Annotated in this window: 57 protein-coding genes, 2 tRNA genes and 1 pseudogene (1 of these 60 running past the window's edge); 26 read left to right on the top strand and 34 right to left on the bottom strand. The window is 70.9% G+C overall.

The annotated features are described in order from the left end of the window. The 6 genes from DEI84_RS06945 to DEI84_RS06970 form a co-directional block, all read left to right on the top strand. A partial coding sequence (locus DEI84_RS06945; protein WP_146236323.1) for a class I tRNA ligase family protein occupies window positions 1-442 on the top strand: 442 nt, incomplete at its 5' end. A gap of 97 nt (window positions 443-539) precedes the next feature. Then, a complete protein-coding gene (locus DEI84_RS06950) occupies window positions 540-791 on the top strand; it encodes a hypothetical protein (RefSeq protein ID WP_110890211.1) in 252 nt (83 codons plus the stop codon). 67 nt (window positions 792-858) lie between these two features. Continuing rightward, on the top strand, window positions 859-1,548 hold the full coding sequence (locus DEI84_RS06955; RefSeq protein WP_146236324.1) for a hypothetical protein: 690 nt from the start codon (window positions 859-861) through the stop codon (window positions 1,546-1,548). Window positions 1,549-1,581: 33 nt separating this feature from the next. After that, complete coding sequence (locus tag DEI84_RS06960) at window positions 1,582-2,688, top strand: ImmA/IrrE family metallo-endopeptidase (RefSeq protein WP_110890213.1); 1,107 nt, start codon at window positions 1,582-1,584, stop codon at window positions 2,686-2,688. Between the two features lie 154 nt (window positions 2,689-2,842). Further along, complete coding sequence (locus tag DEI84_RS06965; protein ID WP_110890454.1) at window positions 2,843-3,397, top strand: TetR/AcrR family transcriptional regulator; 555 nt, start codon at window positions 2,843-2,845, stop codon at window positions 3,395-3,397. Window positions 3,398-3,423: 26 nt separating this feature from the next. Beyond that, window positions 3,424-5,451: a M3 family metallopeptidase gene (locus tag DEI84_RS06970; RefSeq protein WP_110890214.1), complete on the top strand. Its 2,028-nt coding sequence runs from the start codon at window positions 3,424-3,426 to the stop codon at window positions 5,449-5,451. 72 nt (window positions 5,452-5,523) lie between these two features. Here DEI84_RS06970 and clpX read toward each other — a convergent pair whose 3' ends face one another. Continuing rightward, window positions 5,524-6,804 (bottom strand): ATP-dependent Clp protease ATP-binding subunit ClpX, encoded by a 1,281-nt coding sequence (clpX, locus tag DEI84_RS06975; RefSeq protein ID WP_110823815.1) that lies wholly within the window; start codon window positions 6,802-6,804, stop codon window positions 5,524-5,526. A gap of 185 nt (window positions 6,805-6,989) precedes the next feature. Between clpX and DEI84_RS06980 the strand changes: the two genes are divergently transcribed. Both DEI84_RS06980 and DEI84_RS06985 read left to right on the top strand, forming a co-directional pair. Then, window positions 6,990-7,742 (top strand): YcnI family protein, encoded by a 753-nt coding sequence (locus tag DEI84_RS06980; protein ID WP_110890215.1) that lies wholly within the window; start codon window positions 6,990-6,992, stop codon window positions 7,740-7,742. Window positions 7,743-7,801: 59 nt separating this feature from the next. Beyond that, on the top strand, window positions 7,802-8,413 hold the full coding sequence (locus DEI84_RS06985) for a copper resistance CopC family protein (protein WP_258365727.1): 612 nt from the start codon (window positions 7,802-7,804) through the stop codon (window positions 8,411-8,413). Window positions 8,414-8,480: 67 nt separating this feature from the next. Here the strand turns inward: DEI84_RS06985 and DEI84_RS06990 are convergent, their stop codons facing one another. The 5 genes from DEI84_RS06990 to DEI84_RS07010 form a co-directional block, all read right to left on the bottom strand. Then, the gene (locus tag DEI84_RS06990) at window positions 8,481-9,140 is read right to left on the bottom strand and encodes an ATP-dependent Clp protease proteolytic subunit (RefSeq protein ID WP_110823813.1); all 660 of its coding nucleotides are present in this window, start codon (window positions 9,138-9,140) and stop codon (window positions 8,481-8,483) included. 26 nt (window positions 9,141-9,166) lie between these two features. Beyond that, window positions 9,167-9,796 carry an ATP-dependent Clp protease proteolytic subunit gene (locus tag DEI84_RS06995; protein WP_110823812.1) on the bottom strand — a complete coding sequence of 210 codons (630 nt, stop codon included), beginning with the start codon at window positions 9,794-9,796 and terminating at the stop codon, window positions 9,167-9,169. A gap of 180 nt (window positions 9,797-9,976) precedes the next feature. Beyond that, a complete protein-coding gene (gene tig, locus DEI84_RS07000; RefSeq protein WP_110823811.1) occupies window positions 9,977-11,320 on the bottom strand; it encodes a trigger factor in 1,344 nt (447 codons plus the stop codon). Window positions 11,321-11,356: 36 nt separating this feature from the next. Further along, window positions 11,357-11,433 (bottom strand) — tRNA-Pro (locus DEI84_RS07005). A gap of 128 nt (window positions 11,434-11,561) precedes the next feature. Then, a complete protein-coding gene (locus DEI84_RS07010; protein ID WP_110823810.1) occupies window positions 11,562-11,825 on the bottom strand; it encodes a hypothetical protein in 264 nt (87 codons plus the stop codon). Window positions 11,826-11,878: 53 nt separating this feature from the next. On the opposite strand from DEI84_RS07010, the gene DEI84_RS07015 reads away from it, so the two are divergent. Together DEI84_RS07015 and DEI84_RS07020 are read left to right on the top strand one after the other, a co-directional pair. Next, window positions 11,879-11,952 (top strand) — tRNA-Gly (locus DEI84_RS07015). A 142-nt stretch (window positions 11,953-12,094) separates the two neighbouring features. Then, the gene (locus tag DEI84_RS07020) at window positions 12,095-12,820 is read left to right on the top strand and encodes a hypothetical protein (protein WP_110890216.1); all 726 of its coding nucleotides are present in this window, start codon (window positions 12,095-12,097) and stop codon (window positions 12,818-12,820) included. Window positions 12,821-12,839: 19 nt separating this feature from the next. On the opposite strand, the gene DEI84_RS07025 is transcribed toward DEI84_RS07020, so the two are convergent. The 4 genes and pseudogenes from DEI84_RS07025 to DEI84_RS16075 all read right to left on the bottom strand — a co-directional run. Then, a complete protein-coding gene (locus DEI84_RS07025) occupies window positions 12,840-13,154 on the bottom strand; it encodes a transcriptional regulator (RefSeq protein ID WP_110890217.1) in 315 nt (104 codons plus the stop codon). Continuing rightward, window positions 13,154-13,624: a hypothetical protein gene (locus DEI84_RS07030; protein ID WP_110890218.1), complete on the bottom strand. Its 471-nt coding sequence runs from the start codon at window positions 13,622-13,624 to the stop codon at window positions 13,154-13,156. The genes DEI84_RS07025 and DEI84_RS07030 overlap by 1 nt, the downstream gene beginning before the upstream one ends. A 33-nt stretch (window positions 13,625-13,657) precedes the next feature. Continuing rightward, window positions 13,658-14,197: a GNAT family N-acetyltransferase gene (locus tag DEI84_RS07035; protein ID WP_110890219.1), complete on the bottom strand. Its 540-nt coding sequence runs from the start codon at window positions 14,195-14,197 to the stop codon at window positions 13,658-13,660. A gap of 106 nt (window positions 14,198-14,303) precedes the next feature. After that, window positions 14,304-14,735 (bottom strand): annotated as a pseudogene (locus DEI84_RS16075) (GNAT family N-acetyltransferase); the annotation flags it as partial. Window positions 14,736-14,787: 52 nt separating this feature from the next. On the opposite strand from DEI84_RS16075, the gene DEI84_RS07045 reads away from it, so the two are divergent. Further along, window positions 14,788-15,435, top strand: a complete 648-nt coding sequence (locus DEI84_RS07045; protein WP_258371720.1) for an HAD family hydrolase — start codon at window positions 14,788-14,790, stop codon at window positions 15,433-15,435. Window positions 15,436-15,445: 10 nt separating this feature from the next. Continuing rightward, window positions 15,446-16,111, top strand: a complete 666-nt coding sequence (locus DEI84_RS07050; protein ID WP_110890222.1) for a CatA-like O-acetyltransferase — start codon at window positions 15,446-15,448, stop codon at window positions 16,109-16,111. On the opposite strand, the gene DEI84_RS07055 is transcribed toward DEI84_RS07050, so the two are convergent. The 11 genes from DEI84_RS07055 to DEI84_RS07105 all read right to left on the bottom strand — a co-directional run bounded on the left by DEI84_RS07055 (window position 16,079) and on the right by DEI84_RS07105 (window position 30,784). Further along, window positions 16,079-16,741, bottom strand: a complete 663-nt coding sequence (locus DEI84_RS07055; protein ID WP_110890223.1) for a hypothetical protein — start codon at window positions 16,739-16,741, stop codon at window positions 16,079-16,081. The two genes, DEI84_RS07050 and DEI84_RS07055, sit on opposite strands and share 33 nt — an antisense overlap. Window positions 16,742-16,833: 92 nt before the next feature. Beyond that, window positions 16,834-17,217, bottom strand: a complete 384-nt coding sequence (locus DEI84_RS07060) for a hypothetical protein (RefSeq protein ID WP_110890224.1) — start codon at window positions 17,215-17,217, stop codon at window positions 16,834-16,836. Next, window positions 17,214-17,783 carry a TetR/AcrR family transcriptional regulator gene (locus tag DEI84_RS07065; protein WP_110890225.1) on the bottom strand — a complete coding sequence of 190 codons (570 nt, stop codon included), beginning with the start codon at window positions 17,781-17,783 and terminating at the stop codon, window positions 17,214-17,216. The genes DEI84_RS07060 and DEI84_RS07065 overlap by 4 nt, the downstream gene beginning before the upstream one ends. Then, window positions 17,776-18,636 carry an alpha/beta fold hydrolase gene (locus DEI84_RS07070; RefSeq protein ID WP_110890226.1) on the bottom strand — a complete coding sequence of 287 codons (861 nt, stop codon included), beginning with the start codon at window positions 18,634-18,636 and terminating at the stop codon, window positions 17,776-17,778. The genes DEI84_RS07065 and DEI84_RS07070 overlap by 8 nt, the downstream gene beginning before the upstream one ends. A gap of 67 nt (window positions 18,637-18,703) precedes the next feature. Continuing rightward, complete coding sequence (locus DEI84_RS07075) at window positions 18,704-21,994, bottom strand: GH92 family glycosyl hydrolase (RefSeq protein WP_110890227.1); 3,291 nt, start codon at window positions 21,992-21,994, stop codon at window positions 18,704-18,706. A gap of 15 nt (window positions 21,995-22,009) precedes the next feature. Next, window positions 22,010-22,993 (bottom strand): endo-beta-N-acetylglucosaminidase H, encoded by a 984-nt coding sequence (locus tag DEI84_RS07080; RefSeq protein WP_110890228.1) that lies wholly within the window; start codon window positions 22,991-22,993, stop codon window positions 22,010-22,012. A 124-nt stretch (window positions 22,994-23,117) separates the two neighbouring features. Next, a complete protein-coding gene (locus DEI84_RS07085; RefSeq protein WP_110890229.1) occupies window positions 23,118-26,153 on the bottom strand; it encodes a glycoside hydrolase family 38 C-terminal domain-containing protein in 3,036 nt (1,011 codons plus the stop codon). An 88-nt stretch (window positions 26,154-26,241) separates the two neighbouring features. Continuing rightward, window positions 26,242-27,597: a glycosyl hydrolase gene (locus tag DEI84_RS07090; protein WP_110890230.1), complete on the bottom strand. Its 1,356-nt coding sequence runs from the start codon at window positions 27,595-27,597 to the stop codon at window positions 26,242-26,244. Then, window positions 27,597-28,574, bottom strand: a complete 978-nt coding sequence (locus DEI84_RS07095; protein WP_220032699.1) for a carbohydrate ABC transporter permease — start codon at window positions 28,572-28,574, stop codon at window positions 27,597-27,599. Before DEI84_RS07095 ends, DEI84_RS07090 begins: the two co-directional genes overlap by 1 nt. Beyond that, window positions 28,571-29,449: a carbohydrate ABC transporter permease gene (locus DEI84_RS07100; RefSeq protein WP_110823792.1), complete on the bottom strand. Its 879-nt coding sequence runs from the start codon at window positions 29,447-29,449 to the stop codon at window positions 28,571-28,573. The genes DEI84_RS07095 and DEI84_RS07100 overlap by 4 nt, the downstream gene beginning before the upstream one ends. 36 nt (window positions 29,450-29,485) lie before the next feature. Beyond that, on the bottom strand, window positions 29,486-30,784 hold the full coding sequence (locus DEI84_RS07105; protein ID WP_110890231.1) for a sugar ABC transporter substrate-binding protein: 1,299 nt from the start codon (window positions 30,782-30,784) through the stop codon (window positions 29,486-29,488). 102 nt (window positions 30,785-30,886) lie between these two features. Between DEI84_RS07105 and DEI84_RS07110 the strand changes: the two genes are divergently transcribed. Continuing rightward, window positions 30,887-31,930, top strand: a complete 1,044-nt coding sequence (locus DEI84_RS07110; RefSeq protein ID WP_110823790.1) for a LacI family DNA-binding transcriptional regulator — start codon at window positions 30,887-30,889, stop codon at window positions 31,928-31,930. Window positions 31,931-31,952: 22 nt separating this feature from the next. Here the strand turns inward: DEI84_RS07110 and DEI84_RS07115 are convergent, their stop codons facing one another. Then, window positions 31,953-32,312 carry a hypothetical protein gene (locus DEI84_RS07115; RefSeq protein WP_110890232.1) on the bottom strand — a complete coding sequence of 120 codons (360 nt, stop codon included), beginning with the start codon at window positions 32,310-32,312 and terminating at the stop codon, window positions 31,953-31,955. A 123-nt stretch (window positions 32,313-32,435) separates the two neighbouring features. Between DEI84_RS07115 and DEI84_RS07120 the strand changes: the two genes are divergently transcribed. Continuing rightward, window positions 32,436-32,933: a GNAT family N-acetyltransferase gene (locus tag DEI84_RS07120; RefSeq protein WP_110890233.1), complete on the top strand. Its 498-nt coding sequence runs from the start codon at window positions 32,436-32,438 to the stop codon at window positions 32,931-32,933. A gap of 84 nt (window positions 32,934-33,017) precedes the next feature. On the opposite strand, the gene DEI84_RS15460 is transcribed toward DEI84_RS07120, so the two are convergent. After that, entirely contained in the window at window positions 33,018-33,197 is a 180-nt protein-coding gene (locus DEI84_RS15460) for a hypothetical protein (RefSeq protein ID WP_146232771.1), read from the bottom strand. A 423-nt stretch (window positions 33,198-33,620) separates the two neighbouring features. Between DEI84_RS15460 and DEI84_RS07130 the strand changes: the two genes are divergently transcribed. Continuing rightward, window positions 33,621-33,992, top strand: a complete 372-nt coding sequence (locus tag DEI84_RS07130) for a hypothetical protein (RefSeq protein WP_110823786.1) — start codon at window positions 33,621-33,623, stop codon at window positions 33,990-33,992. Between the two features lie 112 nt (window positions 33,993-34,104). After that, window positions 34,105-34,257, top strand: a complete 153-nt coding sequence (locus DEI84_RS15630) for a hypothetical protein (protein ID WP_181419398.1) — start codon at window positions 34,105-34,107, stop codon at window positions 34,255-34,257. 120 nt (window positions 34,258-34,377) lie between these two features. On the opposite strand, the gene DEI84_RS07135 is transcribed toward DEI84_RS15630, so the two are convergent. From DEI84_RS07135 to DEI84_RS07145, 3 genes are read right to left on the bottom strand one after another with little or no spacing between them, the layout of a single operon-like run. Next, window positions 34,378-35,229: a DMT family transporter gene (locus DEI84_RS07135; protein WP_110890235.1), complete on the bottom strand. Its 852-nt coding sequence runs from the start codon at window positions 35,227-35,229 to the stop codon at window positions 34,378-34,380. Continuing rightward, entirely contained in the window at window positions 35,226-35,888 is a 663-nt protein-coding gene (locus tag DEI84_RS07140) for a response regulator transcription factor (RefSeq protein ID WP_110890236.1), read from the bottom strand. Before DEI84_RS07140 ends, DEI84_RS07135 begins: the two co-directional genes overlap by 4 nt. A 30-nt stretch (window positions 35,889-35,918) precedes the next feature. Continuing rightward, entirely contained in the window at window positions 35,919-37,610 is a 1,692-nt protein-coding gene (locus tag DEI84_RS07145; RefSeq protein WP_110823783.1) for a sensor histidine kinase, read from the bottom strand. A 152-nt stretch (window positions 37,611-37,762) separates the two neighbouring features. Here DEI84_RS07145 and DEI84_RS07150 point away from each other — a divergent pair, with 152 nt between their 5' ends. Then, window positions 37,763-38,347, top strand: a complete 585-nt coding sequence (locus DEI84_RS07150) for a hypothetical protein (protein WP_110890237.1) — start codon at window positions 37,763-37,765, stop codon at window positions 38,345-38,347. A 110-nt stretch (window positions 38,348-38,457) separates the two neighbouring features. On the opposite strand, the gene DEI84_RS07155 is transcribed toward DEI84_RS07150, so the two are convergent. Next, entirely contained in the window at window positions 38,458-39,864 is a 1,407-nt protein-coding gene (locus DEI84_RS07155; RefSeq protein ID WP_110890238.1) for a serine hydrolase, read from the bottom strand. A 33-nt stretch (window positions 39,865-39,897) separates the two neighbouring features. On the opposite strand from DEI84_RS07155, the gene DEI84_RS07160 reads away from it, so the two are divergent. Both DEI84_RS07160 and DEI84_RS07165 read left to right on the top strand, forming a co-directional pair. After that, on the top strand, window positions 39,898-40,542 hold the full coding sequence (locus DEI84_RS07160) for an FMN-binding negative transcriptional regulator (RefSeq protein WP_110890239.1): 645 nt from the start codon (window positions 39,898-39,900) through the stop codon (window positions 40,540-40,542). Between the two features lie 32 nt (window positions 40,543-40,574). Continuing rightward, window positions 40,575-42,029, top strand: coding sequence for an amidohydrolase (locus DEI84_RS07165; protein WP_258371721.1), 1,455 nt, complete (start codon window positions 40,575-40,577; stop codon window positions 42,027-42,029). 9 nt (window positions 42,030-42,038) lie between these two features. Here the strand turns inward: DEI84_RS07165 and DEI84_RS07170 are convergent, their stop codons facing one another. The 3 genes from DEI84_RS07170 to DEI84_RS07180 form a co-directional block, all read right to left on the bottom strand. Beyond that, window positions 42,039-43,052: an Fpg/Nei family DNA glycosylase gene (locus DEI84_RS07170; protein WP_110890241.1), complete on the bottom strand. Its 1,014-nt coding sequence runs from the start codon at window positions 43,050-43,052 to the stop codon at window positions 42,039-42,041. A 19-nt stretch (window positions 43,053-43,071) separates the two neighbouring features. After that, entirely contained in the window at window positions 43,072-43,560 is a 489-nt protein-coding gene (locus DEI84_RS07175; protein ID WP_110823777.1) for a ribose-5-phosphate isomerase, read from the bottom strand. A gap of 67 nt (window positions 43,561-43,627) precedes the next feature. Further along, window positions 43,628-44,299: an XRE family transcriptional regulator gene (locus DEI84_RS07180; RefSeq protein ID WP_258371722.1), complete on the bottom strand. Its 672-nt coding sequence runs from the start codon at window positions 44,297-44,299 to the stop codon at window positions 43,628-43,630. Between DEI84_RS07180 and DEI84_RS07185 the strand changes: the two genes are divergently transcribed. Beyond that, window positions 44,298-44,816, top strand: coding sequence for a GNAT family N-acetyltransferase (locus tag DEI84_RS07185; RefSeq protein WP_110890243.1), 519 nt, complete (start codon window positions 44,298-44,300; stop codon window positions 44,814-44,816). The genes DEI84_RS07180 and DEI84_RS07185 overlap by 2 nt on opposite strands. Before the next feature lie 86 nt (window positions 44,817-44,902). Here DEI84_RS07185 and DEI84_RS07190 read toward each other — a convergent pair whose 3' ends face one another. Then, window positions 44,903-45,553: a DsbA family protein gene (locus DEI84_RS07190; protein ID WP_309146382.1), complete on the bottom strand. Its 651-nt coding sequence runs from the start codon at window positions 45,551-45,553 to the stop codon at window positions 44,903-44,905. A 122-nt stretch (window positions 45,554-45,675) separates the two neighbouring features. On the opposite strand from DEI84_RS07190, the gene pepN reads away from it, so the two are divergent. The 3 genes from pepN (at window position 45,676) to DEI84_RS07205 (ending at window position 49,878) form a co-directional block, all read left to right on the top strand. Next, window positions 45,676-48,255, top strand: coding sequence for an aminopeptidase N (pepN, locus tag DEI84_RS07195; protein ID WP_110823773.1), 2,580 nt, complete (start codon window positions 45,676-45,678; stop codon window positions 48,253-48,255). 76 nt (window positions 48,256-48,331) lie between these two features. Next, a complete protein-coding gene (locus tag DEI84_RS07200) occupies window positions 48,332-49,402 on the top strand; it encodes a mechanosensitive ion channel family protein (protein ID WP_110890245.1) in 1,071 nt (356 codons plus the stop codon). Further along, window positions 49,399-49,878 carry a globin gene (locus DEI84_RS07205; RefSeq protein ID WP_110890246.1) on the top strand — a complete coding sequence of 160 codons (480 nt, stop codon included), beginning with the start codon at window positions 49,399-49,401 and terminating at the stop codon, window positions 49,876-49,878. Before DEI84_RS07200 ends, DEI84_RS07205 begins: the two co-directional genes overlap by 4 nt. 80 nt (window positions 49,879-49,958) lie before the next feature. On the opposite strand, the gene DEI84_RS07210 is transcribed toward DEI84_RS07205, so the two are convergent. Then, entirely contained in the window at window positions 49,959-50,660 is a 702-nt protein-coding gene (locus DEI84_RS07210) for a hypothetical protein (protein WP_110823770.1), read from the bottom strand. 162 nt (window positions 50,661-50,822) lie between these two features. Here DEI84_RS07210 and DEI84_RS07215 point away from each other — a divergent pair, with 162 nt between their 5' ends. From DEI84_RS07215 to DEI84_RS07225, 3 genes are all read left to right on the top strand, one after another. Then, a complete protein-coding gene (locus DEI84_RS07215; RefSeq protein ID WP_110823769.1) occupies window positions 50,823-51,290 on the top strand; it encodes an Hsp20/alpha crystallin family protein in 468 nt (155 codons plus the stop codon). Between the two features lie 111 nt (window positions 51,291-51,401). Then, window positions 51,402-51,809 (top strand): hypothetical protein, encoded by a 408-nt coding sequence (locus DEI84_RS07220; protein ID WP_110890247.1) that lies wholly within the window; start codon window positions 51,402-51,404, stop codon window positions 51,807-51,809. Then, a complete protein-coding gene (locus DEI84_RS07225; RefSeq protein ID WP_110890248.1) occupies window positions 51,806-52,666 on the top strand; it encodes an acyl-CoA thioesterase II in 861 nt (286 codons plus the stop codon). The genes DEI84_RS07220 and DEI84_RS07225 overlap by 4 nt, the downstream gene beginning before the upstream one ends. Before the next feature lie 65 nt (window positions 52,667-52,731). Here the strand turns inward: DEI84_RS07225 and DEI84_RS07230 are convergent, their stop codons facing one another. After that, entirely contained in the window at window positions 52,732-53,214 is a 483-nt protein-coding gene (locus DEI84_RS07230; protein ID WP_110890249.1) for a thioesterase family protein, read from the bottom strand. A 5-nt stretch (window positions 53,215-53,219) separates the two neighbouring features. Next, window positions 53,220-54,896, bottom strand: partial view of an energy-dependent translational throttle protein EttA gene (ettA, locus tag DEI84_RS07235; RefSeq protein ID WP_110823765.1) — the 3' portion only. It continues 9 nt past the right edge of the window; 1,677 of the gene's 1,686 nt are visible here — the last part of the coding sequence; its start codon lies off the right edge, out of view; it ends in the stop codon at window positions 53,220-53,222.

The following is a 54,896-nucleotide window of genomic DNA, read 5'->3' on the forward strand; positions in this document are numbered from 1 at the left end:
CACCGCTGCGGACGCGACCCACGAGACCCAGGCGAGCGCGGTGCTCGCGCTCCGGGGCGCGATCGACGTCCTGCTCCGTCTGCTCGCCCCGTTCCTCCCGTACGCGACGGAGGAGGTCTGGGCCTGGACCCACGAGACCAGCGTGCACCGGGCCTCCTGGCCGACGCGGGCCGACCTGCCGGTCGACCGAGCCGAGACCGGGCTGCTCGCCGCCGTCGGGCAGGCGCTCATCGGCATCCGCGGTGCGAAGACGGCCGCGAAGGCGTCCCAGAAGACGCCCGTCACCCGGGCCGTCGTGCAGGCGCCCGCGGACCTCCGCGAACTGGTGGAGCGCGCGGCCGTGGACCTGGCGGCCGTCGGCCGCATCCAGGACCTCGCCTTCGTGGACGGCGACGAGTTCGCGGTCACCGAGATCGAGCTGGCCGAGCAGCCGAGCGCCTGACGCCCGACTGCACGACCGGACGCCCCGCTACCGTGGACCACACGGCGGCGGGGCGTCCTGCGTCCCGCACGCGGTACCACTCGGACTGGAGGCACGGATGCAATTGGGCACACGATGGAGCGTCGGCGCGGAGCCGCCGGCACGGCTCCCGGAGACGATGGTCGTCGCGGTCCGCGGCGTCGAGGACGAGCTCGCAGCCGAGTCGGTCGACGCGTCGACCTGGCGCTGGACGCTCACCTACCTGGAGGGCAAGCCGATGGTCGAGCTGGACGACGGGACGTCGATCCACCTCGACCCGCTCGGTCACGCGCAGATGACAGATCCGGACGACGCCTCCGAAGAGGATTGAGTGCGTTGCTTGTTTTTCTCCCTCATTTGAGGGAGGATAACAAGCAACCCAGAGGATGGAGTCCGGCATGGTGGTCGAGTTCGCGCACGAACCCGCGGCGTCTTCCGACGAGGACCTGCTCCGCCATTACGGCCTGAGCTCCTCCCTCGTCCACGACGCTCTCCGCCGCGGGACAAGTCGTGCACTGTCAAGGTCTGGGTTCGCCAACGCGGGTGCAGAGAACACCGACATCTACCACGACGGCAGCGAAGACCTCCGGAAAAGCCTCGCCCGATCCGGCTGGGTCGTGGCCACTGTCGAGAACCAGAAGCGAATCGTCCATCCCGAGGCCCTGATGAGCATCGTTGTCGCCTCGGCGGACAACGTCGGCGCGAAGGGTGACCCCCGCCGTCAACCGCTCACTCGGGAGAAGGGGCCGGCGACCCTCAACTCGATACGGAAGACCCAACAGGCGGACGGGCAGGCATTCTTCCAACTGCCCGGGATCCCGGACCCCGATCCGGTTTCGCCGGAAGCGCTTGCCGCGGTCGCTCCGCTATGGATGCTGCTGCATCAGTTGGAGGAGCGTACCCTCTTGTTGGAACTCTCTGAGCCAGCAGGCTTCCGGGTAGACCGCAGGGTCAACACGTGGCGACAGCGAATCCACCTCCAGCCCCTCGTCCTCGAGGACGACTTCGATTTCGATTTCGATGCCTCGTTCGGTCAGCCCGAGGACCGCCCGGACGAGGGCGTGAACATCCCGATTAGACGGCGCTAGGGACTACCAGCGCCACGTCCCGAAGGTGCTGCAGTGATAACCCCCTCCCGTCTACGTCTCGCTCGCTCGCGCCGCGGCTTGTCCTTGACGAAGCTCGCCGCGTCCACCGGCATATCGACGCGCTCTCTGTCCGCGTACGAAAGCGGCGACGTAACACCTTCGGCCTTAGCGCTCGCGACTCTCGCGGAGCACCTAGAAGTGGCCGAGGACTTCTTCTTCAAGGAAGACGTCGAGATGATCGGAGCCGACGGTGTCAGTTTCCGCAAACTCAGCAAAACCACTGCCGGGCAACGCGATGCAGCGCTGGCGGGGGCCACAATGACCCTGGAACTCGCAGATTGGCTCGAACAGAAGTACCTCCTGCCGTCCCCCTCTATCGACGGCTTCGTCGGTCATGATCCTGAGACGACCGCTGAGATGGTTCGTGCTGCTTGGCTTCTCGGGGACCGGCCGATCCCGAACCTGCTGCACCTCGTCGAAGCTCACGGAGTACGCGTCTTCACCGTCACCGCTGATACTCGCGAGATCGATGCGTTTTCCTTCTGGCGCAACGGCGTCCCCTTCATCTTCCTGAGCACGACGAAGTCGGCAGAACGGCAACGTTTCGACCTTGCTCATGAGCTCGGCCATCTGATCCTGCACGGCGACTTCGCCGTGTCTCCGCAGGGACGGGAACGTGAGGCCGAGGCAAATACCTTTGCGGCCGCGTTCCTCGTACCGGCGGACGGAGTCCTCAGCCAAGGTATGCGAGGGGCATCCATCGCGAGGATCTTGAAGTGTCGCAGTCACTGGAAGGTCTCCGCGATGGCGCTCGCGAACCGCCTGCACCAGGTGAAGCTCCTTACGGATTGGCAGTACCGGTCGACCTGCATCGAGCTCGCTCAGATGGGTTACCGCACCAGTGAGCCGGGGAGCGACCTGGTTCCCGAGACGTCGCAGGTCCTCCGGAAGGTCTTTTTCGGAAGCAGGATGGCCGGAGTCACGCGCGAGGTCCTGGACGACCTCAAGATCTCCCGGAGAGAACTACAGAGCCACATCGAAGGGCTGGTCCCGTTCAGCGTTGCCGATACCGCGCCGACGAAGGCCAAGATGATGCGCCCGTTCGACATACTCGCAGAGAACAGCCCAGACGCGTCTTAGCACCCGTTCCGAAGCGGGTGACGATCGAGGCCGTCGGGTGCTCCGACAGCTGTGGCGTACCGTTGAGAACGGTCGTTCCCTCGGGCGGCCTGACCGATGCCGAATGCACTGAGGAGGCCCAGTGACCGCGACGAACACGCCAGTCGAGCCGGACATGCTCGACCGCATCGTGCAGACTGCCGACGCGCTGTTCTACGCGCGCGGCATCCAGTCCGTCGGCATGGACGAGATCCGGACGACCGCCGGGGTCTCGCTCAAGAAGCTCTACGCCGCCTTCCCCGGCAAGGACCAGCTCGTCGCCGCCGTCCTGACCGGGCGGCACGGGCTCTGGGAGCGGGGCATCCGCGCGGCCGTCGACTCCGCGGAGGGCCCGCGCGCGAAGATGCTCGCCGTCTACGACTTCCTCGAGTCGTGGTTCGGCGACGACACGTTCCGCGGGTGCGGGTTCATCAACGCGTTCGGTGAGCTCGGTGCGACCTCGCCGGCCGTCGCGGCCATCGTCCGGGAGCACAAGGAGTCGTTCCAGCGCTTCGTCAGCGAACTCGCCGTGCAGGCCGTCTCCGACGTCGAGCGCGCCGAGGAGCTCGCCGCGCAGCTCGCACTCCTCGCCGAAGGGGCACAGACGACCGCCGCGATCGCCGGCACCCCCGACGCTGCCGTCCACGCCCGGCGCGCAGCCGCGGTCCTCATCGACGCCGCCACGCCCTGACACGGGTCGGTGGATAGGTTGTGGGGATGGCCACTCCGTTCGACGAACCGAGCACTCTCCCCTACGCCCTCCCGCCGTTCGACGACGTCCGGACGGAGCACTACCGACCGGCGTTCGACGCCGGGATGGCCGAGCACCGCGCCGAGGTGGAGGCGATCGCCACCGACCCGCACCCACCGACGTTCGAGAACACCCTCGTCGCGCTCGAACGGTCCGGACAGCTGCTGCAGCGGGTTGAGATGGTCTTCTCCACCGTCACCTCGGCCGACTCGACCGACGCGCTCCGCGACCTCGAGGCCGAACTGTCCCCGCTCCTGGCCGCTCACCGTGACGCCGTCGTGCTGGACGCCCGCCTGTACGCGCGCGTGCGGGCCGTGCACGACGACCTCGAGGACACTGCCGGTCTGTCGGACGAGGACCGACGCCTCGTCGACCGCACCCTGACCGAGATGACGCTCGCCGGCGCCGGACTCGACGACGCCGGCAAGGAACGACTGACCGCCGTCAACCAGGAGCTCTCCTCGTTGACGACGACCTTCGAGCGGAACCTGCTCGAGGACACGAACGACGCGGCCGTGCACGTCACCGACGAGTCCGAGCTCGCCGGACTCGACGACGGCGCACTGTCCGCGGCCGCCGCCGCAGCGGCCGACCGCGGCATGGACGGCTGGCTCGTCACCCTGCCGCTCTACACCGGGCACCCCTGGCTCGCCACGCTCACCGACCGCGGGCTCCGACAGCGGATCATGGAGGCGTCGCTCTCCCGCGGACGACGCGGCAACGCCTTCGACAACCGCGACGTCCTGCTGCGGATCGTGCGCCTCCGTGCCGAGCGCGCGGAGCTGCTCGGGTTCCGCGACCACGCCTCGGTCGTCACGGCCGACGAGACCGCCGGCGACCCCGACGCCGTCGCCGGGCTGCTGTCGTCGCTCGTGCCGGCCGCCACCGCCAACGCACGCGACGAGCGGGCGGTGCGGTCGCGGACCGTCGGGTACGAGGTCGAGTCGTGGGACTGGGCGTACGCCACCGAGGTCCTGCGCGGTGAGCAGTTCGCCGCCGACAGCGGAACGCTCCGCCCCTACCTGAAAGCCGACCGGGTCCTGGTCGACGGCGTCTTCCACGCGGCGACCGCCCTGTACGGCCTGCGGTTCACCGAACGACCCGACCTCCGTGGCTACAACGACGAGGTCCGCGTGTTCGAGGTCACCGACGAGCAGGACGAGCCCGTGGGGCTGTACCTGCTCGACCTGCACACGCGGGACGGCAAGCGGGGCGGCGCGTGGATGAACCCCGTCGTGGAGCAGTCGCACCTGCTCGGCACGCTCCCCGTCGTCGTGAACAACCTCAACGTGCCGAAGCCCGCCGCGGGTTCGGCCACGCTCCTGACGCAGGACGAGGTGGAGACGCTGTTCCACGAGTTCGGACACGCGCTGCACGGGTTGATCGCCCGCACGACCTACCCGCGGTTCTCCGGCACGAACGTCGAGCGTGACTTCGTCGAGTTCCCATCGCAGGTCAACGAGATGTGGGTGACCTGGCCCTCGGTGTTGGCGAACTACGCGAAGCACCACGAGACCGGCGAGCCGATGCCGCCCGAACTCGTCCTCGGGCTCAGCGACTCGGAGGGGTTCAACGAGGGCTTCGGCACGACCGAGTACCTGGCGGCCGCACTGCTCGACCAGGCCTGGCACCGGCTCACCGCTGCCGAAGCGGCCGCGGTCACCGACGTCGAGGCATTCGAACGGCAGGCCCTGGCCGACGCCGGCGTCGACGCTCCGGCCGTCCCGCCCCGCTACTCGTCGACGTACTTCGCGCACACGTTCTCGGGCGGGTACGACGCCGGGTACTACGGCTACATCTGGAGCGAGGTGCTCGACGCCGACACCGTGGAGTGGTTCCGCGACAACGGCGGGCTCTCGCGCGAGGCCGGCGAGCGGTTCGCCCGTCTCCTGCTCGGCGTCGGCGGGGCGAAGGACCCGCTCGAGGCGTACCGCGCCTTCCGCGGCCGCGACGCCGAGGTCGGGCCGCTCCTGCGACGCCGCGGGCTCGAGTAGGCCGCGGGCTCGAGTAGGCCGCGCGGCGACGGCGGCGACGGCGACGGCGGTGCGCCGCTGCCGTCGCCGCCGCTACGCGGACTTCTCGACGCGCTTCGGCTGCGACCGCGGGACGATCGTCGGCGCGGCGTTCTCGAGCACGGTGGCCCGGTTGATGACCACGCGAGCGACGTCGTCGTCCGACGGGATGTCGAACATGATCGGCCCGAGGACCTCTTCCATGATCGCCCGGAGGCCGCGAGCACCCGTCTGCCGCAGGACGGCGAGGTCCGCGATGGCCTCGAGCGCACCCTGGTCGAACTCGAGCTCGACGCCGTCGATCTGGAACATGCGCTGGTACTGCCGGACGAGGGCGTTCTTCGGCTCGGTCAGGATCTGCATGAGCGCGGCCTGGTCGAGCTTCGACACCGTCGTGACGACGGGCAGGCGACCGATGAACTCCGGGATGAGCCCGAACTTGTGCAGGTCTTCCGGCAGGACGTCGGCGTACAGGTCCTGCTGGTCGAGCGGGCTGTGCAGCTGCGCGCCGAAGCCGATGCCGTGCTTGCCGACGCGCGAGGACACGATCTCCTCGAGCCCGGCGAACGCCCCGGCCACGATGAACAGGACGTTCGTCGTGTCGATCTGGATGAACTCCTGGTGCGGGTGCTTCCGGCCGCCCTGCGGCGGGACGGAGGCGACCGTGCCCTCGAGGATCTTGAGGAGCGCCTGCTGGACGCCCTCGCCGGAGACGTCGCGTGTGATCGAGGGGTTCTCGGCCTTCCGCGCGATCTTGTCGACCTCGTCGATGTAGATGATGCCGGTCTCGGCGCGCTTGACGTCGTAGTCGGCGGCCTGGATGAGCTTGAGGAGGATGTTCTCGACGTCCTCGCCCACGTAGCCGGCCTCGGTCAGGGCGGTGGCGTCCGCGACCGCGAACGGCACGTTGAGCCGCTTCGCGAGGGTCTGCGCCAGGTAGGTCTTGCCGCAGCCGGTCGGACCGATGAGCAGGATGTTCGACTTGGCGATCTCGACGTCGTCGCGGTCCTCGGCGGCGGTGATCTGCCCCTGCGCACGGACGCGCTTGTAGTGGTTGTAGACGGCCACCGCGAGGGCACGCTTGGCCGGGTCCTGCCCGATGACATACTCCTGCAGGAAGTCGAAGATCTCGCGGGGCTTCGGCAGGTCGAACTCGCCGCTGCCGGTGTCCTCCCCCGCTTCGGCGAGGCGTTCCTCGATGATCTCGTTGCAGAGTTCGACGCATTCGTCACAGATGTAGACGCCGGGGCCGGCGATCAACTGCTGTACCTGCTTCTGGCTCTTCCCACAGAAGGAGCACTTCAGGAGGTCGGCGCTCTCTCCGATGCGTGCCATGCTCTCGGCCTTCCCTGGTCGACGCGCGCCGCCAGTGCGGTGCACGAGGTCGTCGTGGGACCGAGCCTAACCGCATCCGCCGACACAGCGCGGGACCCCCGGCCGCGTTCGCCCACGGCGTCGGCAGCCTGGTAGCGTGGTCGCCGTTGCTCTACAAGTTGTAGAGAACGGCTCCTGGAGGAACCATGCACAAGCGCCTCGCCACCGGCGGCGTCGCCACCCTCGGTGTCGCCGCCGCGATCGTCCTCGGCTCCGCGGCCGCTGCCAGCGCACACGTCGGCGCGGAAGCCACCTCGACGGCGGCGAACTCGTACACCACGGTGACGTTCTCCGTCCCGCACGGCTGCGACGGTTCCCCCACGACGGAGCTCCGGTTCCACGTCCCCGAGTCCGTCATCGAGGTCACGCCCACGGTCAACCCGAACTGGACGATCACGAAGGAGACCGAGCCGTACACGGCGCCCAGTGCCGCGGCGGACGAGGACGAGTCGGAAGCCGCGGCCGAGCGGGTCACGAGCGTCACCTACACCGCGAGGACCCCGCTCCCCGCCGACGAGCGCGACACCTTCGCGCTCTCCTTCGCCCTGCCGGACGGCAAGGCCGGCGACACCGTCGCGATGCCCGTCTCGCAGACCTGCGAGGAGGGCTCCACCGAGTGGGACCAGACGACCGAGGCCGGCAAGGCCGAGCCCGAGCACCCGGCGCCCACGATCACGCTGACCGCGGCGGACACCGCGGAGGACGAGCACGCCCACGGCGCCACGGAGTCCACCGAGTCCGGCGAGTCGGCGGCGACCACCGCCTCCACTGCGTCCTCCACCGCTCCGGCGGACCCCGACCTGGTCGGCCGGTTCCTCGGCCTCGGTGGCCTGCTCCTCGGCGCCGTCGCGCTCGTCGTCTCGGTCGCCGCGTCGCGCCGTCGCGGCAGCACGAAGTGACGTCGGGCACGCAGACGGCCTCGCGCCCGGCGGACGTGCGCGGTCGGGCCGGGAGGCTCGTGGCCGCGTCCGCCGCGGCGCTCGCGATCGCGGGCAGCGCGGTCCTCGGGCTCGCTGCCCCCGCCAGCGCGCACAACTACCTCGTCTCCGCCACCCCGGCGGCCGACAGCACCCTGACCGAGCTGCCGGAGTCGTTCGCGATCACCACGAACGACCGCCTGCTCGACATCGGCGACACCGACTCCGGGTTCGCCTTCCGCGTGGTCGGCCCGGACGGGGAGTACTTCGAGGACGGCTGCGTCGACGTGGACGGTCCGACGATGACCACCGCCGCCGCACTCGGCGACTCCGGGGAGTACACCGTCGAGTGGCAGATCATCTCCGCGGACGGGCACACGGTCTCGGACTCGTACGACTTCACGTGGGACGCGCCCGCCGGGTTCTCCCCCGCAGCGGGCTCCACGGAACCGCCGACGTGTGCCGCGGACGCGGGCGGGTCGTCAGCGGCCGCGAGCACGACGGGCACCGAGTCCGGCACGACGTCGTCCACCGCGTCCGACGCCCTGTGGATCGGCGCGGGCGGCCTCGTCGTCGTGGCTGCGGCGGTCGCCGTGCTCCTGCTCGTCCGTCGTCGCCCGGCGCCTGCCGCCGACGACCCCGACGAGGGCTGACCCGGCCCACATCCGGACACGACGACGGCCCCGTACCGATCCGGTACGGGGCCGTCGTCGTGTCGCGCTACTTGACGAGCGCCGGCAGGTTCTTGCGGCTGGTGAGGACCTGGTCGATCAGGCCGTACTCCACCGCTTCCTGCGCGGACATGATCTTGTCGCGCTCGATGTCGTGGTTGATCTGCTCCGGCGTCTTGTTGGAGTGCTTCGACAGCGTCTCCTCGAGCCAGGTGCGCATGCGGAGGATCTCCGCCGCCTGGATCTCGATGTCGGACGCCTGGCCGCCACCCTGCTGGACAGCGGGCTGGTGGATGAGCACGCGGGCGTTCGGGAGCGCCAGGCGTTTGCCCGGGGTCCCGCCGGCGAGGAGCACCGACGCGGCCGATGCGGCCTGACCGAGGCAGACCGTCTGGATCTGCGGGCGGATGTACTGCATGGTGTCGTAGATCGCCGTCATCGCGGTGAACGAGCCACCGGGCGAGTTGATGTACATCACGATGTCGCGGTCCGGGTCCATCGACTCGAGCACGAGCAGCTGGGCCATGACGTCGTCAGCCGACGCGTCGTCGACCTGCACGCCGAGGAACACGATGCGGTCCTCGAACAGCTTCGCGTACGGGTCCTGCCGCTTGTAGCCGTAGGCCGTGCGCTCTTCGAAGCTCGGGAGGATGTACCGGTCGGTGGGAGCCGGGACGTTCTGCGCGCCACCGAGCATGGGGAGATGCATTCTCGTTTCCTTTTCTTCGGTGGGGATCAGGACTGGGCGTCGGGCTCGGCGGCCGGCGTGGGGGTCTCGCCGTCGCTGACGGTGCCACCACCACCGACGACCTCGGCGGACGAGGCGCGCAGGTGGTCGACGAAGCCGTACTCGAGGGCTTCCTGTGCCGAGAACCAGTTGTCGCGGTCGTTGTCCTTGAGGATCTGCTCGATGGACTTGCCGGTCTGCTCAGCCGTGAGTTCGGCCATCCGCTGCTTCATGTCGAGGATGACCTTCGCCTGCGTCTGGATGTCGGCGGCGGTACCACCGAAGCCACCGGACGGCTGGTGCAGGAGCACGCGCGCGTTCGGCGTGATGTAGCGCTTGCCGGGCGTGCCGGACGAGAGCAGGAACTGCCCCATCGACGCGGCGAGACCGATGCCCACCGTGACGATGTCGTTCGGCACGAACTGCATCGTGTCGTAGATCGCCATGCCGGCGGTGATCGACCCACCGGGCGAGTTGATGTAGAGGTAGATGTCCTTCTCAGGGTCCTCGGCGGCGAGGAGCAGCAGCTTGGCTGCGATCTCGTTCGAGTTGTCGTCGCGGACCTCGGAGCCGAGCCACACGATCCGGTCTCTCAGAAGGCGGTCAAAAACACTGGGGTTCAGTGTTGCTTCGGCCATGGAAAAGCTCCCGTTCAGTTGTCGCTTGTTGTCGAACTTATCGGTTGCAACGCACGTGGTCTCGTGTGTTCGCTGTCGGCGGTCAGGCAGACCGGGAACACGGTCGGAACGTGCGGGAACACGAACGGGAGGCACGGTGCCAGCTGGCACCGTGCCTCCCGTTCGTGAGGATGGTCGCGACTACTTCGCGTCGGCCTCGGCCGACTCGTCGTCGGTCTCGTCCGCGTCGACGTCGTCGCCCTGGGCGACACCCGCGGTGAACGCGGAGAGGTCGACCGGGTTGCCGGCCGTGTCCTTCACGGTGACCTTCGACAGGACCGTCGCGACGGCCTTCGAGCGGGCGACCTCGCCGACCATGCCGGGGATCTGACCGTTCTGGTCGATCACCTTGATGAACTCGGCGGGCTCCATGCCGTACTGGGCAGCGGCCTGGATGAGGTACTGCGTGAGCTCCTCCTGCGAGACCTGGATCTGCTCCTTCTCGGCGATGGAGTCGAGCAGGATCTGCGAGCGGAACGCCTTCTCGCTGGACTCGGCGACCTCCTTGCGGTGCTCGTCGTCCTCGAGGCGGTTCTCCTGCTCGAGGTGACGGTGCACCTCGTCCTCGATGAGCTTCTCCGAGATCGGGATCTCGACCGACTCGAGGAGCTGCTCGACGAGCTTGTCGCGAGCGGCAGCGCCCTGGCCGAAGGTCTTCGACTTGGCGATCTGCTCCTTGAGGTCGACCTTGAGCTCGTCGAGCGTGTCGAACTGGCTGGCGATCTGGGCGAACTCGTCGTCGGCCTCGGGGAGCTCGCGCTCCTTGACGGCGGTGACGGTCACGGCGATCTGGGCGGTCTCGCCCTCGCGGTCGCCACCGACGAGCTTCGACTCGAAGGTGGTGGACTCGCCGGCGGTGAGCGACTCGAGCGCCTCGTCGATGCCCTCGAGCAGGTCGCCCGAGCCGATCTCGTAGGAGACGCCGGTGGCCGAGTCGACCTCGTCGTCACCGATGGTGGCGGTGAGATCGAGCTGCGCGAAGTCGCCGACCTTGGCCGGACGGTCCACGGTCACGAGCGTGCCGAAGCGCGTGCGGAGGTTCTGCAGTTCCTCGTCGATCTCCTCGTCAGAGACCTCGACCGCGTCGACCTCGATCTCCATGGAGCCGTAGTCGGGCAGGTCGAACTCGGGACGCACGTCCACCTCGAAGGTAAGGACGAGGTCGCCGGAGAAGTCCTTGACGTTCGGGAGCTCGGCGACGTCGGCCTCGGCACGGCCGAGGATGCGCAGCTCCTGCTCGTCCACCGCCTGGCGGTAGAAGGTGTCGATGGCGTCACCGACGGCGTGGTTCAGGACCTCGCCGCGGCCGACACGCTGGTCGACGATCGCCGGCGGGACCTTGCCCTTGCGGAAGCCGGGGATGTTGATCTGCTCGGCGATGTGCTTGTACGCGTGGTCGATGCTCGGCTTGAGATCTTCCGGCGTCACGTTCACGGTGAGCTTGACGCGGGTGTCGCTCACCTTGTCGACGGTGCTGGTGGCCAAGGGATGTTCTCCTGTTGGTTGACGTTCGATGTGACCTGGTCGGGGCGACAGGATTTGAACCTGCGACCTCCCGCTCCCAAAGCGGGCGCTCTACCAAGCTGAGCTACGCCCCGGTACGAGGGCCAGGATCGTCGTGTGCGCCTGTTGACGCGCGGGCAGGACGAGTCCGGCCCCACGACCTCGATGAGTCTAGCGGGCTCGCGATGCGCGATCCCCGGCAGGACCCTCGGTTGTGGGGAACTCAGTCGTCCGCGGACTTCCGGAGGCCCTGCCGCCAGCGCACCCCGACGATGACCTGGACGGCCAGCGCGGCGACCCCGAGCAGCAGACCGACCACGATCCGCCACACGTGCAGCAGCGCGTGCCACGGCTGCGCCTGCGGGTCGCCGAGCAGTTCCGGGCGCAGGGACAGCACCACCGCGGCGACCGCGACGAGCACGTACGAGAGCACCCGGGAGCGCTTGATCGTGCGCTGCGACGACTCGTCCGGCGGCGGCAGGATCATGGCGGTGTCGTTCGTCCGGTATGGTGGTGGGGCCGCGACTCGTGCGCGGCCGCGGGGATGTAGCTCAATGGTAGAGCCCCAGTCTTCCAAACTGGCTACGCGGGTTCGATTCCCGTCATCCCCTCCACATTCCCGTCGTCCCGTCCACAAGGTCGCGGCGCACGGCGCTGTACCCCGACGGTCCACATTCTGAGGACTAGCGTGGCGCTGGCCGGAAGGACGTCGACGCGCGGCGCACCCGCTGCCGCAGGATCGACGGCGGCGCACCCATGTCACGAGTCCGCACGGCCGTCCGGTCCGCCGTCACACTGCCGGCACGAGTCGGCCGGTTCAGCGAGTTCCTCTTCCGTCGTTCCGACGCAGCGTGGGACGTGTACCCGGACGACCCCGCGGAGGGAACGGTCGTCGGATCGGACGTCACACGGGTCCTGTTCCTCGGCGAGCGCGGGGAGCTCTCCCTCGGCGTGCGCACCCACGAGCTGTCCCTGCCGGCGTTCTTCGCCCGGCACAGCACCGCACGGCGTGGCCGCGGGACGTCGTGGTCCATCGCGAGCGCCCCGTCGTCGAGCGTGCGGGACCTGCCGACCGTGGTGGACGGACACCGCGAGCACCTGCGTGGCTGTGAGCTCGTCGTCGTCATGGTCGGCATCACGGACGCCCTCCGGGTGATGTCGCCGCTCACCTGGGAACGGCACCTCCGCGACACCCTCGCCGCGCTCCTCGACGCACTCCCGCCCGGCGCCCGGGTCCTCGTCGGTGCGATCCCGCCGCTCGACAACGCCGGCAGCCTCTCCCGACCGGCACGGATCGCGGCCGGTGCGCACGGCCGGGAGCTCAACCGCCGGTCGTGTGCGGCGGCAGCCGACCACCCGCGCGTCGACGTCGTGGGCTTCCCCGAGGAGCTGACGCGGTCGGTGTGGCGCCCGGAGGCGGAGGAGCACCGCTACCGGGACACCTACGCCGTGTGGGGCGCGCACCTGGCCGAACACGCCTGAGGCTCCATCACAGGCTGACTCAGCCCAGCAGCACCCGCAGGGCGGCGACGTGCGCCCGGTACGCGCGCCGACCCTCCGGGGTGAGGGCGAGCCACGTCTTGACACGGCCGTTGCCGGTGGGCTTGCTCACCGTGAGGTAGCCGGCCGACTGCAGCACCTTCACCTGTTTGCTCGTCACCGAGTCACTCACACCGAGTGCGTCACGGACGACCGAGAACTCGGCTTCGTCCAGCGGGTCGAGGAAGGCGCAGATCTGCAGACGGTTCGGGGCATGCACGACCTCGTCGAAGGTCGGAGAGGCGCCGCTCGCCGGCTCGTCGAGCGGGGAGGCCATCAGGACGCCACCACGTGGCCGCTGCGCAACTCCGACCGCAAGCGCGCGTCGAACCGCCGCCCGAGAGCGACGATCAGGACGAACAGGACCGCGGCACCCGCCCACACCGGCCAGAGGAGGCCCGTGGCGGCATGGACGACCATGGCGGTCACCACCACGACGACGGCCGACACCCCCATCGCCACCGCCCATCGGGTAGCGGCGCCTGCCCGGTGTCCGGAGACCCAGACACCGGTCCGGCGACGGTAGACGGAGACGAGGGCGCCGAGTCCGACGAAGAAGGCGATGAGGACGCTCATCCGGACGACTGTGCCGCCGAGCGTGTAGCCGACGAGGTAGGCGGCGGTCAGCAGCCCGAGCGTCGGGTGGTACCACCAGGGCGTCACGAGGCGGTCGGCGACGTAGGCGCGGGTGGCTTCGACGGCAGCGAGCGCTTCACGGGCTCGGGCCAGGTCGTGCTCGTTTTCCATGTCGGCAAGTCAATCATTTGCCAGCTTGGAAAGTCAACGGATCGGCGCCACCGGCGGATCATCGCGGAGGTGTTGGAACATGAGGTGGTCCTGCCACCGGCCCGCGATCTCGAGGTACCGCGGCGCCAGGCCGTACTGCAGGAAGCCGTTGCGGGCCAGCACCCGCTGCGAGGCGGTGTTGTGGACCAGTGTCTCGGCCTGGACCCGGTGGAGGCCGAGCTCGTCGAACGCATGGCCGAGCGCCGCCGCCACAGCCCGGGTGGCCAGCCCGCGTCCGGTTCGGTCCTCCGACAGCCAGTACCCCATCGCGCACGACCGGAAGGGTCCCCGCACGATGCCGCTCAACGTCAGCCGGCCAGCGACCCCGCCGTCGTCATCGAGGATCACGAACGGAACGGCTTCGCCCCGCTGATGTCGGTCGAGCACGAGCGCGATGTCCGAGCGCTGGCCCTCGACGATTTCGTGGCCGTCGGCCCGGAGCGGGCTCCACGGTGCCAGGAACTCCCGGTTGCGGACGAGCAGGTCGGCGAGCGCCGTGCTGTCCTCCGGTGAGACCAGACGGATCGGGCTCACCGGGGAGCGCCTTCCGGCCGACCGGCCTGCTCGAGTGCCCGGACCATCTCCAGCGTCGAGCCGTCCTGAAGCCCACCGGTCGGGTCCGGCCGGTCTCGACGAACCCGTGACGGGTGTAGAAGCGTCGTGCCGGTGTCCCGTGCTCGTACACGTACAGGCGGAGGTGGTCCGCGCGCTGACCCGCCCAGTCCACGATGCCCCCGAGGAGGGCGTCGGCGACACCGTGCGTCCGACCGCGGAACGCCGGCGAGACGAAGACCCCGGTCAGGACCGGGCCCGGACCGTCCTCGTCCCCGATCTGGGCGCTCATCATCCCGATCCACCGGCCGGACAGGTCGTCGACCGCGGCGAGGCTGGTCGTGTCGATCCCCTGGCCGCGCCGAGCGCGGAGACGCCAGTCGTCCTCCGTCATGCCGCGGGTCGTCTCGAGGGTCGCCCCGTACGAGATCGGGTTGTCGGTCGCGTTCTCGATCCGGAGCTCGCGGACCAGTGGCCAGTCGTCCTCGACGGTCCGGCAGATCGTGAAGGCAGTACCCATGCGAGCGACGGTACCGGCTGTGGACGGCGCAGAGGGGTGCCAGGATCGGACGGTGCAGAGCGGACAACTCCCCACCAGCGTCCGTGGCGTCGTGTTCGACGTCGGCGAGACACTGGTCGACGAGTCCCGGATCTGGTCGTTGCGGGCCGAGCGTGCTGGCGTCACCCCGTTCGCCCTGATGGCGCTCCTCGGCGCGCTCATCGAGCGGGACCGGGACCACCACGAGGTCTGGGGGCTCCTCGGGGTCGAGCGTCCACCCACAGTGCCGATCGAAGGCCGCGACCTCTATCCCGATGCGCTCGACTGCCTCCGGGCGTGCCGAGCGGCAGGACTCGTCGTCGGCATCGCCGGGAACCAACCCGCCGGTGTCGAGCAGCGACTCCGCGCCGTCGGATGCGCTCCGGACTTCATCGCATCGTCGACGTCGTGGGGCATCGCCAAACCCTCGCCTGCGTTCTTCGCGCGTGTGGTCGAGTCCGCTCGCCTGCCCGCGGACGCCGTCCTGTACGTCGGTGACCGACTGGACAACGACGTCCTGCCCGCTCGGGCAGCGGGGATGCGCACCGCCCTCATCCGCCGAGGCCCGTGGGGTCACGTGCACGCTCGTCGCCCGGGGGCGGAACTGACGGACATGCAGCTCGGATCGCTCGCCGAGCTGACTCGAGCACTGCCGGACCGTAGAGGTTCCTCGCCGTCCTAGGCTCGGCACCATGGACACCCTCCGGCCGATCGACGTCGCGACCTGGCCTCGCCGCGAGCACTTCGAGCACTACCGCCACCGTGTTCCCTGCACCTACGCGATGACGATCGACGTCGACGTCACCGAACTGGTCGGCGCCCTGCACGGGACACCGGTCAGGAGTTCCGTGGCGCAGATGTGGGCGCTGTCGACCGTCGTCAACCGACACGAGGCGTTCCGCATGGCGCTCGACTCGTCCGGAGACCCGGCCGTGTGGGACGTCGTGCATCCGTCGTTCACGGTGTTCAACCCGGAACGGGAGACGTTCGCCAGTGTGTGGACGCCGTACCGCGAGGACTTCGCGACCTTCCACCGTGAGGCCGTCGACGTCCTCGACCGGTACCGCACGGCGTCCTCGCTCTTCCCGCAGGACGACGTGCCGCCGAACGTGTTCGACGTGTCGAGCATCACGTGGGCGTCGTTCACCGGGTTCACGCTGGGGATCCGTGATGCATGGGACCACCTGTCGCCGATCTTCACCATCGGCCGCTACCGGCGGACCGAGGGCCGGGTCGTCATGCCTCTGGCAGTCCAGATCCACCACGCGGCGGCGGACGGCTTCCACGCGGCTCGTCTGGTGACCGAGTTGCAGGAGCTGTTCGCGTCACCGCAGTGGACCTCCGGGGCCGCCGGCTGAGCCCGTGCCGCTCGGGTCACCCGTGAGGAGGGGGATCTCCGGCTCGCGGAGCGGTAGGCCCAACTCCCGCGCGGTCTCGACGTACGCCCGGTAGACCGCCGCGTACTGCTCCCGTGCCCGATCCGCCTGCTCCTGCATGAAGGGGCGCTCGACGTACGTCTCGTACCCGATCATCCGACGTCGGTCGGCCTCGGTCGTGACGGCGACGCTCCACCGCCACACGTCGGCTGGGCTGGCGTCCGCCGGCGCTGCGGCGAGCACCACGGCCGGGACGGGCACGACAGCCCTGGCGGCGCTCCGCGGTTCGCCCGAGGTGACCACGAACGCGGTCCCGATGCAGACCCAGACCCCGATGAATGCCCCACCCGCTCCGAACGTCGTCGCGCGGAGGGACGGGCCCGCCACCAGGACGCCGATCCCGAGACCCACCGCCGCCGCCAGTGCGACGGTCGCGACTGCGAGCAGCGTCCGTCTCCACACCGCTCGTCGTGCTCGTCGGCGCACGGCAACGGGGTCGTACCGCTCCCGCCACCGCCGCAACGTCGTGACACCGGGGCCGTCGCGGTCCACGTACACGTCCCCGTCGGGTGCGACGAAGACGCCCGAGCCGGGCGAGCGTGGGTCGATCACAGACCCAGCGTCCCATCACTCGTCTCCGGGCGTGCGGAAGTCCGGTGGCCGAACGAGGGGCCTCCGCCAGCCGGCCCGTGCATGGAGGAGGGTCAGGAGACCGCAGGCCGCGGCGTCCGCCGCCAGGCCAGCAGCGACCGCCACCGGGGCACTTCGGTGACCACGACGGTCACGCACAGTGCGGTGACGACGACGGCCAGCCAGGACGGCCAGATCACCCACGCGGCGACGGTCGCGCCGACGAGGTGCGCCAGGACCGACACGATCGTGACGATGCCGTGCGACGCGATCGGTGCATCGCCTCCCGGCCTGTCACCGGGCGTCGAGAACACGGCGGGCGGGACGAGCAGCAGGAGCACGGCCCCGATCGCGAGCGGGATCGAGTGCGGCCAGAGTGCCCACGGTACGGCCACCCAGGCGACGAGTTCCGCGCCGGCGCGGAGGCCGCCGCGGACGGGGTCGTGTCCGACGCTCATCGTGGGCCGGCGCGCAGGCCGCGGTCGAGGAAGTCGATCATCCAGGCGAAGCTCTCGTCGACGTCGGTCCCCATCTGGAATCCGCCGGAGACCTCGAGCGTCGCGAAGCCGTGCAGCACGCTGCGGAGCATCCGGAGCGCGTGGACCTCGTCCGCCGGGTCGAGGCCGTAGTCGCGGAGGACGGCGGAGAACGACGACAGCGTCCGGTCGAGTGCGAGGGTGAGCGGGTCGTCGGCGTCGGCGGGACGGGCCCCGGTCGTCGCCGCGTAGCGACCGGGGTGCTCACGCACGTACCGGCGGACCGCACCGGCGGCGGCGGCGAGGGCGTCCCTCCCGGCCCGCCCCTGCGTCGCGTCCCGCAGCGCTTCGCTGAGTTCCGCGACCGCGACGACCGCGATCCGTCGGGTGAGGTCGGTGAGACCGTCGACGTGCTTGTAGAGCGACGGCGCCTTGACGCCGAGCCGTTCCGCGACGGTGCTCATGCTCACCTGCGCGAGCCCGTTCTCGTCGGCGAGCGCGGCGGCGGCCTCGGTGACGACCGTCGCGTCGAGTCCGGCCCTAGGCACGATCGCCCCCGATCGGCAGCGCGGCGAGGGTGCGGCCGAGGAACGGGAGCAGGAGCGCCAGGACCTCGGCCGGGGTCTCGGTGTGCGGGTAGTGCCCGGCTCCCTCGATCACGGCGAGCTCGCCGAGACCGGACGGCAGGTCGGCGACGACCCGGCGTCCCTCGGCGGCGGGGTCGGCCCAGTCCGGGTCGGCGCTGCCCTCGATGACGAGGACCGGGCAGCGGACGTCGGCGAGCCGGGCGCCGGCGTCGGTCGGCGAGGTCTTCGTCATGGCGCGGAGGACGGCCATGCGCTCGGGCTGCCGGAGCGTGTCCTCGATACGGCGACGCTCGTCCGTCCAGTCGGCGGGCTTGGTGGGCACGGCGATGTCGAGGTAGGCGAGCCAACCCGGCAGGCTGCCGGTCGTCATGACCGCGAGGAGTCGGAACGTCCCGGCACGGTGCTGGTTGCGGTTGCGGAGGAACCCGCCGAGGTCGAACGACTGTGCGCGGGTGAAGGGAGCCAGCTCGACGATGCCGGCGACGACGTCGGGTGCGTCCGCGGCCGCGATGGTCGCGGCACCGCCGCTGATCGACTGCGCGACGATGACGGCGGGGCCGCCGAGGTGCCGCACGACGGCCACGAGGTCCGCGGCGATGTCGGCGCGCTCGTAGCCGGACCAGCCGGTGCTCGAGTCCCCGCAGCCGCGGATGTCGACGTTCGCGACCCGGTAGCCGGCGGCGACGAGCTCCGGGACGAGGAACCGGTACGAGTGGCGGCTGTCACCCATGCCGTGTGCGAGGACGACGAGCGGACCGGTGCCGCTGACGTCGACGGCGATGGTGCCGCCGTCGAGTTCGATGTGTTCGAGCATGAGCGCCTCCTGGCTACGAATGTTAGCCATAAGCTAATCCCCGTAGCCAGGACGTGTCAACACCCGGTCAGGACGGACTCCCGTCGGCGGCGATGCACTGCAGCTGCGTCAGCGTGACGGGCGTCACGGCCTCGAACGAGAGCGTCCCCGCGCTGACCCCGCCGGCGAACGGGAACACCCGTGTCTGCCGGGCCCACACGAACTCCTCGTCCTGCGCGTCGAGCTGATGGACCACGCGCTCGTCGGCGTCCCGCAGCACGATCCGCCACGATGCCGTGCCCCCCGCGGCCGCGGTCACCGTGACGAGCGATGCCGCCGCGACCGTGACCGGCACCACGACGCTCTCCCCCGCGGCGAGTGCCACCTGAGTCAGCCCGGTGTCGTCCGTGAGCGGTGAGGCCCCGACCGGCAGGACGTCGTCCGGGGTGTCTCGGTACCCGTGCTGCTCGGACGCCGAGGTCGGGCGCGTGTCCGCAGCCCACCCGACCGGCGTCTCCGACAGCGCGACGACGATCCGCGACGCCCCGACCACCACCGCGTGCGGGATGCTGATGGACCCCCACGGCTCGTCGTCGACCGTGACGGCGCCGATGAACCGGCCGGTACCGGTGGTCTCGATGACGGTGGGCGAACCACTCCCCGGCGGACGCAGCACCGTCCGCCGGACCGACGGCGGCACGAGCACGTAGGTGCCGGTCGACGGCGCCAACGGGTACAGCCCGATCGTCGCGAACACGTACCAGGCGCTCATCTCGCCGTTGTCCTCGTCACCGGGGTACCCCTGGCCGAGGTCGGAGCCGACGAACAGCCGGTCGAGGCACTCGCGGACGATGCGGTGCGCGTCGTCGTGCCGGCCGGTGAACATGGGGAAGAACGGGATGTGGTGCGCGGGCTGGTTCGACAGTCCGAGCATGCCCATGCGGATGTCGCGGGCCTCGGTCATCTCGTGGATCGCGAACCCGTACGAGCCGGAGCGATCGGTGCCGCCCGTCTCGCGGCGCTCGGAGAAGCGGGCGAACGCCTCGTCGAACGCCGTCGGGCCGCCGTGCAGGTCGACGATGCCGGCACCGTCGTGCGGGGCGGTGAACATCGTGCCCCAGGCGTTCGTCTCGGTGTAGTCGCTCCCCCACACGTCGGGGTCGAAGCCGCCGTCGGGGTCGGAGTCGTCCCGCCACGAACCGTCCGGTGCGCGACCGATGAAGAACCCGCGCTCCCGGTCGAAGACGTTCTGGTACTGCAGCGACCGACGGGCGAACCACTCGTGCTCGGCCCGGTACCGTGCTTCTCCGGCCGCGTCTCCGGCAGCCGCGGCACGCTCCGCCATCACCCGCGCCAGGACGGCGACACCCCAGTCGTTGATGGCCGCGTCGAGCGTCCACGACATCCCCTCGCCGGTCGCCGTGTCGACGTACCCGCGGAACAGGCCCGGGAGGCTCCCCTTCCGTCCGACCCGTCGGTCGCGCGCGGGGACGGTCGCGTTCCGCACCGCCGACCGGTAGGCCTGCTCGACGTCGAACCCGTCGACGCCCTTGGCCACGAGGTCGGCGAAGACCGTGTCGCTCGTGGTGCCGGTCATGACGTCCTCGGCGCCGGGGGCACTCCAGCGCGGGGTCCAGCCGCCGTCGGTGAAGTGTCCGACGACGCCATCGGCGAGGTCGGCCGCCGTGTCCGGGGTGAGGAGCGCGAGCAGCGGCCAGGCAGTGCGGTAGGTGTCCCAGAACCCGTTCGTCGTGGTGAGCGGCCCGTCGACGACCTCGGGACCGGGCTCGTCCCGGATCGGCTCGGACAGGACGTCGCCGTACGGGGAACGGTGGCGCGGTGTCCCGTCCAGGGCGGTCTCCCCCGCGCGCGTCGGGTAGAGGAACACCCGGTACAGCCCGGAGTACAGCGAGACGAGCTGGTCGTCGGTGGCGCCCTCGACCTGGAGCACGTCGAGTTCGGCGACCCACCGGTCCTCGGCGTGCTCGCGCATCGCGGTGAAGTCGCCCGCTGCACGAAGGTTCGCGACGGCGTCCTCGGCGGAGACGGTGGAGATGCCGAGCAGCACGTCGGTGTCCCCGGTGACCTCGACCCACCCGCGGAGCTCCCCGTCGGCGACGGTGGTGTGCTCGGCGACCGCGTTGATGATCCGGACGTGGACGTGGTGCGGCGGGGTCTCGGGGCGGTCGTCGAGCAGGGCGTCGACGACCACCGCACCGTCCTCGAGCCGGACCGAACACGAGCGGAGCACCCCGTGGTGGTCGAGCACGACGCTGCGGACACCGGTGAACCGCCAGGCCAGGGCGAACTCCCCCGCGGTCATCTCCGCGGTGACGCCCTCGTCGAGGCCGACCCGGTACCGGTGTGGTCCGTCGAGCTCGTCGACGTGGTCGAACCCGAGCGCGCGGGCGGTCCGGTCGACGTCGGGCTCGGCGAGCGGGGAGGGCATGACCTGGAACACCCCGCGGTCGGCCATCCACGGCGAGGGCAGGTGGCTCGTCGCGAACGCCTGGATCGCCGGGCGGTTGTCGCTCGGGCGGTTGTGCTCCTGGTAGGCGTACGGCCACCGGCTGTCGGACGCGTTCGTCATCGGCAGGCCGAACACCCCGCCGTGCGGGAGTCCGACGAGCGGGGCGTTGTTCCCGCGCGAGAACGTGCCCGACGAGTGCGTGCCCCGGGTGGTGCGGACGGAGTCGAGCGGGCGACCACCGGGAGGCACGGCACCGGTCCCGGGGCCGGCCGGCTCGATCCGGACGTCGTCGAGCCAACCGCGCACGGTGCGGCCGGATGCGGCCGACGCCGCGTCTGCGGCCGGCCCGGCGTCGGCCCGGACCGCCCTGTCCACCGCCGGATCCGGCCCGTCACCGGACGGGAGCCCGTCTGCGCGGCCGAGTCGGGCCTCCAGGCGGTCCACGACCTTGCCGGCGACCGCCGACAGGTCGACGGTCCGCCGGTTCCACTGGTCGACCCACTGCTTGCGGGCGTCGTCCTGCGCCTCGGGTGTGGCGGCGTCCCCGTACTGGTCGCGGGCGAGAGCGTGACCGACGCCGTCACTGAGCCGGGTGCCGTCGGTGAAGACGACGTCGAGTGCGAACGCCGTGGCGGCCCAGAACCGGTCGAGGTCCGAGACCCCCGGTTCGGTCTGCCCCTCGGGCAGCGACCGCTCCGGGAACCAGACCCAGGTCAGGACGTCGGTGAGCCCGACCTCCCGTCCGGCGAACCCGGGGACGACCTGCACGGTCCCCCTCGGGTCGGTCTGTTCGATCAGGGTCGCCTGCTGGGCGACGAACCCGACTCCGTTCCGGGCCGCGACCGCGGTCACGGGACCGGTGCTCGTCGGGCTGTCGGTGGTCGGGCCGCCACGGCGCTCGTCACTCATGGATCGGTCGTTCCCCTACTTGTAGACGGCGGACTGACCGTAGAGCACCTGCGTGAACTGCGACACGTAGGGGCTGACGTCTCCGTCCGGCAGGTTGTACGTCATGAAGACGCCGTACCCGTCTGCCTTGGTGCGCTCGGCGAGCGTGACGGCCAGGTCCACCGGGGTGTTCTGGATGTCGACCGCCGCGGCCGAGAGCTTCGACTTCGGCACGCCGGGGATGCTCGGCGCCGTGTAGGTGCCGTAGTAGGGGTTCCAGGCGTAGTCGAGCTTCTTGCCGATCGACGGCTTCTCGTGCTGCAGCGACGTCGACGACGGGCCGATGTCGTAGAACGAGATGATCTTGCCGGGCATGTCCGCTCGGAGCGCCGAGATGAGCCAGCCGATCGACTGGTCGTTCGGCTGCGGGGTGCCGTCCACGCCGTAGTCCGAGTACTCGTCGTCGAGGTCGACGCCGTCGAGCCCGTACTTCTCGACGGTCGCCGACACCTGCGCCGCGAAGTCCCGCGCGTCCGCCTTCGACGTGAAGTTGGCCAGGCCCGTGCCCTGGTGGTTGCCGAGCACCGAGAGCGTGACCTTGATGCCCTTGGCCTGCAGCGGGCGGATCTGGGTCGCCGCCTGGTCGAGCGTGCGCTGCACGTTCTCGTTGGCGTACAGGACCGCGTCGCCGTCCGCGTCACGGTTGATGTTCGCCGCGAAGATGATCGCCACGTCGAACGCGTTGGCGCCGTTCTCGAGCGTGTACCGGCCGACGTTCCGGAGCTCGTCGTTGTTCACCTCGACGTAGGCGATGCTCGTCGGCCCGGACTTCGTCGGGGCGGTGTGCCCCGGCCGCCCGTGGCCGTGTCCGTGTCCCTGGCCGTGTCCGTGTCCGTGTCCGTGGCCCTGCGATGCCGCTGCCGGCCCGCCCGGTGCTGCCGACGCGGCGGCGGGCACCATCGGCGCCGCCACCATGGCGACCAACGCCGCCACGATCCCGATCTTCATGGTCTTCTGCATGACACTCCTCTTCGAGTGGTGTCCGCGGCGACGAGGTGCCGCCGTGGTCCACGACCGGTCCGGCCGTGGGACCCGCCGCCGGGACACCCGAAGTCCCGGCGGCGGGGGTCTCAGTGGGCCGCCGTCAGCGCTCCTCGCTCGTGCGCGGGAAGCGGAAGGTGCGGACCTCGAAGGCGTCGACCGCGAAGGCCGCCACCCCGTCGGTGACCGCGGCGACGCCGGGCAGCGCCGGGTCCGTCTCCTCGAGCAGCGTGACCTCGACCGGCTCGCCGAACGGCCCGTCGACCGCCAGACCCCCGGTCCCGCGTCGGCCCGCCGGCTCGTACACGCGGACGACCAGGTCACCCATGCGGTCGTCGGCGAGCTTGACGGCCGAGACCACGACGTCACCGGAGGCCTGGACGAGCGAGTCGAAGCCGTGCGCGCCGGCGATCCGTCGGACGGACGTGTTCATGACCGTGCCCGCAGCGGTCGCCCCGACGACGTCGGTCCCGATCACCAGGCCGTACCGGTGCGTCTGCACGCCCTGGTCCGTCTCGGGGTCGGGGAACCGCGGTGCGCGGAGCAGCGAGAGCCGGACCGTCGTCGTGACGTGCCCGTCGACCGCGTCGCGCGTGACGTCGAACCCGTGGATCGAGTCGTTGACGAGCGCCACGCCGAACCCGGGCTCCTCGACGAGCACGTACCGGTGCATGGACGTCTCGAACTTCGCGGCCTCCCACGAGGTGTTCGTGTGTGTCACCCGCTTCTGCGCGCCGAACTGCGTCTCCGCGATGGTGTGCTCGGCACGGACGTCGAGCGGGAACGCGACCTTGAGGAACTTCTCGGTCTCGTGCCAGTCCGTGACCTGGTCGAACTCGAGCGTCCGGGTGCCGGGCGCGAGCGTGATCTCCTGCGTGAGCGTCGACTCGCTGAACGAGCGCGACACCGAGACGCGGGCGGTCCCGTCCTCGTCGACCGAGCCGCGCAGGGCGGTCACGTCGACCAGGTCGTCGACGCGGTTCCGGTAGTACCGGTCGACGTCCCACGCGTCCCACATGTTCGGGAAGTCCTGGTGCAGCTGGAGCAGGTTCGCGACCTGGCCCGGTGCGATCGCGTCGCGACCGGTGGCCAGGTCGACGGCGCTCGTGACGAGTCCGCGGCCGTCGACGACGACGCGGACCAGGTCGTTCGTGAGCACGAAGCCGCCGTCGGCCTCCTCGAGGCGGACCGGGGTGGTCGCCTCCAGGTCGGTCGTCAGGATCGCGCTCTGCGCCAGGGCGCCGCCGTGGAGGCTCGGGGCCGGGTTGACGACGACCGTCGCGTCCCCCTCACCGGCGAGCGCCGACAGGGCGGCGGCGATGAGGGCCTCCAGGCGGGCCGCGATCTCCGCGTACCGCTCGACGGCCTCACGGTGCACCCACGCGATCGAGGTGCCCGGCAGGATGTCGTGGAACTGCTGGAGGAGGACCTGCTGCCAGAGCGCGTCGAGCTCGTCGTACGGGTAGGCGAAGTCGGTGCGGGCAGCGGCCGTGGCGCACCACAGCTCGGCCTCGACGAGCAGGTGCTCGCTCCGCCGGTTGCCCTGCTTCGTCTGGTGCTGGCTCGTCAGCGTGGCTCGGTGCAGCTCGAGGTAGAGCTCGCCGACCCACACGGGCGGGTTCTCCAGCTCGCGCTTGGCCCGGTCGAAGAACGCGTCCGGGTGCTCCCACGTGACGCGGGCGCTGCCCTCGAGGTCCGCCAGACGTGCCGCCGTGCCGGTCATCTCGCGGGTGGTGCCGCCGCCGCCGTCACCCCAGCCGACCGGCGCGATCGACCCGGAGGCGAGCCGGTTCTCCCGGAACTGCCGGGCGGCCTTCGCGACCTCGGAGCCGGACAGCCGCGAGTTGTACGTGTCCATCGACGGGAAGTGCGAGAACACCCGCGACCCGTCGATGCCCTCCCACAGGAACGTGTGGTGCGGGAACTTGTTCACCTGGTTCCACGAGATCTTCTGCGTGAAGAACCACTCGAAGCCCGCGCGACGCATGAGCTGCGGGAGCGCCGGCGAGTAGCCGAAGCTGTCCGGCAGCCAGACGCCCTTCGGTCGGATGCCGAACTCGCGCTCGAAGAACCGCTGGCCCTGGGAGAACTGCCGGACGATGCTCTCGCCCGTCGGCATCACCGTGTCGGACTCGACCCACATCCCGCCGAGGGGCAGGAACCGGCCGGCGGCGACGGCGTCCTTGACCTTCGCGTAGACCTCGGGCCGGTGCTCCTTGATCCAGGCGTACTGCTGCGCGCTGGACATGCCGTAGAGGAAGTCGTCCGTCTGGCCGATGAGCTCGGTCATGCTCGACGTGGTGCGGGCGACCTTGCGGATCGTCTCGCGCACCGGCCAGAGCCAGGCGGAGTCGATGTGGGCGTGGCCGACGGCGGAGATCCGGTGCGCGGAGGCCTCGGCGGGTGCGGCGAGCACCTCGGCGAGCGCCGCACGGGCGTCCGGCGCGGTCTCCGGGATGTGCTGCAGGTCGAGGGCGTCGAGGGCGTCGTCGAGCGCCTGGAGGATCCGCATGCGCCGGGGGCCCTGCGGCAGCTCCTCCTGCAGTTCGAGCAGGACGTCGATGTCGAGCGCGAGCTCGTGCACCTCGGCGGCGAACACGGCGAGGTCCATCCGGCGGCTCGTGTACAGCCGCTTCGGGGACGACGTCCGGATGTCGCCCTCCTGCGTGACGAGGAAGGGGTGGTAGTCGAGCAGCACCGGGTTGGACGCTGCCTCGACGAAGAACTCGACGGTCTCGCCGCCGACGGCTGATTCCGCGATGAGCACCCACTGGTTGCGGGGGTTGAGCGACTTCACCGGGGTGCCGTCGGACAGGTAGACGAGCCCCTCGCACTGGAAGCCGGGCATGTTCTTGTCGAAGCCGAGGTCGACGAGCGCCTCGACCCGCTGGCCGGCCCACTCCGCGGGGACGGTGCCGGACAGGCGGAACCAGGTGGTCCCCCACGCGGCACCCCACGGAGTGCCGACCTCGTACGGTTCGAAGTCGAGCGCCAGACCCTCCGCGGGGGCGATCGGCTCACCGGGCAGCTCGTGCCAGGCGGTGTCGAGCGGGACGGCGGTGGCGTGCACCTCGGGCAGGATGCGCTCGTCGAGGACACGGCGTGCGCGGCCGATGGTGAGCGGGATGTCGTCGTGCATGGGTCCTCCGGGACGGCGGTGTCCGTCCGGGTCGTCGGGGCGTGGGGCGTGGGGCGTGGTGCTGGTCGTGCGGAGGTGCTGATCGGGGTCAGGGCATCGTCGCGGGGTGTGCGACGGACACGGTGGCGGACGCGGTGTCGTTCGGGACGTCGACGCAGGTGGTGATCCCGCGCGCGCCCAGGAGCGCGGTGTCCCCGAGGCGGGAGCGCAGCACGACCTGCGGGCCGCGGCCGTCCTGCTCGGCGATCGCGAGCCAGGCCGCGGCGAACCGGCCGCCCGGCGCCGAGTCGGCTCGGGTCCCACCGAGCGGCGTCCCGTCCGGGGCGACGTCGTCGAGCACGAGCGCGGTCGTCGGCGGGGTCGGGGCCTGGTACCGGCCGTCACCGAACGCCAGGGCCATCTCACGGAACCGCTCCCCGGTCGGCTTCACGCGGCCGTCGTTCGTGAGCAGGCCGAGGTCGTACTCGAGCTCCGGGAAGTCGGCGAGCGAGCGGGACACGTCGTGGGAGCACCACCACGTGATGCCGAACAGCCCCTGCACGTCGAGGGCGTGCCGGATGGTCTGCTCGGTGAACGTCGGGGCGTCGGCCACGTCCACCACGTTGGTCGGTGCGCCGACCTCCTGCAACCAGTTCGGCCGGTCCGCGCGGGTGTTCCACGCGGCCGCGAGCTGCAGCAGGTACTCGCCGTGTCGGACCGACCCCGGGCCGAGGGCACCGTGCAGGCGTGCCGACCCGTTGAAGACCCACGAGTGCGTGATTGTCGCGTCCCCGTGGTCGGCCGCGTGCTCCGGGCCGAACGGCTGCGCGTCGTCGTACCAGGCCGCGTCGTACTGGGCGAGGGTCACGAGGGGGGCCGGACGCTCCCCCGTGGCGGGGGCGGGCCGGGTGCCGGAGCCGGGTTGAACCTCCGGACCGGCGAGCCCCTCGCGCGCCGCGGCGACCATCGCCGCCGCCCACGCGTGCCCCTGCTCGGGCGTCGTCGCGAACGGCGACGGGTGCGGGGCGTGCGCGAACTGGTTGACCTCGTTGCCGACCGTGACGCCGAGCAGGTTCGGCCGGTCCCCGACGGCGGCGGCGAGTGCCCGGACGTACGCGGCGGTCGAGGCGACGACGTCGGGGTCGGTGAACATGTTCCGGCGGTGCCACGAGTCGAGCCACGACGGCAGGAAGTCGAAGCTCGACAGGTGCCCCTGCAGCGCGTCGACCGTGACGTCGAGTCCGAACGAGCCGGCGATGTCCACCACGGTCGCCACGTCGTCGAGCGCCTGTTGCCGGATGAGCGTCCGGTTCGGCTGCACGACCGGCCAGAGCGGGAAGACCCGGACGTGGTCGGCGCCGAGCCCGGCGATCGCCTCGAGGTCCCGTGCGGTGTCCGACGGCGAGAAGTCGAGCCAGGAGTGGAACCAGCCGTTCGACGGCGTGTGGTTGACGCCGAAGCGCATCAGCCCTTCACCCCGCCCTCTTCCACGCCCTTGAAGAAGAAGCGCTGCAGGACGGCGAAGATCACGGCGATCGGGATGAACGCGATCATCGTCCCGGCAGCGATCATCCGCTGGTCGGTGGCGAAGGTGCCCTGCAGGTACTGCAGCCCGACCGTCAGGGTGAGCTTGTCCGGGGACTGCAGCACGATGAGCGGCCAGAGGAAGTCGTCCCACGCACCGATGAACGAGAAGATCGCGATCACGGCGATCGTCCCCTGCACGGCGGGCAGCGAGATGTAGCGGAGGCGCTGCATCGCGTTCGCGCCGTCCATCACGGCCGCCTGGTCGATCTCCTCGGGCACCTGGCGGAAGGCGTTGTACATGAGCAGCACGTTGAGCGCGGCGATCATGCCCGGCAGGGCGACACCGACCAGGGAGTCGGCGAGGCCGAGGTCCTTGACCGTGACGAACTGGGAGATGATCGTCGCCTCGCCGGGCAGCACGAGGGTGGCGAGGAACAGGCCGAGGACGACCTTGCGGCCCTTCCACTGCAGGCGGGCGATCGCGAACCCGGCGAGCGTGGCGAACACGATGTTCCCGATGACGTCGATCGCGGCGACGATGAGCGAGTTCCCGATGTACCCGAAGACCGGGATGGCGTCGCCCACGCGGAGGTAGTTGCCGAACGTCGGCTGCGCGGGGATGAACGACGGGTTCGCGGTGTAGATGTCCTCGCCGGTGCCCTTGAGCGAGGTCGAGAGCTGCCAGAGGAACGGACCGATCGTGATGAACAGCACCACGACGAGCAGGACGTAGCGGAGCACCTTCTCGCGGGTGGACATGACGCCCCACACCGCGCGACGGCGCCCGCGTCCGCCGGGCGGGGACTGCCGGGAGGCCCGGCCCACGTCCGTCGCGCCGGTCACGTCCGGTGTCGGTGCGGCCACGCCGGCGTTGCCGCCGATGACCGGTTCGCTGGTGCTGGTGGTGTTCGTCACTTGTCCGCCTTGCTGTTCATCCGGGCGAGGGCGAGCATCGGGATCAACGTCACGGCGAAGAGCAAGAGGCTCAGGGCGGACGCGTAGCCGAGGTTGCCGGTGAAGCCGCGGGCGTACTGCTGGATGAGCATGACGAGGGAGTTGTCCTGGCCGCCGGGGCCACCCGTCCCGTTCGTCAAGATGTAGAGCTCGCTGAAGACCCGGAGGGCGCTGACGCACACCAGGATGCCGACGAGCGTCATGGTGCCGCGGACGCCGGGCATGGTGACCGACCAGAACCGGCGCACCGCCCCGGCGCCGTCGAGAGCGGCGGCCTCGTGCAGGTCCTTGCCGACGTTCCCGAGGGCAGCCAGGAAGATGATCATGTAGTAGCCGAGGCCCTTCCACACGGTCAGGCTGATCGCGCTGAACAGCAGCAGCCACCGGTCGGACAGGAACGGGATCGCGCCCTGCACGACGCCGAGCGACTGCGCCATCTCGTTGACGACGCCGCGGTCGTCGAGGATCCAGTTCCAGATGAGCCCGACCACGACCGCGCTCGCGATCACCGGCGTGTAGTACGCGGTCCGGAAGAACGCGATCCCGGGCATCTTGTGCTGCACGAGCACGGCCATGAGGAGCGGGAGGACCGTCAGCAGCGGCAGGCACACCACCATGTAGATGACGCTGTTGAGCAGCGCCTCCCACACCTGCGGGTCCGCGAGCAGGGTCCGGAAGTTCGCCGTCCCCACCCATGCACTGACCCCACCGAGCGGGCTGGCGTTCGTGAACGACAGCCGCACGGTGTTGATCGACGGCCAGAGACTGAACGCGAGCAGCCAGACCAGTGCGGGCAGCACCAGCAGCCAGGGCGTGAACCAGCGGTTCGCACGCATGACGATCCTCCCTCTTCCTTCGGGTACCGGGCCGGATCAGCCGTTGGCGAGCAGGGTGTTCATCTTGGTCTGGGCGGTCTGCAACGCCTTCTCGGGCGTCGTCCCGCCCTTCATCGCCAGCGCGATCTGCTGGTCGAGGAAGTCCGTCATCGCCGAGTTCGCCTCGACCGGGTTGAGGTTCTTCGCGGTCTTCAGGGCGTCGTTCGCGAGGACGCGGGCCTTCGCGTGCACGGTGCCGTCGTCCTCCGAGAAGAACGGGTCGGACTGCGAGGACTTCGTCGACGGGAAGATGTTCACCAGGTGGGCGAACTCCTCCTGGTTCTCGGCGTTCGTCATGAACGCGGCGAGCGCTTCGGCGGTGGCGAGGTGCTTGCTCTTCGCCGAGACGCTGAGGCCCTGCACGTACAGCGGCGGGTTGTCCAGCGCCGGCGAGACGATGATCGTGCCCTTGAGCGACGGGTTGTTCTTCTCGAAGTCGCTGATCGCGGTCGCACCACCGGTGGTCCAGGCGACCTTGCCCTGCGTGAACAGGGTGGAGTTGCCGAGGTAGTCGGTGTTGAGGACCGACGACGGCATGAGCCCGTCCTGGTAGGCCTTCGCGTACTTGCTGATCAGGTCGGCGGCCTTCGAGGAGTCCGCGAACGTGAACTTCGTGCCGTCCGCGTTGAGGATCTTCACGCCGGCCAGCGAGAAGTCGGACAGGCCGGGCTTGCGGCTCATGAGGTAGTCGTCCGGGCACTGCTCGTGCATGGTCGCGGCCTGGTCGAAGAGCTCGTCCGTGGTCGCCGGCGGGTTCTCCGGGTCGAGGCCGCACTGCTCGAACATCGTCTTGTTCCAGTAGTCGATGTCGGTGTTGAGGTACCAGGGGTACCCGAACGTTCCGTCGACGCCCTTGTACCGGTAGGCCGCGAGTGCGCCCTCGACGTAGGTCTTCCCGAGCGTGGAGTCGTCCTTCGCGACGTCCTGCAGGAACCCGCGCTTCGCGAGGGGCAGGGCGATGTCCGGCGGCAGGTTGACGACGTCGGGCAGGGAGTTCGACGACGCCTGGCTGAGCACCTTCTCGGCGTAGCCGTCGCCGGGCTGGTCGACGAGCTTGACCTCCGCGTCGGGGTACTTCTTCTCGAACGCCTTCACGACGCCGTTGAGGTAGTCCGTGTACGTCGGCGTGAGTGCCCAGGTCTGCAGGGTGATCGACCCGCTGACCTCTCCGCCGCCACCGCCACCGGTGGCCGCCCCGCTACCGCTCGAGCAACCGGTGAGGACGAGCGCTGCGGCGGCAGCGCCGGCGAGGATCGCGGCCACTCGGCCCGACGTCGTGCGTGGGGTGGTTCTCATCGTTGCTGACTCCTTCGTCGAGCTACTGAACCGGTTCAGCCTTCTGCGCCGAACCGCTGCGTGACGGCGACGATGCCTGACTAAAGCGCTATAGTCAAGCCCGTGGCCACAGGACGGCGGACGACGATCGCCGACATCGCAGCGCGGGCGGGCGTGTCGATCAGCGCCGTCTCCTTCGCCCTCAACGGGCGCCCCGGCGTGTCCGAGGCGACACGAGAACGAGTGCGACAGGCGGCGCGCGAACTCGACTGGCAGCCGCACACCGCGGCCCGCGCCCTCGGGGGCGCGAAGGCCGGGTCGATCGGCTTCGTGCTGAACCGCCCGGCGCGCACGCTCGGCACCGAGTCGTTCTTCGGCGACCTCATCTCGGGGATCCAGCTCGGCCTGACCGGCACCCACATCGGCATGACCCTGCTCGTCGCCCGTGACGCCGACGAGGAACTCGAGACCTACCGCGACTGGTGGCGCGGGCACCGGGTCGACGGCGTCATCGTGATCGACCCGCGCCGGGACGACGACCGCCTCCGTCTGCTCGCCCAGCTCGGGATGCCGTCCGTCGTCGTCGGCTCGCACCCCACCCCCGCCGGGTCGGCCCCGAGCGTCTGGATCGACGACTCGGACGCGACCGACACCGTCCTCCGGTACCTCCGCGCACTCGGGCACCGCCGCATCGCCCACGTGTCCGGGCCGCCGGAGTTCGAGCACACCGCACTGCGCATCGAACGCGTCCGGGCGTTCGCGGGTACGTTGCCGGACGCCACCGAGGACGACCGCACGGAGTCCATCCCCACCGACTACTCCGCCGAGGCCGGGTCCGCAGCCACCCGACGCCTGCTGTCCGGCGCCCGGCGCCCCACCGCGATCGTGTTCGACAACGACGTGCTCGCCGTCGCGGGACTCGGCGTCGCGAGCGAGATGGGCGTCCGCGTGCCGCAGGACGTGTCCATCGTGTCGTTCGACGACTCCGCGATGATCCGGCTCGTCCGCCCCGCGATCACCTCGCTGACGCGTGACACCGTCGAACTCGGCCAGCGGGCGGCGGTCCTGCTCCGCGAGCAGATCGAGGCCGACGCTCCGCTGCCGTCACGGCCGGGGCCGGAGTTGACGCTGAGCGTGCGCGAGTCCACGGCCCGCGTCGCCGACTGACGACGCCGACTGACGACGCGGACTACGACCGCTCGTCGACGAGGGCGACGAAGCGGCTGCCGATACCCTCGACCTCGCGCCGCGTGAAGCCCGCCGGGGCTTCCGGCGCCTGGTACGGCGCGTGGTAGTCGCACATCAGGTGGTCCCAGTCCGGCCACCACTTCTTCGGCCGGGCCTCTTCCGCGTACCCGCACACGACGCACTCCAGGTGCACCCACACCTTCTTGCCGGTGCGGTTCGCCCGCGACTGCACGAGCCACGCGGGCGGGTCCTGCTCGATCGCGGTGAGTTCGGCCTCGCTGAGGCGGGACGGGATCCCGTGGTGGGTCGCCATCTCGAGGGGGATGTCGAGCCGGATGGCGGCGTCACGTCGGGAGAGCACCAGTCCAGGGTAGGTGCTGTGCCGGCGCGACGTCCGCCGCCTGCACGGCGTCGACCTCCGACCCCGCCCTCGTCGTCACGGTCGGGGTGGCGAGACTGCTGTGGTGAGGCGTTGACTGGTCCGATGACGTTCGAGGTCCGCGACGCGACTCCTGCTGACGCCGCCCAGGTCACGCGGGTGCACCAGCGGTCTCGTGAGGCGTACTACGGGGACGCGCTCGACCGCCGCGACACGGCTCAGGACCGGTACCCGATGTGGCTCGCCACCCTGACCCGTCCCGGCACCTGGTGCCTCGTCGCCGAGCAGGACGGGCACGTCGCCGGCTTCATCGCGGCACACCTCGCGGACCGCGGTTCGCCTGCTGAGCTGTCGAGCCTCTACGTCGACCCCGATCGGTTCGGTACGGGCATCGGCACTGCGTTGCACATCCGGTTCATCGAGGTCGTCCCGTCGGGTACCGCTGAGCTCGAGGTGTGGGACGGGAACGATCGGGCCAAGCGCTTCTACGCGGACCGAGGCTGGCGACCGACGACCCGCACCCGGGCCGGTGTCGCCGGGAGGCCCTTCGTGACCTGGAAACTCGACGTGCGTCGCGGCTCGCGGTCGCTCAACGCTCGATGACCACACGGTTCCACGGGCTGCCCGGTCGGGTACGGATCGCCTCGGCAGCCGACCTGGACGCGTGAGCCGTTCCTCCGCAGGCCGTCAGCCGATGACGCAGGGCGTCTCGAAGCGCAGGCCGAGGACGGTGGCGAGCTGGCGCCCGGAGGCTTCGGCTTCCGCACGCGTGTCGACGCGGAGCAACGGGGTCCGGCCGACCGACAACAACCACTGCGCCCCGGTGAACCGGGCACTGATCGCGTTCTCGCCCACGGCTACGCCCACTCACCGATCGTCGGGAGACCCCACTTGTCGGCTCCTGGCGCCCACGACCCGCCGAGGTCCTGACTGAGCGCCGCTGACGTGAGTGCGGGAGCGACACAGTGGAGGTGGAGACGAACGGGACGCTGCAGGAGGTGCTGCGATCGGGTCGACGTTCCGGTGCGGAGTCGGCGGGCGGCGGTGACGTGCTGCATGGTTGCCTTCCTGAGGCGGTGTCCACGTCGGACCGGAGTCGGATCCGGGAGTGCGCGACGCGGCTGGCAGGGTCTGGGCCAGTCACGCCAGGCTACGAGCGGAACCGGCCCGCGTCATGGGGGTGGACGAGGAGCCCTCGGAGTGCTACATGGTCACCGCGCCGATCCCCGGGACACGCCGGAGCGCGTCCGGGACTTGACGGAGCGTTCGAACACACGTTCGAATACGGGAGTGGGACGGCGTCGCGAGAACCGGTGGCAGCCCCCGGAACACCCGGAGGTCGAACGCCCGCGCGCCTTCTCCCTGTCCGAGGAGGCACGCGGTGGTGACGTCTGCCACGCGGTCACCCCGATGCCGGTCTGGGCATGGGTGCAGTTCCCGACGTTCCACGTCCGGGTCAAGGCGTTCGCCCGCAGCTGGACGCGCGACGCGGTGCTCGTCGAATGGGCGCAGTTCGGGCAGCAGGCCGACGCCTGGATCTGGCGTTCGGCCGTCAAGCACCGGACCCTCCGAGCCGCCGACCCACGGACCGGGCACGCACCGACGAACGGGGCGCGTTCTGATCCCCGACCGGTGCGACAGCGCTCAGCGGAGTCCGTATGACGCACTGCGTTGACTTCGCGGACGAGCGCGAGGATCGTTCCCGACACACCGGTTCGCGAAGATGCTCGAGATTCGAGACATCCGGCCGGACCGGAGATCGGAAGGAGGCACCATGAAGAAGACCGAGGTGCCGTCCTGGGTCGCCCACCTGCTCACCCCACCCGAGGTCATCGAGGCCTACGTCGACCAACGGGTCAACGACCCGTCGCTCTTGTCGGACGTGCAGGCGGAACCCACGTACGCGGACTTCCTCCGCGGCGAGTAGACGGATCGTGGTGCGCGACCGATGACGGTCGCGTCGCCGACGTGGCACCGGCCTCCCGGCCGGCCGGGAGGCCCACCCCACGTCCCGCACACCCCCGACGGTGGTCGTGTCCGCCGTCGGTCAGAGCGGCGCCGCGCTGCGGCGCGCCGTGAGCGTCACCCCGGCGCTCGCCGCCGTGACACACGCGAGGGCGACGACCTCGACGGGAGACAGTGCCTCGCGGAGGACGACGAGCCCGGCGAGCGCCGCGAGTGCCGGCCCGAGACTCTGCAGCACGCCGAACACCCGGGTCGGCATGCGCCGGAGGGCCGTCATCTCGAGCGAGTAGGGCAACACGCTCGACAGGACCGCCACGGCGCCGAAGACCAGCAGGAGCACCGGGTCCGCGACGACGCCCTCGGCCGCGGGCCGGAGCCCGAACGGCAGTGCGACGACCATCGCGACGAGCATCGAGACGCTCAGGCCGTCGATGCCCGGGATCGCCGCACCGACGCGTCGGTTCATGACGATGTAGGCGGCCCAGCACCCGGCTGCGAGCACCGCCGCGGCGACTCCCCCGAGGTCACCCACCGCGGACGGCCCGACGCCGAGGAGCACCACGCCGGCAAGCGCCAGGGCTGCCCAGACGGCATCACGCCACCGGCGGGTGTGCACGAGGGACAGTGCCAGCGGACCGAGGAACTCGATCGTCACGGCGACGCCGATCGGGATCGTCGCGAACGCGAGGTAGATGAAGACGTTCATGCCGCCGAGGGCGAGGCCGAGCACGACGGCTCCTCGCCACTGCACGCGGGTCCAGTGCCGCACCCGCGGGCGGACGAGCAGCGCCAGGACGAGCGCACCGATGACCAGGCGGAGCATGACCGCGCCGAGCGAGCCGACCTCCTCGAAGCGGGTCTTCGCGACCGCGGCCCCGATCTGGACCGACACCATCGCGGCGAGCGCCAGCAGCGGTGCCGGGACGCGGGTCATCCGAGGTACGCCAGGACGGCCAGGACACGGCGGTGGTCCTCGCCGGTGTCCTCGAGCGCGAGCTTGGCGAAGATGCTCGAGACGTGCTTCTCGACCGCGCCGGTCCCGATCACCAGGGCGCGGGCGATGGCGGCGTTCGTGCGGCCCTCGGCCATCAGCCCGAGGACCTCACGCTCACGGGGGGTCAGGGCGGCGAGCGGGTCGCGGCGGCGGCTCATGAGCTGCGTGACGACCTCGGGGTCGAGCACGGTGCCGCCGGAGGCCACGCGGCGCACGGCGTCGTCGATCTCGTCGAGGCGGGTCACACGGTCCTTCAGCAGGTACCCCACGCCCGAGCTGCCCGCGGCGAGGACGTCCTCGGCGTAGGTGGCCTCGACGTACTGCGAGAGCAGCAGGATCCCGGTCCGGGGTGCGATCCGACGGGCCTGGACGGCGGCGCGGACGCCCTCGTCGGTGAACGTCGGCGGCATCCGGACGTCCATGACCACGACGTCGGGCGCGAGTGCGGGGAGCGCCGCCAGGAACGAGGCCGGGTCGCCGAACTGCCCGACGACGTCGATGCCGGCTTCGTCGAGCACGCGGGCCAGCCCCTCGCGCAGCAGGACGGCGTCGTCGACGACGACGGCCCGGATGCGCGCTGCATCCGGGCCGTCGGTCATGCGGTCAGCCTAGTGGCGACCGGACGCCGGTCACGCGCGGTGCGTGGGGACGCCGTTCAGCGCGCCGAGCGGGATCCGCGCGGTCGCCTCGGTCGGGCCGCCGGCGGGGCTGGAGACCGTCAGCTCCCCGTCGAGGGCGCGCATCCGGCCCATCAGCCCCTGGATGCCGTGCCCCTCGCGCGGGCTGGCACCGCCGCGGCCGTCGTCGGTGACGCTGACGGTGAGGAACCAGGTACCGGACGCGTCGACGAGCAGCCCGAGGTAGACCCCCGCGGCGGAGGCGCCGGCGTGCTTCGCCGTGTTCGTCAGGAGCTCGCTCACGGTGAAGTACACGTTCCGCTGGATCTCGGACGCGAGCTCGAGCCCGTCCGGCAGACGGACGTCGAGCCCGACGGGGATCGGCGACCGCGCGCACAGTGCTTCGAGGGCCGCGACGAGACCGCGGTCGAGCAGGATCGGCGGCGCGAACCCGCGGGACAGCGCGCGGAGTTCGTCGAGCGCGTCCTGCGCGTGTCCCGACGCCTCGGCGATGAGCTGCTTGGCGCGTTCCGGGTCCTTCTCGAACGACCGCTCGGCCGAGGCCAGGTCCATGCGGAGTCGGACGAGTCGCTGCTGCGGGCCGTCGTGCAGGTCGCGCTCGATCTGGCGGAGTGCCTGCCCCTCCGCGGTGACGGCACCGGCGCGGGACGCCTGGAGGCCCGCCACGCGCTGCTCGAGCACCTCGGCCCGGAACCCGCCGAGCAGGCCGTGGTCGATCCAGTAGTGGGCGAGCACGGAGCCGCGCAGCCACAGCGGGAACAGCAGGACGCTCGCGGCCATCGAGAGCAGCGCGAGGGTGCCGAGCCCGGCGATCGACCCGATCCCGTTCGGGTCGACCAGGTACGTCCCGGCGACGACGTAGGCGAGGACCGCGACGACCGGCCAGAGGAACCCGACCGCCAGGAGGAGCCCGGCACCGACGGTGACCACCGCGGCCATCGGGTAGACGACCACCGCGTGCAGCAGGTACAGCCAGTAGTGCGGATTCGCGACCGCGGACCCGGTGCGGGTCCACCAGTTCTGCTGCCAGCGGGGTGTCCAGTCCACCGGACGGATCGGTCGCGGGTCCGCCCAGCTCATCCGGAGCTTCTCGAACTGCCCCAGCCACCGGGCGACGAACAGCGCGACGAAGAACAGCAGCAGCGTGAACGGGTTGAGGACGTCCCGCGAGCCGAACCCGCCGATGCCCAGGACGGCGGGGAACGCGAAGTACAGCGTGCAGAGGAGCACCGCCGTGAGTGCCATGTAGCCGAAGTCCCGCGGCGACCGACGCCAGGCCTCCCGGTAGAAGGCACCGGCCGTCATGCCGCCGCCCCCGCCACGGACCGGGCTCGACGGCCCCCGCGTGGCGCTGCCCTGGGCGGACAGGGGCGGTGTCGCGTCCCAGCTCGGGTGGGTGCCGTCGCTCGGGGCGGGCTGGGAGGGCATCGGGGTGGTGGCTTCCGGTGTCGGTCGGTCAGGGGCGCTGTCGCGGTCGGGCGTCGTGTCCCGGTCGGCGGTGGTGTCCCGGCCGGGTGTGGTGTCCCGGTCGGTCGCCGTCACGTCGTGGAGCGGAACGGTCTCGGCGTGGTCGGGTGCTGCCGTCACGTCGTGGAGCGGAACGGTCTCGGCGTGGTCGGGCGAGGCCACCGCCTCGTCCAGGGGGACGGTGCGGGCCAGGTCGAGCCGGTCGGTGTCGGTCATGCATCGAGCCTCGCGGAGACGAGGGCCCGGTCCCATCCTGCCGTCTCCCGGACCAGGGGTGGGGTTGTCCCCACCCCGACACGGTGGTCCTCGCGTTCGTCGTCCGGTGATGTGTAAGGTGCCGGTACTGCATCGCGTCACGAGGGGGAACCGTGGACCAGACCCGGTACGAACGACTGTCCGCGCTGGCCGCCGTGGTGGCCGCGCTCGTCCCGGCCGTCACGGTCGTCATCGGGTGGCTGGACCGGATGGCCGCGTGGCCGACGTGGTCGGGGCTCGGCGTCGTCGGGCTGGTGGCGGGAGCCGTCACGGCCGTCCTCGCCGCCCGACGCGGGGACCGTGCGACGCTCGGCTTCGGGCTCGCAGCCGTCGCCCTCCCGCTCGGGGTCCTGCTGCCCACCGCGCTGCACCCCGTCGCGACCGTGCTGCTGCTCCTCGCGCGCGTCCTGCTCCTGGTGTTCGGCGTCGTGCTCGTGGTGCGGTCGTCCGGGTCGCGCCGCACCGCGGGCTGGTTCGTCACGGTCGGAGCCGGCGTCTGGCTGCTGTCCGAGGCCGTGATGAACGTGCTGTTCCGCGTCTGGATCCCGCCGCAGGAAGCACTCCTGCCCCTCTTCACCGTGCCGCAGGTCGGCGAGTTCGTCGGATTCGCCACGGCTGCGCTCGTGTTCGTCCCACCGCTCGTCCGCCCGGTCGGCGCGGGCGTCCGCCGACTCTGGGAGACCGCCGACGTGCGCTGACGCCGCCGGTGCGCAGGGCCGGGCCGCGCGGCACCGTGGTCGGGATCGGGATCGGGATCGGCCGAGCGGACCGTGCCCGGCCAGCACCGCCGGGCCCGGCCAGCAGGGCGTCACACGAGGGCGGCCGCGACCTCCGGCGTCTCGTCCGGCACCGACCACGGCCGCTGCGTCATGCCGCTGTCCCCGCGGACGGACACGACCGCGCCGGAGTCGTCCCGGGTGTACACGATGTCCTCGTCGACGGACCCGAACCGGTTGCCGGATGCCATGCGGAGCGTGTCGGCGTCGACGACCTCGAGCCGGACCGGCGACTCGGTCGGCACCGGCTGCGTCGGGTCGATCGCGAGCAGGCGGTCACCCACCCTCGCGATGTCGGTGATCCCCTCGAAGGTCGCGAAGCGCCCCGTGTACCGTGCGGCGTCGACGTCGGCGGGGATCGCCGGACCGGCCGCGTGCTCGTCGGCGGCCGCGTCGAGCAGGTGCACGATGCCGTACGCCAGCATCGTCGCCGGACCGGTGGCGCTGCTCGTCAGGACGGACACGACCAGTGAGGACGCGGGGTCGAACACGGACTGCGTGATCTGTCCGGGGAACCCGCCGGAGTGGCCCCGGACCTCCCGGCCGTTGATCCGGTCCACGATGAACCCGGCGCCGTAGCCGCGGGCGGCCGGGTCGGAGTCGAGCGCACTCCACGCCTTCCGCTGCGCGAGGCGCTTGGCGTGGTCGGAGAGCAGCGTCCCGCGACCCGGCACGTGCGCCGAGAAGTAGCGGACCAGGTCCGAGGCCGTGCCGTGGAAGCCGGTCGCCGCGGCGAGCGCCCCGGTCGTCACGTGCGGGACCGGCTGCCGGGTGCGCGCCGTGTGGAGGCCGGTGTAGCCGACGACGAACTCGTCCTCGCGAGCGGGGTCGAACTCCGCACCGGTGTGGCGGAGCCCGAGCGGCTCGGTGATCGCGGTGCGGACGTGCTCGGCGTACGGGGTGCCCGTCACGGCCTCGATGACGAGCCCGAGCAGCCCGTAGCCGAGGTTCGAGTAGTTGAACGCCGACCCGACCGGGACCTTCGCGCCGCCCGCGACGACGAGGTCGACGAGCTGCTGCGCGTCCGGGAAGGGGTGCGCGAGCGCCCAGTGGTCACCGTCGGCGCCGTCACGGACGACCCCGGCACCCATCTCCATGAGCTCGCGGACGGTGGCGTCGGCGATCGGGGAACCCGCCTCGACGAGCGCGGGGACGAACGAGCCGACCGTGTCGTCGAGCCGCAGCGCGCCCTGGTCGGCCAACTGGAGCAGCGCGGTGGCGGTGAAGGTCTTCGAGTGCGAGGCGATCCGGAACAGGTCCGTCGTCGTCAGTCGCCGCCCGGCTGCCACGTCGGCGTACCCCCAGGCGTCGGCGAACAGTTCCTCGTCCTCGAAGCCGATGGCGACCTGCACGCCGGGGAGCCGCAGCTGCCACACCTTGTAGGCGACCCACTCTCGGACGTAGGGCAGGACGGACCCGTAGGCTGCGCGCTTCTCCATGCCGACCAGCCTGGCATGTGCCACGCTCGTCGCATGCGGCACACACCCTCCTTCCTGATGACCGAGGTCGACGAGGTCCGACGACTCGTCCGCGGCAACCCCTGGGCGACGATCGTGTCCTCCACCGCGGAGGGACTCGTTGCGTCGCACTACCCGTTCCTGCTCGAGGAGCAGCCCGACGGCAGCGACGACATCGTCCTCGTGTCGCACGTCGGTCGGCCGGACGAGGTGGCGCACGAACTCGGGCAGCACGAGGTCCTGGTCGTCGTGCAGGGCCCGCACGGGTACGTCTCCCCCGCCTGGTACCCGCCGGAACAGTTCATCCCGACCTGGAACCACACCACCGCGCACCTGTGGGGGACGCCGGAGATCTTGTCGGACGAGGAGAACTTCCGTGTCCTCGGTGACCTCGTGGACCACTTCGAGGCCGCGATGCCGTCACCGGTGTCGCTCGACCTCGACGAGGACGCCGCCCGCCGGATCGCCCGCGGCACGGTCGGCATACGCATCCGCGTCACCCGCTTCGACGCCCGCGCGAAGCTCAGCCAGAACAAGGCACCCGAGGTGGTCGACCGGATCATCGCCGGCCTGCGGACCGACGGCCCCTACGCCTCCCCCGCGCTCGCCGACGAGATGGCGCGCGTCCAGGGGACCACGACGACCGGCCTGGAGGCGTGATGTCGGCGACACTCCTCCGTACCGTCCGGCGAGTGGGCACCTCCGGCGCCCCCAGCGACGTCCTGGTCGTCGACGGGCGGGTCACCGCGGTCGCGCCGACCGGCACGCTCGACCCGCTCGACACCGACACCCACACCGGCACCGACACCGAGGTCGTCGAGGCCGAGGGCGCCTGGCTCGGGCCCGGTCTCCGCGACCACCACGTGCACCTCGACCAGTGGGCACTCGTGCGCCGACGGATCGACGTGACGGACTGCGGCTCCGCCGAGGAGACCGCGGACCGCCTCGCCGCCGCAGCCCGGACCGGCCTCCCGGACCGGGTGCTCGTCGGGCACGGCTACCGGGACGGACTCTGGCCCCGCCCCGCTCGACGGGAGTTGCTCGACCAGGCCGCACCGGGCCTCCCGGTCGTCGTCGTGAGCGCCGACCTGCACGCCGTCTGGTGCAACGAGGTCGCCCTGGCGCACTTCGGCGCCGTGCTCGGCCGGGCGCTCCCGGCCGGTACCGACGGTGTGCTCCGGGAGCAGGACGCGTTCGACGTGACCGCCGCGCTGTCCCGGGTGCCGGACGACCAGCTCGACGCCTCCGTCGCGGACGCCGTCGAGGCGGCCGCGGCCCGGGGCGTCACCGGGGTCGTCGACCTCGAGATGGACGCCGACATCGACCGGTGGGTGCGACGGATCCACGCCGGGACGGACGGCCTGCGCATCGCCTCCGGGGTGTACCCGGCACGGCTCGACGAGGCGGTCCGCCGAGGACTGCGGACGGGCGACGTCGTCGACGGGACGCGGGGCCTGCTCACCGTCGGGCCGTTCAAGGTGATCACCGACGGGTCGCTCGGCACCCGGACCGCCGCGACCGCCGACGGCGAGGGCGTCCTCACCTGGGCGCCGGAGGACCTCGTCCCGCTGCTGCGTCGGGCGGTCGACGCCGGGCTCGTCCCCGCCGTGCACGCGATCGGCGACCGCGCGGTCACGCTCGCGCTCGACGCGCTCGAGACGGTCGGGAGCCGCGGCTCGATCGAGCACGCGCAGCTCCTCGCCGTGCCCGACGTCGAGCGGTTCGCCCGGCTCGGCGTCGTCGCGTCCGTGCAGCCCGAGCACGCCATGGACGACCGGGACATCGCGGACCACCACTGGGCGGGCCGCACGGACCGGGCTTTCCCGTTCGCCGCGCTCGAACGTGCGGGCGCAGCGATGGTGCTCGGCTCGGACGCCCCGGTCGCGCCGCTCGACCCGTGGGTGTCGATGGCCGCCGCCGTCGGGCGGGACCGCGACGGCCGCGAGCCGTGGCACCCGGAACAGCGGATGTCGGCGCTCGGCGCGTGGCGGGGGTCGACGGACGGACGGGTGTCGGTCACGGTCGGCGACGTCGCGGACCTCGTCCTCGTGCCGACCGACCCGCTCACCGCGTCGTCGGCGGCGCTCCGGGCGATGCCGGTCCTCGGCACCGCGATCGCCGGTCGCTGGACCCACCGCGACCTCTGACCGGCGGGGCTACTTCTGGTCCTTCGGGCACCAGTAGAGCTTGCGACCGGCCATGTCGGCGACGCGGATCTCGGTGCCGCAGACCCGGCACGGCTCCCCCGCGCGGTGGTACACCCAGTGTCGGTCGGCCCGGGAGCGCATCGCCTTCCGGTACTCGGCGTCCGTCAGGCCGTCCATCGTCATCATCTGCCCGATGCGGACCCCGTCGTGCAGGAGCTTCGACCAGTCCTGCCACAGCGCCTTCGCCTGCCTGACGGTGATCTCCTTCCCGGGCTTGTACGGGTCGATGCGCTGCCGGAACAACAGCTCCGCCCGGTACACGTTGCCGATGCCGCTCACCACGGACTGGTCCATGAGCAGCTGGCCGATCGCGACGTTGCGCTTCCGGACGTTGTCCACGAACGCCTTCTCGGCCTCGGGCCCGTCGTCGTTCATCGGGTCCGGGCCGAGCTTGTCGAGCGCACGCTGCACCCCGGCCGGGTCCTCGACCACGCAGGCGGTCGGTCCGCGGAGGTCCGCCACGGCGGTCTCGGTGAGGATCCGCACGCGCACCTGCCCGACCGGGTCCGGCGGGAAGGCCTCGATCGGGTCCTCGACCTTCTCCTGCTCGGCCATCCGGTAGCGGGAGCGCCGTGGGGCACCGATGGAGCGGAGGGAGTCCTCCCCGTCGTCGTCGGGCACGTGGTCGGCGTCGTCGCCCGCGTCGCTGTCCTCCGCGACCGTGCCACGCTGGTTCGTCTGCCCGATCCGCCCCTTCGCGCTGCGCATCGTCGCGTCGGTCGAGATCTCCCCCGCGAAGTCCCACGCGCCGTACAGGCCGAGGTGCACGCGGAGGAACAGGTCGCCCTCGAACTCCAGGAACATCTGCTTCGCCACGGCTCGTGCGGCGATCATCTTCCGGCCGTCGAGTTGCGCGGCTCCGGCGGCGAAGCGCCCCTGTGGGCTCGATACCTCGCAGACCTGGCCGACGAAGTGCAGCTCGAACTGACGGGCGATGCGGTGGACGGAGTGACCCTCGGGCATTGCTCTTGTCTACTCGGCCCTACTGGTCGATCTGCTTGCCGGCGATGTGCCCCGTGGTCTCGTACTCGGCGAGCTGCGCGATGCGGCGGGCGTGGCGCTCCTCGCCCGAGAACGGCTCGGCGATGAAGAGGTCGACGAAGCGGATCGCCTCTGCCTCGGTGTGCTGGCGCGCGCCGATCGAGATGACGTTCGCGTCGTTGTGCTGGCGGGCGAGCAGCGCGGTCGACTCGTTCCAGACCAGGGCCGCGCGGATGCCCTCGACCTTGTTCGCGGCGATCTGCTCACCGTTGCCCGACCCGCCGAAGACGACACCGAGGGCCTGGACGCCCGCGCGCTGGTCCTGCACGACGGCGTGCGCGGCGTTGATGCAGAACGAGGGGTAGTCGTCGAGCGGCTCGTACTCGGTCGGTCCGTGGTCCACGACCTCGTGGCCGGCTTCGGTCAGGTGGACGCTGAGGGTCTTGGTGAACTCGAGGCCGGCGTGGTCCGTTCCGAGGTGGATGCGCATGGACCGATCCTATTCCTGTGCCCACGCCGGACGGGACCCGTCCGGCGGACGGCGGACGGGCCTCCCGTCAGCGGTGCCGCACGACGACCACGACGTACCGGCACGGCTCGTCGCCGGGGTTCCGGTAGACGACGTCAGCGGGTTCGCCGAGCTCGATGCGGTCGCCGGCACCGAGGCGGCTGGTCGTGTCACCGGCCTGCAGGTCGAGGGTCCCGTCGACGACCCAGATGCAGTGCCGGAGGAAGGCGTAGGCGCTCGCGGGGTAGGCGACCTCGCGGCCGGCCGGCAGGCGCACCTCGGTCACGTCCGCCGGGAAGTCGGCGCTCGACAGCGGGCGGCGGCGGTACCCGGTCTCCGGGTCGGTCCAGGAGTCCGCGGACGCGGCGCGCTGGACCCCGCGGGCCTCGTCCGGGTCGCCGGAGCGCGGGACCTCGTGCTCGAGGGCCTCGTCGAGGAGTTGCGAGACCGTCAGGCCGAACGCTCCGGACAGGCGGCCGAGGATCGTCGCGGTGGGACTGGAGACGCCCCGCTCGACGCGGTTGATCATCGCGCGGGAAACGCCGGACTCCTCGGCGAGTTCGGTCAGGCTCCACCGGCGCTCGGTGCGGAGGCGCTGCAGCCGTTCCCCGAGGCGGCGCTGGTCGGCGTCGTCGGGGTCCTCGGCATCATCGGGCTCCTCGGCGCCCATGGCGTCCGGTGGCGCGGTGACGCCCTCCCGCTCGTCTACGATGTGAGACATGGCGACAGCATATGCGACGGACGCGGTGGTCATCCGCGACTGCACCCCCGCCGACCTCGACGTCGTGCACGGCCTCCACGTCGACGCCGTCCTGCACTCCACCGCGATCTGGCAGGAGGAGCCGCACCCCCGGGCGTGGTTCGACACCTGGCTCGCGGAACGGCAGGGCGACGGGTGGCCGGTCGTGGTCGCCGAGGTCGACGGCGTCGTCGCCGGGTACGCCTCGTACTCGCAGTGGCGGCCGCACCAGGGCTACCGGCACACCGTCGAGCACAGCGTCTACGTCGTCGAGGGGTTCCGCGGCCGGGGGGTCGCGTCGACGCTCATGCACGCCCTGGTGGCCCGTGCGACCGCGGAGGGTCGGCACGTCATGATCGCCGGCATCTGCAGCACGAACGCCGGGTCGATCGCCCTGCACGAGCGGCTCGGGTTCGAGACCGTGGCCGTCGTGCCCGAGGTCGGTCGGAAGGCCGGCCGCTGGCTCGACCTGACCCTGATGCGGTTGCCGCTGGCCTGAGCGGGCGATGCCCGCAGGGGGACGACGGACAGGAGGCGCGGTGCGGACCCGCACCGCGCCTCCCGTCGGTTCGTCGGGCCGGGCGGTCAGTCCTCGACGGTGTCGAAGACCGGGCCGGTCGTGCGGGAGCGCTTGAGCTCGAAGAAGCCCGGGTAGCGGGCTGCGGCGACGACACCGTCCCAGAGGTCGAGCGCCTCCTGCCCCTTCGGCGCCGGGGAGATGACCGGCCCGAAGAACGCGACGCCGTCGACGGCGATGACGGGCGTGCCGACGTCCTGGCCGACGCGCTCGATGCCGTCCCGGTGGCTCTCCCGCATCGCGGTGTCGGTCTCGTCTGTCCAGGCCGCGTCAGCGAGGTCGGCGTCGAGGTCGAGCTGCTCGAGCACGGCCGGCACGACCTGCGCGGGGTCCTTCTGCTGGCGGTGGTGGATCTGCTCGCCGAGCGCGTCGTAGAGCGGCTTGACGACCTCCTGGCCGTGCCGGGTCTTCGCGGCGGTCACCAGGCGCGCGTACACCTGGTTCCGCTCGAGGGCCTCGCGGTACTCGGCGGGCATGTCCTCGTTGTGCTCGTTGAGGACGAACAGGCTCATCACGTTCCAGGTGACGTCGAGGTCGCGGTGCCGCTCGACCTCCCCCACCCAGCGGCTCGTCATCCATGCCCAGGGGCAGGTCGGGTCGAACCAGAACTCCACAGCAGTCCGGGTCGCAGGGGTCGTCTCCACAGTCGTGTCGGTCACGGATCGCAGCGTACGCCCGCTCGCTAGGCTGGTCCCGAGCCGTCCCACCGGTGCACGACGCCGGCCGGGACCCCGACACGCGGACATCGACCGTCCGCGTCCGCAGCGAAGATGGAGCGTCCGTGCCCGGAGAGAACCTCACCCGAATCGAAGCCCAGGAACGCGCCGGCATCGTCAGCGTGCAGACGTACGACGTCGAGCTCGACCTGACCCGCGGAGCCGAGACCTTCGGCAGCACCACCCGCGTGCGCTTCAGTGCCACGCCCGGTGCCAGCACGTTCATCGACGCCATCACGAAGACCGTGCACTCGGTCACGTTGAACGGCACCGCGCTCGACGTCGACGCGGTGAACGACGGCGTCCGCATCCAGCTCGCCGACCTGCAGGAGCAGAACGAACTCGTCGTCGTCGCCGACGCGCTGTACACGAACACCGGCGAAGGCCTGCACCGCTTCGTCGACCCGGTCGACGACGAGGTCTACCTGTACTCGCAGTTCGAGGTGCCGGACAGCCGCCGGATGTTCGCCGTGTTCGAGCAGCCCGACCTCAAGGCCGAGTTCTCCTTCACCGTGACCGCGCCGGCGCGCTGGCAGGTCGTCTCGAACGCCCCGACGCCGGAGCCGCACGTCGACGGCGACCACGCCACGTGGACCTTCCCGCCCACCGCGCGCATCTCGAGCTACATCACCGCGCTCATCGCCGGCCCGTACGAGGTCGTCCGCAGCGAGCTGACCAGCCGCGACGGTCGGACCATCCCGCTCGGCGTCTTCGCGCGCAGGTCGCTGGCCGAGTACCTCGACCCGGACTACGTGTTCGAGACCACCCGGAAGGGGTTCGCGTACTTCGAGGAGAAGTTCGACTACGCGTACCCGTTCGAGAAGTACGACCAGCTCTTCGTGCCGGAGTTCAACGCCGGTGCGATGGAGAACGCGGGCGCGGTCACCTTCACCGAGACCTACGTCTTCCGCTCGAAGGTCACCGACGCCATCAAGGAGCGCCGGGTCGTCACGATCCTGCACGAGCTCGCGCACATGTGGTTCGGCGACCTCGTCACGATGAAGTGGTGGAACGACCTCTGGCTGAACGAGTCGTTCGCCGAGTGGGCCTCCACCATCGCGACCGCCGAGGCCACCGAGTGGACCGGCGCATGGACGACGTTCCAGGCGATGGAGAAGTCCTGGGCCTACCGCCAGGACCAGCTCCCCTCGACGCACCCGATCGTCGCGACGATCAACGACCTCGAGGACGTCCAGGTCAACTTCGACGGCATCACCTACGCGAAGGGCGGTTCGGTCCTCAAGCAGCTCGTCGCGTGGGTCGGCATCGACGCGTTCTTCGCGGGCGTCGCGGCGTACTTCCGGAAGCACCACCACTCCAACACCGAGCTGAAGGACCTGCTCGTCGAGCTCGAGGCCACCAGCGGCCGCGACCTGTCCGAGTGGTCGCAGCTCTGGCTGGAGACGGCGGGCGTGAACACCCTGCGCCCGGAGATCGAGACCGACGCCGAGGGCGTCATCACCTCGTTCGCCGTCCTGCAGGAGGCGCCGTCGGACCACCCGACGCTGCGACCGCACCGCCTGGCCATCGGCGTGTACGCCTTCACGAACGACCCGTCGGCCCCCTTCGGCGCGGACACGGCCTCGTCCGGCGGCAAGCTCGACCGCGTCCACCGCGTCGAGATCGACGTCGACGGCGCCCGCACCGAGGTCCCCGAGCTGGTCGGCGTGCACCGCGGCGACCTCGTGCTCCTCAACGACGACGACCTGGCGTACGCCAAGATCCGCCTCGACGAGCAGTCGCGGCGCACGGCGATCGAGCACCTGGCGTCGATCGCGGACCCGCTCGCCCGGTCGATCGTCTGGGGTGCCGTCTGGGACGCCACGCGTGACGCCGAGTCCCCCGCCAGCGACTACGTCACCCTCGTGCTCGGCAACATCGCGACCGAGACCGAGTCGACGACGATCCGCACCACGCTGTCGCAGCTGCTCCTGGCGGCGCGCAACTACGTCGCACCGTCGAAGTCGGACGCCACCGTGCGCACCGTCGGCGACACGCTGTGGCAGCTGGCCTCGTCGGCCGAGTCCGGATCGGACGCGCAGTTCCAGTTCGTGAAGTTCTTCGCGCAGATCCCGTCGACGCCCGAGCACGTGGCGACGCTGCAGGGACTGCGTGACGGATCGGTCACACTGCAGGGGCTCGTCGTGGACACGGACCTGCGCTGGGAGCTGCTCGAGGGTCTCGTACTCGCGGGTGCCGCGGGCAACGACGAGATCGACGCCGAGCTCGCCGCCGACCGGACCGCCTCGGGCGAGCAGGCCGCGGCCCGCGCTCGCGCGACGATCCCCACCGCCGAGGGCAAGCTCGCGGCGTTCTCGTCGCTCGTCGACACGGACGACGCGCCGAACGCAATCGTGCGGCAGACGACCGTCGGGTTCCAGCACGTGAACTCCCCGGTCGTGCTCGAGGGTCTCGTGCAGCGCTACTTCGAGGTCATCACGCGGATCTGGGACGAGCGCAGCTACCACATCGCCGACACGATCGTGACGGGCCTGTACCCGGCACCGCTGGCGTCGACGGAACTGCGTGACGCTGCCCGGGCCTGGCTCGACGCGCACCCGGAGACCCCGGCACTGCGTCGGATCGTCAGCGAGAACCTCGCGGGCACCGAGCGTGCGCTCCGCGTCCAGGCGGCCGACGCCTGATCCCGATGTGAGCAGTGGCGAGGCTCCGGCGTTCCTCCAGGGGCGTCGGAGCCTCGCCGTTTAGCATCGTCCGGACATGACCTCGGCAGCAGACACCACCGACGACGTCTCGAAGTGGGCGTCGAACACGTTCACGCAGTTCGTCGACACCTGGCACGTCCCGATCACGATCCTGATCGTCCTGCTCGCGGCGGTCATCATCCGCCTCGTGCTCCGCCGGACCATCAAGCAGGTCGTCGACCGCATCGTCAACGGCGTCAAGAAGCGGCAGGGCGCTGCGGACACCCAGGCCCTGGTGGCCTCCCCGCTGCAGACCGCCCGCGTCGTGCAGCGCACCCGGACGCTCGGCAGCGTGCTCGAGAACCTCGCGACGGTCGTGGTCGCCGTGATCGCCTTCGCCATCATCATCTCGACGGTATTCCCGACCGCGGCGGTCGGCATCGTCGGTGGCGCTTCCGTGGTCGCCGCCGGCCTCGCAGTGGGCGCGCAGAGCATCGTCCGCGACATCCTGTCCGGCATCTTCATGATCCTCGAGGACCAGGCCGGCGTCGGTGACGTCGTCGACACCGGCCAGGCCACCGGGGTCGTGGAGTCCGTCGGGCTCCGGGTCATGCAGATCCGCGACGTGAACGGCATCCTCTGGTTCGTGCCGAACGGACAGATCCTCCGCGTCGGCAACCTGTCCCAGGGCTGGTCCCGTGTCCTCGTCGACATCACCGTGCCGTACGACACCGACATCGACGCCGTGCAGGACGCCCTGCTGCACGCCGCGGTCACCATGTCCCAGGAGGCCCGCTGGCGGCAGCGCATCGTCGAGAAACCGGAGATCTGGGGCCTGCAGTCGATCACCGACACCGGCATGGTGTTCCGCCTGGTCGTGAAGACCCGCGCGTCGGAGCTCGACGTCGTCGGACGGGAACTCCGGGTCCGCCTCAAGCGCAGCGTGGACGAACTCGGGGTCACCCTGCCGGCGATGGCCATGATCATGCCGGAGGGGTGGGAGAACGCCACGTCGGTGAACGGCCTCCGTCCCGTCCGCACCGCGCCGGTGCCCACCCCCGCGCCGCGGGCCCGCCGCGGCCGGATGAACATCCTGGGCCGGGCGATCCGGACCGGCGACGACAATGACCCTGAGGACACCCCATGACCGGACCCGCCATCCCCCTCGGTCCCCCCACGGGTGAGCCGGCATCGGGTGTCCCCGCGCAGCCCGTCACGCTCCGGGTCGGACTCGGCGGGGCTGCGGCGAGCGGTTCCCTGTTCGACCGGATCGGTGGTGCCCCGACCTTCGACCGCCTGGTCCGCCGCTTCTACGAGGGCGTGCAGCAGGACGAGGTGATCTGGCCGATGTACCCGGCAGACGACCTCGACGGCGCGGTCTGGCGGCTCTCGCAGTTCCTCCAGCAGTACTGGGGCGGCCCGTCGACCTACAGCGAGCAGCGCGGCCATCCCCGGCTCCGGATGCGGCACCACCCGTTCCGCATCACCCCCGAGGCGCGCGAGCACTGGCTCCAGCACATGCAGGACGCGGTCGAGTCACTCGACCTCGCGCCCCTCGACGAGGCCGAACTGTGGGCGTACCTCGACCGCGCGGCACACGCGATGACGAACGCGTTCGACTGACATGAGCGGCGGCCACCGACACGGCGGAACGACGGACGGGAGGCCCGTGGCGACCCCGCCACGGGCCTCCCGTCCGTCCGTCAGGAACTGAGCGTCCAGGCCCGCCGCTTCACGAGCACGTGCCCCCTGGAGGTCGTCAGCCGGCTCCACGGCCCCGTCTCGAACAGCCGGACCGGTTCGGTCCCGAGGAAGCCGAGGCTCTCGGCGGCGAAGCCCGCGCCGGCCGGCAGGTGCTCGACGCCCGGGATCGGCCGACCCCAGACCTCGGAACGGACGCGGCGGACGATGGACTCCCCCGAGCTCGTCGGCACGGAGGCGGCGACCTCGTCGATCCCCTGGCGCGCAGCACGGTGCAGCAGTTCCGCCGACACGTCGGGCAGGGGCACCCAGCCGCCGCGGGGCGGGGAGATCGCAGCCCAGGTCACGGTGTGCACCTCGAGCGGCAGCTCGACCTCGATCGGGGTCGCCCGGGTCGGGTCGGCTGCGTCGGCGTGCTCCACGTCGTTCGCCTCCGCGAGCAGACGCAGGCGCTCCTGGAACGAGCGGAGCGGCACCACGACGTCGATGTGCTCCGGCTGGGTGAGGGCGAACGTGCGCAGACCGAGCACGGTGGGCAGTTCGTCGAGCAGCCCGAGCGGGTAGAGGATCGCCGTGTAGACGGCCAGGACACCGGAGTCGGCGATGAGCCGGACGGACCCGTCCTCGATCCGAGCGGCTCGTCCGAGGTAGGTGCGGAGGTCACCGAGCGAGGCGGCGTCGGGAAGGGTGAACGAGCTGCTCATGTCACCGTCGATCCTAGCCGCGACCGTCCTGACGCTCCCTGGTCCGGCCCTCAGCGAGCTCTGAGCCCACTCTTGGCACTCTTCGGGTTCGAGTGCTAGAACGGATGGCAGTTGAGTCACGGCGACTCAACCGCGAAGCACTCAGTGAAGGAGTTGATTCAGATGGCCATGACCTTCGATCCGTTCCGCGAGCTGGACCGTCTCGCCGGATCCCTCCTCAGCGGAGCAGCAGCCGGGCCCCGCTCGATGCCGATGGACCTCTACCGCGCCGGCGACCACTACGTGATGGACGTCGACCTGCCCGGAGTCGATCCGGGATCGGTCGACATCGACGTCGACGGATCGGTCCTCACCATCAGGGCTGAGCGCACCCTCGGGGCACCCGACGGCGCGCAGTGGCTCACGCGGGAACGCCAGCCCGGCTCGTTCGTCCGTCAGCTCACCCTCGGCGACGGCCTCGACGTCGAGCGGATCGCCGCGCACTACGACAACGGCGTGCTGAGCGTCACGATCCCCGTGCAGGAGTCGTCGAAGCCCCGGAAGATCGCCGTCAGCACGAGCGGTGCCGACACCGGTTCCGCGGCCGGCGCGCAGCCGCTCGCGGTCGGTCAGGGTGGCTCCGGCAGCTGAGCCGACGCACCCCGAGGGCGACGGGCCGACCCGCAGCGGGTCGGCCCGTCGCCCCGCCTCCCGATGGCACAGCCGTCGTTCCCGCCCGTCTCGTCTCCTCCTGTCCCGCCCATGACACACCTCGTCAACGCACTGCTCTCGGTCCTCGTCGTCACCGGGCTGCTGGCCGGCCCGAGCCTCCGTCCTCGTCTCGCCCTGTTCCTCGGTGGAACGGGTTCGGTCGTCGCCAACCACCTCGTCTGGCTCGTCGCGCCCGACCTCTGGTCCCGTGCGCTCACCCCGTGGGTGGCCAGCGTGGGTGGAGCGCTCGTCGCCGTGGCGGCGTGGAGTCTGCTCCGGACGTCCCCGACGGCGGCGAATCTCGTCGACCCGCAGGTGGCGGTCTCCGGGGACGTCGCGGACGACGCCACCGAGCAGGAGGACCAGGCCCCGTCGGGCGTCGGCGCCCACGGTGTCGCGATGGGTGCGCCCGCGCCCTCCTCGGCCACACCGGGACCCGTTCGTAGACTGGCGGTGTGATCCGCGAACCCGACTTCCTCACGACCCTGCGACTCGAGGACACCGGAGCGAGCACCCGGGAGACGATCCTGACCGGTGCCAGCCACTGGTCCCCCGGAGGACGGGTCTTCGGCGGCCAGGTGCTCGCGCAGTGCATCGTCGCGGCGCAGGCCACCATCGAGGGCCGGGACATCCACTCCGTCCACGGCTACTTCCTGCGCCCCGGTGCGATCGACGTCCCGATCACCTTCGGTGTGGAGCGCATCCACGACGGCCGCTCGTTCGCGACCCGACGGGCGCAGGCGTACCAGAACGGTCTCCCGATCTTCTCGATGATCGCGTCCTTCCAGGTGCCGGACGCCGGAGCGGAGCACCAGGACCCGTTCCCGGTGGACGTCCCCGACCCGGAGTCGCTCCCGTCGGCGGCGTCGGTGCTGGGCGCGGTCGACCACCCCACGGCGCAGGCCTGGGCAGAGCGGTCGATCGACCTGCGGCACGTCGACGGTCCGGTCTACTTCGACGTGCAGGGCGCCCGCGTCGCGCACCAGGCGGTCTGGTTCCGGGTCGAGGGCGACCTCCCCGACGACCCCGCTCTGCACCGCGCGGTCCTGGCCTACGCGAGCGACCTGTCCCTCCTCGAACCGATCATGCGTCGGCACGGCGTCGCGTGGGGCACCCCGGGCGTGAAGCTCGCGAGCCTCGACCACGCGATGTGGTGGCACCGCGACGGCCGGGCGGACGACTGGGTCCTCTACGCGCAGGAGTCGCCGAGCGCCCAGGGCGGTCGGGGGCTGGCGCTCGGTCGCATGTTCTCCCGCGACGGCCGGCTGCTGGCGACCGTCGCGCAGGAGGGCATGATGCGCCTCCCCGTCGCGTGAAACAGGCCCCGCTCGACGAGCGGGGCCTGTTCTGGTGCAGCGGAGCGGTCAGCGCCGGACCGGGGTCACGGCCTGGAGAACTGCACGGCCGGCTCGATGTACGGCTGGCACGCCGCCCGCTCGGCTTCGGTGAGCCGTCGCGGTCGGTTGGTCGTCGCGTCCACGAGGACGAGCGCCGTGGTGGCGCGCGTGTACAGCTCCGCCGGCTCGTGTCCGACGGGCGACCAGACCTCGTACGAGATGTCCAGGCTGGCCCCGCCGATCCGCCCGATCCACAGCTGGATGTCGAGCGGCCGACGGAAGTACGGCGTCGACGCGAGGTACTCGAGCCGCTGCGCAGCGATGACCGTCATCGTCCCGGAGCCCGGCCGCCCGTCGATCACGGGTTCCGGCGCGGACCCCGACTCGTCGACCTCGTCGGGGTCCGGCGCCCAGAACGCCAGCACGCGCGCTTCCTCGAGCAGCCGGAGCATCGCCGAGTTGTTGACGTGCCCGTAGGCGTCGATGTCGCTCCAGCGGATGCGGACCGGCGCGTGCAGTCTCGCCACGGGGACTAGTCCCGCGTGAGCTTGCGGTACGTCGCGCGGCCGGGCTTCGCGGCGTCGGCCCCGAGGCGCTCGACCTTGTTCTCCTCGTAGGCCTCGAAGTTGCCCTCGAACCAGTACCAGATCGGCGTGCCGTCCTCGTTCAGGCCCTCCCACGCGAGGATGTGCGTCGCGATGCGGTCGAGGAACCACCGGTCGTGCGTGATGACCACGGCACAACCGGGGTATTCGAGGAGGGCGTTCTCGAGGCTGCCGAGGGTCTCGACGTCCAGGTCGTTCGTGGGCTCGTCGAGGAGCAGCAGGTTGCCGCCCTGCTTGAGCGTCAGCGCGAGGTTCAGACGGTTGCGCTCACCGCCGGACAGGATGCCCGCACGCTTCTGCTGGTCCGGGCCCTTGAACCCGAACTGCGACACGTAGGCGCGCGACGGGATCTCGGTCTTGCCGACCTGGATGTAGTCGAGGCCGTCGGACACGACCTCCCACAGGTTCTTGTTCGGGTCGATGCCACCGCGGCTCTGGTCGACGTAGGAGATGTCGACCGTCTCGCCGATCTTGAGCTGGCCGCCGTCGAGGGGCTCGAGCCCGACGATCGTCTTGAACAGCGTGGTCTTGCCGACGCCGTTCGGGCCGATGACCCCGACGATGCCGTTCCGCGGCAGCGTGAACGACAGGTCGCCGATGATGACGCGCTCACCGAACTGCTTGTGGAGGTGCTCGGCGTCGATGACCTGGGACCCGAGGCGCGGACCGACGGGGATCACGATCTCCTCGAAGTCGAGCTTGCGCGTGCGCTCGGCCTCGTTGACCATCTCCTCGTAGCGGGCCAGACGCGCCTTGGACTTCGCCTGGCGGCCCTTCGCGTTGCTGCGGACCCAGTCGAGCTCGGACGACAGGCGCTTGGCGAGCTTGGCGTCCTTCTTGCCCTGGACCTCGAGACGGGCGCGCTTCTTCTCGAGGTAGGTCGAGTAGTTGCCCTCGTACGGGTAGAGCCGGCCGCGGTCGACCTCGGCGATCCACTGCGCGACGTGGTCGAGGAAGTACCGGTCGTGGGTCACGGCGAGGACCGCACCGTGGTACTGCTGCAGGTGCTGCTCGAGCCACTGCACGCTCTCGGCGTCGAGGTGGTTGGTGGGCTCGTCGAGCAGGAGCAGGTCGGGCTTCTGGAGCAGGAGCTTGCAGAGCGCGACACGGCGCTTCTCACCACCGGACAGGTGCGTGACGAGCTCGTCCCCCGGGGGGCACTGGAGCGCGGCCATCGCCTGCTCGAGCTGCGAGTCGAGGTCCCACGCGTCGGCCGCGTCGATCTCCTCCTGCAGCGTGCCCATCTCGGCGAGGAGCGCGTCGAAGTCCGCGTCGGGCTCGGCCATCGCGGCCGAGATCTCGTTGAAGCGCGCGAGCTTGCCGTGGATCTCCCCGACACCCTCCTGCACGTTCTCGAGCACCGTCTTGGTCTCGTCGAGTTCGGGCTCCTGCATGAGGATCCCGACGGTGAAGCCCGGGGTCAGCTTGGCCTCGCCGTTGGACGGCTGGTCGAGCCCCGCCATGATCTTCAGGATCGTCGACTTGCCCGCACCGTTCGGTCCGACGACGCCGATCTTGGCGCCGGGGAGGAACGACATCGTGACGTCATCGAGGATCAGCTTGTCGCCGACCGCCTTGCGGGCGCGGACCATCTGGTAGATGTA

Source organism: Curtobacterium sp. MCBD17_023 (assembly GCF_003224415.1).
Classification (GTDB): domain Bacteria; phylum Actinomycetota; class Actinomycetes; order Actinomycetales; family Microbacteriaceae; genus Curtobacterium.

Excerpts from the sequence above, each read along its gene's own strand:
- DEI84_RS07210 (WP_110823770.1), bottom strand. The coding sequence starts at position 50,660 with ATGAGCAGCTCGTTCACCCTTCCCGACGCCGCCTCGCTCGGTGACCTC.
- DEI84_RS07140 (WP_110890236.1), bottom strand. The coding sequence starts at position 35,888 with ATGACCGACGGCCCGGATGCAGCGCGCATCCGGGCCGTCGTCGTCGAC.
- DEI84_RS07020 (WP_110890216.1), top strand. The coding sequence starts at position 12,095 with ATGTCACGAGTCCGCACGGCCGTCCGGTCCGCCGTCACACTGCCGGCA.
- DEI84_RS07160 (WP_110890239.1), top strand. The coding sequence starts at position 39,898 with ATGCGGCACACACCCTCCTTCCTGATGACCGAGGTCGACGAGGTCCGA.
- DEI84_RS07180 (WP_258371722.1), bottom strand. The coding sequence starts at position 44,299 with ATGTCTCACATCGTAGACGAGCGGGAGGGCGTCACCGCGCCACCGGAC.
- DEI84_RS06990 (WP_110823813.1), bottom strand. The coding sequence starts at position 9,140 with ATGCATCTCCCCATGCTCGGTGGCGCGCAGAACGTCCCGGCTCCCACC.
- DEI84_RS07060 (WP_110890224.1), bottom strand. The coding sequence starts at position 17,217 with ATGAGCGTCGGACACGACCCCGTCCGCGGCGGCCTCCGCGCCGGCGCG.
- DEI84_RS06965 (WP_110890454.1), top strand. The coding sequence starts at position 2,843 with ATGCTCGACCGCATCGTGCAGACTGCCGACGCGCTGTTCTACGCGCGC.
- DEI84_RS07085 (WP_110890229.1), bottom strand. The coding sequence starts at position 26,153 with ATGCACGACGACATCCCGCTCACCATCGGCCGCGCACGCCGTGTCCTC.
- DEI84_RS06950 (WP_110890211.1), top strand. The coding sequence starts at position 540 with ATGCAATTGGGCACACGATGGAGCGTCGGCGCGGAGCCGCCGGCACGG.
- DEI84_RS06970 (WP_110890214.1), top strand. The coding sequence starts at position 3,424 with ATGGCCACTCCGTTCGACGAACCGAGCACTCTCCCCTACGCCCTCCCG.
- DEI84_RS07100 (WP_110823792.1), bottom strand. The coding sequence starts at position 29,449 with ATGCGTGCGAACCGCTGGTTCACGCCCTGGCTGCTGGTGCTGCCCGCA.
- DEI84_RS06955 (WP_146236324.1), top strand. The coding sequence starts at position 859 with ATGGTGGTCGAGTTCGCGCACGAACCCGCGGCGTCTTCCGACGAGGAC.
- DEI84_RS07070 (WP_110890226.1), bottom strand. The coding sequence starts at position 18,636 with ATGCTCGAACACATCGAACTCGACGGCGGCACCATCGCCGTCGACGTC.
- DEI84_RS07200 (WP_110890245.1), top strand. The coding sequence starts at position 48,332 with ATGACCTCGGCAGCAGACACCACCGACGACGTCTCGAAGTGGGCGTCG.
- DEI84_RS07105 (WP_110890231.1), bottom strand. The coding sequence starts at position 30,784 with ATGAGAACCACCCCACGCACGACGTCGGGCCGAGTGGCCGCGATCCTC.
- clpX (WP_110823815.1), bottom strand. The coding sequence starts at position 6,804 with ATGGCACGCATCGGAGAGAGCGCCGACCTCCTGAAGTGCTCCTTCTGT.
- DEI84_RS07025 (WP_110890217.1), bottom strand. The coding sequence starts at position 13,154 with ATGGCCTCCCCGCTCGACGAGCCGGCGAGCGGCGCCTCTCCGACCTTC.
- DEI84_RS07215 (WP_110823769.1), top strand. The coding sequence starts at position 50,823 with ATGGCCATGACCTTCGATCCGTTCCGCGAGCTGGACCGTCTCGCCGGA.
- DEI84_RS07185 (WP_110890243.1), top strand. The coding sequence starts at position 44,298 with ATGGCGACAGCATATGCGACGGACGCGGTGGTCATCCGCGACTGCACC.
- DEI84_RS07010 (WP_110823810.1), bottom strand. The coding sequence starts at position 11,825 with ATGATCCTGCCGCCGCCGGACGAGTCGTCGCAGCGCACGATCAAGCGC.
- DEI84_RS07120 (WP_110890233.1), top strand. The coding sequence starts at position 32,436 with ATGACGTTCGAGGTCCGCGACGCGACTCCTGCTGACGCCGCCCAGGTC.
- DEI84_RS07155 (WP_110890238.1), bottom strand. The coding sequence starts at position 39,864 with ATGGAGAAGCGCGCAGCCTACGGGTCCGTCCTGCCCTACGTCCGAGAG.
- DEI84_RS06995 (WP_110823812.1), bottom strand. The coding sequence starts at position 9,796 with ATGGCCGAAGCAACACTGAACCCCAGTGTTTTTGACCGCCTTCTGAGA.
- DEI84_RS15630 (WP_181419398.1), top strand. The coding sequence starts at position 34,105 with ATGAAGAAGACCGAGGTGCCGTCCTGGGTCGCCCACCTGCTCACCCCA.
- DEI84_RS07170 (WP_110890241.1), bottom strand. The coding sequence starts at position 43,052 with ATGCCCGAGGGTCACTCCGTCCACCGCATCGCCCGTCAGTTCGAGCTG.
- DEI84_RS07090 (WP_110890230.1), bottom strand. The coding sequence starts at position 27,597 with ATGCGCTTCGGCGTCAACCACACGCCGTCGAACGGCTGGTTCCACTCC.
- DEI84_RS07220 (WP_110890247.1), top strand. The coding sequence starts at position 51,402 with ATGACACACCTCGTCAACGCACTGCTCTCGGTCCTCGTCGTCACCGGG.
- DEI84_RS06980 (WP_110890215.1), top strand. The coding sequence starts at position 6,990 with ATGCACAAGCGCCTCGCCACCGGCGGCGTCGCCACCCTCGGTGTCGCC.
- DEI84_RS07050 (WP_110890222.1), top strand. The coding sequence starts at position 15,446 with ATGGACACCCTCCGGCCGATCGACGTCGCGACCTGGCCTCGCCGCGAG.
- DEI84_RS07075 (WP_110890227.1), bottom strand. The coding sequence starts at position 21,994 with ATGAGTGACGAGCGCCGTGGCGGCCCGACCACCGACAGCCCGACGAGC.
- DEI84_RS07145 (WP_110823783.1), bottom strand. The coding sequence starts at position 37,610 with ATGACCGACACCGACCGGCTCGACCTGGCCCGCACCGTCCCCCTGGAC.
- DEI84_RS07205 (WP_110890246.1), top strand. The coding sequence starts at position 49,399 with ATGACCGGACCCGCCATCCCCCTCGGTCCCCCCACGGGTGAGCCGGCA.
- DEI84_RS07080 (WP_110890228.1), bottom strand. The coding sequence starts at position 22,993 with ATGCAGAAGACCATGAAGATCGGGATCGTGGCGGCGTTGGTCGCCATG.
- DEI84_RS07135 (WP_110890235.1), bottom strand. The coding sequence starts at position 35,229 with ATGACCCGCGTCCCGGCACCGCTGCTGGCGCTCGCCGCGATGGTGTCG.
- DEI84_RS07030 (WP_110890218.1), bottom strand. The coding sequence starts at position 13,624 with ATGGAAAACGAGCACGACCTGGCCCGAGCCCGTGAAGCGCTCGCTGCC.
- DEI84_RS07175 (WP_110823777.1), bottom strand. The coding sequence starts at position 43,560 with ATGCGCATCCACCTCGGAACGGACCACGCCGGCCTCGAGTTCACCAAG.